The organism is Enterobacter sp. DTU_2021_1002640_1_SI_PRY_ASU_LCPMC_013 (genome assembly GCF_032389435.1).
GTDB classification, from domain to species: Bacteria; Pseudomonadota; Gammaproteobacteria; order Enterobacterales; family Enterobacteriaceae; genus Enterobacter; species Enterobacter hormaechei_C.
On record NZ_CP135594.1, the window covers coordinates 1,551,542 to 1,609,212 of the forward strand.

The window sequence follows — 57,671 nt, forward strand, 5'->3', positions numbered from 1 at the left end:
CGCGGCGCAAAGCTGTCGACATAGTGATCAACAATGCCATATTCACGGGCTTTGAAGGCCCAGGCGGACAAGCCTTGCAGCGCCGCAATCAGCAGATCCTGGAGATCGGACGTTTCTGCGGTTTTGCCGCACATACCCTGCGCGTAAGAGCAGCCGTTGCCTGCTGGGGTACGGATGGTTTGTTCACATTGCACACAAAACATAATCACACCTGTTAAAGTTATATTTGAGATACATGTTTAAGGTTATGCCTGTGCCACAGCAGAGAAAAGTGCTTTCTTATACTAAGTGGAGGGTTATTGATTTAGCGCAATTTTGGCGGCAGGTTCACTACCGCCAAAGCAGTATCAGGCTGAGAAGAACGCCATCAGAATGGGTACCAGCAGGCTCAGAATAAAGCCGTGTACGATGGCGGCAGGAACCATCTCCAGCCCTCCCGAGCGCTGTAACACCGGCAGGGTAAAGTCCATTGAGGTGGCCCCGCACAGGCCCAGCGCAGTAGAGCGGCTGCGGCGTACCAGGCCGGGGATCAGCATGATGGCTATCAGCTCGCGCGCCAGATCGTTAAAGAAGGCTGCGCTGCCGATTACCGGACCAAACGATTCGGTCAGCAGAATACCGGAGAGCGAATACCAGCCGAAACCGGACGCCATCGCCAGGCTGGTTTTCAGCGGCAGATCGAGAATAAAGGCGTTAATCACTCCCCCCGCCAGTGAGCTGGCCACAACGATAACGGCAACCATCATGCCCCGGCGGTTAAGGACAATCTGTTTCAGCGTCATGCCATTATTTCGCAGCTGAATACCAATCAGGAAGAGCAGGAAAATAAGCGTATATTCGCTGGCTTCCGTTGCGTGCTGTAAAAATGCCCAGCCGGTCAGACCCAGTAAAAAACCGAGTACCACCACGCCGCACAGTTTTAATGATTCCAGCGCCATCGCAATACGGGAGGGAAGCTTTTCCTGATGGTGGTGATTTTTCCAGGGAATAGTGCGTTCCAGCCAGAACAGCGCAGCAATATTGCACAGCAGAATAACCACTACCGTAACCGCAGAATAATGCAGGATGGAAAGCAAGTTCGTCGCCAGATTATCCAGGAAGGCCAGGCTGATCCCCATAAAGAACAGAATGACGTAAACAATCCAGCTGAGAAAACGATTAATAAGCTTTAAGGCCGATTCATGACGCAGCGGAATAAGGTAGCCCACAATCAGGGGCAGAAGAATGATGAGGAGTCCTGAGAACATGAACAGCCGGTCCTTTTGAGTTTTCGTTAAGCGCCAGAGACACTACCCAATAAAGGCTGTGAGGTAAAGCTACAAAAAAAGCCGGGTGGAGGCTATGCCTTACCCGGCTTGTCTATTTGGGGTGGTGCGGCCTGATGCCCTCACCCCGGCCCTCTCCCACAGGGAGAGGGGGGAAAACCATTAATCGCGTTTTTCCAGCAGGGTGCGATACAGCACGCCGCCCAGAATACCGCCGATAATAGGCATCACCCAGAACAGCCACAGCTGTTCAAGCGCCCAGCCGCCCTGGAAAATAGCCACCGCGGTGCTGCGCGCCGGGTTAACGGAGGTGTTGGTCACCGGGATGGAGATGAGGTGGATCAGCGTCAGCGCCAGACCAATAGCGATGGGGGCAAAGCCCGCAGGCGCGTATTTGTCCGTTGCGCCGTGGATCACCAACAGGAAGCCTGCGGTGAGCACAATTTCAATCACGATGGCAGACAGCATCGAGTAGCCGCCTGGAGAGTGTTCGCCGAAGCCGTTCGACGCAAAACCGCTGGCTGCGGCATCAAATCCGGCTTTACCGCTGGCAATTACGTACAGCACCGCCGCGGCAATAATACCGCCAATAACCTGGGCAATAATATAGCCAATAATATCTTTCGCCGGGAAACGTCCGCCCGCCCATAATCCTAATGTGACGGCCGGGTTGAAATGACCGCCGGAAATATGCCCCACGGCGAATGCCATGGTTAATACAGTTAAACCGAATGCCAGCGCGACGCCGACAAAGCCAATACCTAATTCCGGAAATGCGGCTGCCAGTACTGCGCTACCGCAGCCACCAAACACCAGCCAGAATGTACCAAAGCATTCTGCCGCTAATTTTCTGAACATAACCACCTCAATAATAAACGTCCGCGCCCATTCCTGCGCGCGGGTTATATCGCCATAAAGGGATGACGACTCAAAGAGCCAGTATTTTGAAACCATCAACATCCCTTCGCCACTCAAATAAATTCACTAAATTTGATTTAAGGCAATGTGATGTCAATCCTTGTTCAGATCGGATGTAATAAGAGCATAGCCCAATAATTAAGGGGGCGTATATTCTGCTGTCGTGACCCACAGCCTGCCGCTATACTGCTGATAACTTGAAGGAAAAAGTGGCCGAATTGCGGGGGATGTATGCTACTCGAACGTGTGGAGATTGTCGGGTTTCGCGGGATTAACCGCCTGTCGCTACAACTGAAACAGAACAACGTCCTGATAGGCGAAAACGCCTGGGGTAAATCCAGCCTGCTGGATGCCCTGACGCTGCTGCTTTCGCCCGAAGAGAACTTGTACCACTTCGTTCATGATGACTTCTGGTTTCCGCCGGGGGATGTCAACGGACGCGAGAAACACCTGCATATCATTCTGACCTTCCGCGAATCCGAGCCCGGTCGCCATCGCGTGCGTCGTTTTCGCCCTATGTCGCCCTGCTGGGTGCCCTGTGAAGATGGTTTCCAGCGTATTTTCTATCGCCTTGAGGGCGAAATGGCGCAAAACGACGGGGTGTTAACCCTGCGTGAATTTCTTGATGAGAAGGGAAATCCGATCCCGCTCGATAATATTGACGAGCTTGCCCGCCATCTTATCCGCCTCTCCCCCGTGCTGCGCTTACGAGACGCGCGCTTTATGCGGCGGATCCGTAACGGCACCGTGCCGAATATGCCCGAGGTGGAGGTGACCGCCCGCGAACTGGATTTCCTCGCCCGTGAACTGGTCTCACGGCCGCAGAACCTCACCGACGGCCAGATCCGTCAGGGACTGTCTGCCATGGTGCAACTGCTGGAGCACTATTTCTCCGAGCAGGGAACGGGGCAGGCGCGCCACCGTCTGATGCGTCGCCGCTCGCACGATGAACAACGAAGCTGGCGCTATCTCGATATTATCAACCGCATGATCGACCGCCCCGGCGGGCGCACGCATCGGGTGATCCTGCTGGGATTATTCTCCACGCTTTTACAGGCGAAAGGGACGGTGCGCCTGGATCGGGACGCGCGCCCGCTGCTGCTGGTGGAAGATCCGGAAACGCGGCTGCACCCGATTATGCTTTCCGTGGCGTGGCATCTTCTTAATTTGCTGCCGTTGCAGCGAGTCACCACCACGAATTCCGGAGAGCTGCTCTCTCTGACGCCGGTGGAGTATGTCTGCCGCCTGGTGCGTGAATCGTCGCGGGTCACCGCCTACCGGCTCGGGCCCGGCGGGTTAAATGCCGAAGATGGCCGACGAATTGCGTTTCATATCCGTTTTAACCGTGCCTCTTCCCTGTTTGCCCGCTGCTGGTTGCTGGTGGAAGGGGAAACGGAAACCTGGGTGATAAACGAGCTGGCTCGCCAGTGCGGACACCACTTTGACGCCGAAGGGATCAAAGTGATCGAATTTGCTCAGTCTGGCTTAAAACCGCTGATCAAATTTGCGCGCCGGATGGGGATAGAGTGGCACGTGCTGGTGGATGGCGATGAGGCGGGTAAAAAATATGCGGCGACCGTGCGCAGCCTGCTCAATAACGATCGTGAAGAGGAGCGGGAACATCTGACCGCGCTGCCTGCGATGGACATGGAGCACTTTATGTACCGCCAGGGATTTGACGACGTCTTTCACCGCGTGGCGATGATCCCGGTGGATGTGCCCATGAATATGCGTCGGGTGATTGCCAAAGCTATCCATCGGTCGTCAAAACCGGATTTGGCCATTGAAGTTGCGACGGAAGCGGGCAGGCGAGGCGTGGAGTCGGTGCCCACGCTGCTGCGTAAAATGTTCTCCCGCGTCCTCTGGCTGGCTCGCGGGAGGGCCGATTAACGGGCAGTCGCCTGCGAAACCTGTTGGATCAGGCTATCAAGCAGGGTATAGCGGCGGCGGTATTCGGACCGTTTTTTACTCGCAATCTCTTCCATCGGTTTGCGTGGCATGGTCAGCGGCAGGGCAAAGTTGCCGTTATCCTGCTGCTGCCCGCCAAGGGAGCGCCAGAAGCTGTCATAGTCAGCCAGCAATTTTCCCTCTTTTTTCTTGCGATAGCGCCAGCTGCGGTAGATGTGGGTGGCGTTACTCACCGCGAGGATCTGCTCGACCGGGAAGGCGCCTGCCAGCGTCATGACCGCTTCAACCAGCAGACGTTTTGGGAACAGTCCGTGACAGGCTTTGGTCGCCAGCTGAATATGCTCGTGCGGGACATGCGCTTTCGCCCCCTGCATTCCGCCGATGAAGAGCGTTGACTTGCCCTGGTATGTGCACAGCGTAAAGGTCAGCTCGGCCAGCACCGTGTTCTGGTGGTCGCAAAAAGTGAGGGTCGCTTCCCCTTCTTTGTCCAGAAACGCATCCGCGCTCAGGCGAACGCTAAACTGCTGCTCCTCTTTGCCCGTTAACGTCACCAGCGTGATGCCATGGCTGGAGAAGTAGCCGTTCAGCAGCGACGCCGGAAGATGGCGGCTCATCATCTCATAGTGATCGTTCAATGCGTCCAGCGTAGTCTGACGGCCCATATTGACGGTCAGCCACGGCCGGTGCAGGCGGCACGGCAGGCCGGGCTGCACGCGCAGGATCTGCATCAGACGGGGCTGTTTTGCAAGGTTTCCGAGCAGGCGCGCAGTGGTGAACGGCGTTGCCAGCGAGCGCAACATAAACTTACGTCGATAGGCCGGATTTTGCCACGCCAGCCCCGGCGTGAGGGAACCCGAGGCCAGGCTTTTAAACAGTTGCCAGCCCGATTTAGGCTGGGGCAGCGTTGAATAAGGTGTATCGACGATGGAAGACATGTTAGATCCTGCTTCTGGTGGAATATCGCTATTTCAGCAGGCGCTTTATCAACATCGGGTAAACAATTCCCGACGATTACGGGGATCGGGGGTTTCGTTGAGGAGTGGTTTAGATAAAATCAACGGTGATGATAGCCAGAACAATTATTTGGAATATTTATGAACCTGAAGGGAAAACGCAGAAAGCTGTTTCTGCTGCTGGCGGTAGTGGTGTTAGCGGGCGGATTCTGGTTATGGAAGGTCCTGAACGCGCCGGTACCACAGTATCAAACGCTGATTGTTCGTCCGGGTGAACTGCAACAAAACGTGCTGGCGACGGGGAAACTGGATGCCCTGCGTAAGGTTGACGTGGGCGCACAGGTCAGCGGTCAGCTTAAAACCCTGTCAGTTGAGATTGGCGATAAGGTTAAAAAAGGCCAACTGCTGGGCGTGATCGATCCTGAGCAGGCGCAAAACCAGATCCGCGAAGTGGAAGCGACGCTGATGGAGCTCCGCGCCCAGCGCGCGCAGGCTCAGGCGGAGCGTAATCTCGCTCAGGTCACCCTGACGCGCCAGCAGGCGCTGGCGAAAACGCAGGCTATCTCGAAACAGGATCTGGACACAGCCGCCACGGAGCTGGCGGTGAAGCAGGCGCAGATTGGCACCATCGATGCGCAAATCAAACGGAATCAGGCCTCGCTGGATACGGCAAAAACCAACCTCGATTACACGCAAATCGTTGCGCCAATGGCCGGGGAAGTGACGCAGATAACCACCCTGCAAGGCCAGACGGTCATCGCCGCGCAGCAGGCGCCGAACATTCTGACCCTGGCGGATATGAGCACCATGCTGGTTAAAGCCCAGGTATCCGAAGCGGACGTCATTCACCTTAAGCCGGGGCAGAAAGCCTGGTTTACGGTGCTGGGCGATCCGCAAACCCGCTATGAAGGGGTGCTGAAAGATATCCTGCCGACGCCGGAGAAGGTCAACGACGCCATCTTCTATTATGCGCGTTTTGAGGTGCCAAACCCGCAGGGCGTGCTGCGTCTGGACATGACCGCTCAGGTGCATATCCAGCTGACCGGCGTGAAAAACGTGCTGACGGTTCCGCTCTCCGCGCTGGGTGAATCCGCCGGGGACAATCGCTACAAGGTGAAAGTGCTGCGCAACGGCGAAACCCGCGAGCGGGAAGTGGTGATTGGCGCACGTAACGACACCGATGTGGTGGTGGTAAAAGGGCTGGAAGAGGGTGAGGAAGTGGTCACCAGCGAAACCCTGCCCGGAGCCGCGCAATGACGGCGCTGCTTGAGCTGAATGACATTCGTCGCAGCTATCCGTCCGGCGACGGGCCGGTGGAGGTGCTGAAGGGCATCTCCCTGCGCGTTGAAGCCGGTGAAATGGTGGCGATTGTCGGGGCGTCGGGCTCGGGTAAATCAACGCTGATGAACATCCTTGGCTGTCTGGATAAGCCCACCAGCGGCACCTATCGCGTGACCGGGACGGATGTTTCCACCCTGGACGGCGACGCGCTGGCGAAGCTGCGTCGCGAGCATTTTGGCTTTATCTTCCAGCGTTACCATCTGCTTTCACACCTGAGCGCGGCGCAGAATGTGGAAGTGCCAGCGGTGTATGCGGGCGTCGAGCGCAAAAAACGCCTTGAACGCGCGAAGGCGCTGTTAACGCGTCTTGGGCTGGCGGAGCGTGTTGATTATCAGCCTTCGCAGCTTTCCGGCGGTCAGCAGCAGCGCGTGAGTATTGCCCGTGCGCTGATGAACGGCGGACAGGTGATCCTCGCCGATGAGCCAACCGGTGCGCTCGACAGCCATTCCGGTGAAGAAGTGATGGCGATCCTGCATCAGCTTCGCGATCAGGGGCATACGGTGATTATTGTCACCCACGATCCGCAGGTGGCGGCGCAGGCGGAACGCATCATCGAGATCCACGACGGCGAGCTGGTCAGCAACCCGCCGTCGCGTCAGTCCAGAGCGGCGGCAGCGAAAGAAGCCTTGCCTGCGTCCACCGGCTGGGGACAGTTTTCCAGCGGCTTTCGTGAAGCGCTGACCATGGCCTGGCTGGCGATGGCGGCCAACAAAATGCGCACCCTGCTGACCATGCTCGGCATCATTATCGGTATTGCCTCGGTGGTGTCGATTGTGGTTGTGGGCGATGCGGCGAAACAGCTGGTGCTGGCGGATATTCGCGCCATCGGGACTAATACCATCGACGTTTACCCCGGCAAAGATTTTGGCGACGACGAGCCGCAGTATCAGCAGGCGCTGAAATACGACGATCTGGCGGCTATTCAGAAGCAGCCGTGGGTGAACTCCGCCACGCCTGCCGTGTCGCAAAACCTGCGTCTGCGCTACGGCAACATCGACGTGGCGGCCAGCGCTAACGGCGTCAGCGGAGATTACTTCAACGTCTACGGCATGACCTTCAGCGAAGGGGCGACCTTCAACGCGGAACAGCTGGCGGGCAGGGCGCAGGTGGTGGTGTTAGACGCTAACTCGCGCAGACAGCTTTTCCCCAATAAAACCCGTGTGGTGGGGGAAGTGATCCTGGTGGGTAACATGCCCGCCACGGTGATTGGTGTGGCGGAAGAGAAACAGTCCATGTTTGGCAGCAGCAAGATCCTGCGCGTCTGGCTGCCGTACAGCACCATTTCCGGGCGCATTATGGGACAGTCCTGGCTCAACTCCATTACCGTGCGAGTGAAAGAGGGCTACGACAGCGCGCTGGCGGAACAGCAGCTCGAGCGGCTGTTAACGTTGCGCCACGGGAAAAAGGATTTCTTCACCTGGAACATGGACGGCCTCTTGAAAACGGCCGAAAAGACCACACGTACTCTTCAGCTGTTCCTGACGCTGGTGGCGGTGATTTCGCTGGTCGTCGGCGGGATAGGGGTGATGAACATTATGCTGGTGTCGGTGACCGAACGCACGAGAGAGATCGGCATCCGCATGGCGGTCGGAGCCAGAGCCAGCGACGTGCTCCAGCAGTTTCTGATTGAAGCGGTGCTGGTGTGTCTGGTGGGAGGCGCAATGGGGATTGCGCTCTCGATGATGATCGCCTTCGCGCTCCAGCTCTTTTTACCGGGGTGGGAGATTGGCTTCTCACCGATGGCGATCCTCACCGCGTTTTTGTGCTCCACCTTTACCGGCATTTTGTTTGGCTGGCTGCCGGCACGAAACGCGGCGCGGCTGGATCCGGTGGATGCGCTGGCGCGGGAATAACCCGAAAATAAAAATGCCAGCCGATCGGGCTGGCATTTTGCCTGCGGGGTGTACACAATGAATCAGAGAGCTATGCAACCGTTTCTGCTTCAACGGGCACGATAAGACTGGCGTGATTGCCTTTTGGCCCCTGGTGTACATCGAACCGGACGGACTGCCCGGCTTTGAGCGTCCTGTAACCATCCATCTGAATGGTGGAATAGTGAGCGAAGATATCCTCGCCGCCGCCTTCGGGGCAAATGAAGCCAAACCCCTTGGCGTTGTTGAACCACTTAACAGTACCCATTTCCATGCTTCGACATCCTTCGTAAATCTTATAAATTAAGATGGAATGAACCGGTGGTGGAGTGGGGGCTGTTCAAAACCTCGCCAACTCACGCTTGTACAATTTAGAGAAACGGAAGAAGCCGTCAAGCGTTTGGCGCTGGAGTTGGGACAATAATCAACCAAAATTTGAGGCAGTTAACGCTATTGCAACAGTTTGTGACAGACATCGCGGATGACAGTAATAGATGATTGTTATCTAACATCTGAGGTAGATTCAAAGTGGTTATGCATAATGGGTAAGACCAACGATTGGCTGGATTTTGACCAGCTGGCGGAAGATAAAGTGCGCGACGCGCTAAAACCGCCATCTATGTATAAAGTTATGTTAATGAACGATGATTACACGCCGATGGAATTTGTTATTGACGTGCTACAAAAGTTCTTTTCTTATGATGTTGAACGTGCAACGCAACTGATGCTTACCGTTCATTATCGTGGCAAAGCGATCTGCGGCATCTTTACTGCCGAGGTTGCGGAAACCAAAGTAGCGATGGTGAACGACTATGCAAGGGAGAACGAGCATCCGTTGCTGTGTACGCTGGAAAAGGCCTGATAAGGCATAAAATTGGGGGAGGTGCCTATGCTCAATCAAGAACTGGAACTCAGTTTAAACATGGCTTTCGCCAGAGCGCGTGAGCACCGACATGAGTTTATGACCGTCGAGCACCTGCTGCTCGCACTGCTTAGCAACCCATCTGCCCGCGAAGCGCTGGAAGCCTGCTCCGTGGATCTGGTGGCGCTACGTCAGGAACTCGAAGCCTTCATCGAACAAACTACACCGGTGCTGCCAGCCAGTGAAGAAGAGCGCGATACGCAGCCGACGCTCAGCTTCCAGCGGGTGTTGCAGCGCGCGGTTTTCCACGTCCAGTCTTCCGGACGTAGCGAAGTGACTGGCGCCAATGTCCTGGTCGCCATCTTCAGCGAGCAGGAGTCCCAGGCGGCCTACCTGCTGCGTAAACACGAAGTCAGCCGGCTCGACGTGGTCAACTTCATCTCTCACGGAACGCGAAAAGACGAGCCTAACCAGGCATCGGATCCCAGCGGACAGATTAACAGCAATGAAGAGCAAGCAGGCGGGGAGGATCGTATGGAAAACTTCACCACCAACCTTAACCAGCTTGCTCGCGTTGGCGGTATCGACCCGCTGATTGGCCGCGATAAAGAGCTGGAGCGTGCCATCCAGGTGCTGTGCCGTCGCCGTAAGAACAACCCGCTGCTGGTGGGGGAATCTGGCGTGGGTAAAACCGCGATTGCCGAAGGGCTGGCCTGGCGCATTGTGCAGGGCGACGTGCCGGAAGTGATTGCCGACTGCACCATCTACTCGCTGGATATTGGCTCGCTGCTGGCGGGCACCAAATACCGCGGTGATTTCGAAAAACGTTTCAAAGCGCTGTTAAAACAGCTGGAGCAGGACACCAACAGCATCCTGTTTATCGATGAGATCCACACCATCATCGGCGCAGGTGCGGCCTCCGGTGGCCAGGTGGATGCCGCTAACCTGATCAAACCGTTGCTCTCCAGCGGCAAGATCCGCGTGATGGGCTCCACGACGTACCAGGAGTTCAGCAACATCTTTGAGAAGGATCGTGCGCTGGCGCGTCGTTTCCAGAAAATCGACGTTACCGAGCCGTCGGTTGACGAAACGGTGCAGATCATCAACGGCCTGAAAACCAAGTACGAAGCACACCACGACGTGCGTTACACCGCGAAAGCGGTCCGTGCGGCGGTGGAACTGGCGGTGAAATACATCAACGATCGTCATCTGCCGGATAAAGCGATCGACGTGATTGATGAGGCGGGTGCGCGTGCGCGCCTGATGCCAGCCAGCAAGCGTAAGAAAACCGTGAATGTGGCGGATATCGAGTCCGTGGTGGCCCGCATCGCGCGTATTCCTGAGAAGAGCGTTTCTCAGAGCGACCGTGATACGCTGCGGACCCTCGGCAATCGCCTGAAAATGCTGGTCTTTGGTCAGGATAAAGCCATTGAGGCTTTAACCGAAGCGATCAAGATGGCCCGTGCCGGACTGGGGCATGACCACAAGCCTGTCGGTTCCTTCCTTTTCGCTGGCCCGACCGGCGTGGGGAAAACCGAGGTGACGGTTCAGCTCTCGAAAGCGCTGGGCATTGAGCTGCTGCGCTTTGATATGTCCGAGTACATGGAGCGTCATACCGTCAGCCGTTTGATTGGTGCGCCTCCGGGATACGTGGGCTTTGACCAGGGCGGTCTGCTTACGGACGCGGTTATCAAGCATCCGCACGCGGTACTGTTGCTCGATGAAATCGAGAAAGCGCACCCGGACGTGTTCAACATCCTGTTGCAGGTGATGGACAACGGGACGCTGACCGATAACAACGGGCGCAAGGCCGATTTCCGCAACGTGGTGCTGGTGATGACCACCAACGCGGGCGTGCGGGAAACCGAGCGTAAATCCATCGGCCTTATCCACCAGGATAACAGCACCGATGCGATGGAAGAGATCAAGAAGATCTTCACGCCGGAGTTCCGTAACCGTCTGGACAACATTATCTGGTTCGATCATCTGTCTACCGAGGTGATTCATCAGGTGGTGGACAAGTTCATCGTCGAGTTGCAGGTTCAGCTGGATCAGAAAGGCGTGTCGCTGGAAGTGAGCCAGGAGGCCCGCAACTGGCTGGCTGAGAAAGGCTACGACCGTGCGATGGGCGCCCGTCCGATGGCGCGCGTGATTCAGGACAACCTGAAGAAACCGCTGGCAAACGAGCTGCTGTTTGGCTCGCTGGTGGACGGCGGCCAGGTAACGGTGGGGCTGGATCAGGCGAAGAACGAACTGACGTACGATTTCCAGAGTGCGGCGAAGCACAAGACGGAAGCGGCTCACTGATTTTCTTTAGTGTAAAAGCCGGGTTTTTAACCCGGCTTTTTTGTGTCCGCTTTTCTCCCTCTCCCTGTGGGAGAGGGTTAGGGGGAGGGCCTCAGGCCGCAACGAAATTTTGCGAGGCGCTTTCCAGTTTCTTTCGAGGTTTATTGCTGGATAAATTCACAGGAATAGAATGGCGGCGCACCTGCAAAATCAGGTGTCGGGATTGGCGTCCTGAAAGTGTGTGACCAGCAGTATTGCTGTAGGCTTCGTTCGCCCTAAGGAAAAGGGTATAATTCTGCATCTGGCGGGCGAATCGGAAGCTTCTTTTGAAGCGCCAGGTGCACACACTGGTACGCCAATTCCTTTTCGTCCGCCGCCAGCGAATCTGGCGTTTCCTGCGGTGGTAAATTCATGTGTGTGAAGGAATTACCCAATGAATACAGAAATCAATTTCTCCCAGTTCTATAGCGAACTTTCTCTCAATCCCGATCTCCCAACCCTCGTCGAGCGCTGTAATCTGCTCACGGAAATCCTGCTGGACTGCAATTCGCTCCCGCAAACGCAGCCCGTTTGCCGTTGTCTCGGTGCTTATCTGGACGTAGTCAAAACCGAACTCGCAGAATCAATGTGTGATTTCCGGGTGGTTGAATTTGACGACGAGGCGGAACGGCCGAAGGAAAAAGAGTGGCTTCTGGAAGATACTGAAACCAAGTGCGATTACTGCCGGGCATTAAACAACGTGCTGCTGGTGTCGCATTTTGACCGCGAGATGCTGCCCCATCTGACAGGATTGCTGCATAACATTACACATTCGATGGCGGCAGACGTGGCTGCACCTGAATGTGGTAAGCCTGTAATTCATATCATTAATTAAGTTTACTGTCGCGCGTCGGGGGAGGAGATCCGGCGCGGTATGGCGAAACCCTTTTTTAGAGTGGTTCTTTAAGTTATTGATTTTTATTGGGCGAATAAAGGCCGCAGAAAAAAGGGTTTGAAGTAGATATGTTGATTAATTTCTTTTCGAACAATAAGATGGCGAAGATTTCTTCCAGTTCACTGCCGTACAGGCAGCTTAGAAAAGTCCAGAATAGCCTGCCTGCGGTTAGCATGAGTGCACTGCCGTACAGGCAGCTTAGAAAAAGCCGCAGAATCTCGATTATACGCCGCCCTGGTGCACTGCCGTATAGGCAGCTTAGAAATGAGTCAGCAGGTTAGACTTTTTAGCTTCAGCGTGCACTGCCGTACAAGCAGCTTAGATATCATCGAGTGTAAGGCTGTGTGATTTTATTGTGTGCACCACCGCACAACCAACACAAAACCCGAAAACCGACCAATCGTTCAAATAATCGACTGTACTAACAAAAAAATAAGGCCGGGAATATCCCGGCCTTATTTAATATTCATCTGCCATTACAGGCGAAAACAATTAGCGACTACGGAAGACAATGCGGCCTTTGCTCAGGTCGTACGGGGTCAGTTCAACAGTCACTTTGTCGCCCGTCAAAATGCGGATATAGTTTTTGCGCATTTTACCGGAGATGTGCGCAGTTACCACGTGACCGTTTTCCAGTTCTACGCGAAACATGGTATTAGGCAACGTATCAAGTACGGTACCCTGCATTTCAATATTGTCTTCTTTGGCCATCTAATCCTCTGGGGTATCACTACCAAGTTTTGAACCGGCAAGATAATGCCGAAATTCCTCAATTAAGTAAAGAATTGCGCGTTTAAAACGCAGCAAAACAGTCTCAGCGTATTGCCCAAGCGTCACGGTACAACCGAACGGAAAGCGCATTCGTAAAGGGGAGACGACAGGATAAACGTAAGGACGTTATCTGAAGCGAGGGTCCCAAACGGCGGCGGGGCAACAGGCAGAAGCTACTCTGCGGCGTAATTATAACACCCTCATAAAAAATATGCGGAAAACATTTAGGCATTGGGTATAAAGAGCGTTCTGGGAACCCAAAAATCGCGTGGTAGGGTCTCCTTTCGGCACTGTTCCAGGTGTTCGATATAGTGTCGGCGGGAGATTTCAACGGCGCCGAGCGAGGCGGTATGCTCATTCAGCACCTGACAATCCATTAACTGTCCTCCACGTCGGGCAAATTCCTGGCTAAAAACCAGCAGCGCGGTTTTCGACGCATTCGTGGAGCGGGAGAACATCGACTCGCCGCAGAACAGCGTACCCTGCGCCACGCCGTACATGCCCCCGACGAGGTCGTCCCCGCTCCACACTTCGATCGAATGCGCGTACCCCAGCTCATGAAGCTGGTGATAGGCGATAATGATATCGCGGGTTATCCAGGTGCCTTCGTGACGATCTTCAGCGCAGCCTTCGATAACCTGGCCGAAGGCGTGATTAAGGGTGACGCGAAAGGGTGATTTTGCATGAAAACGCTTCATGCTGCGGCTCAGGTGAAACTGCCCAGGCCACAGCACGGCTCGCGGGTCGGGAGACCACCATAAGATCGGGTCGCCAGGAGAAAACCACGGAAAGATGCCGCGCTGGTAAGCCATTAAGAGCCGTGCCGGGCTGAGATCGCCGCCCAGAGCCAGCAAGCCGTTAGGTTCACGCAGCGCCCCCTCCGGAGAAGGGAACGCAATATTATGGCGAGAAAGCTGCACCAGGCGCATGACAACAGAACTCCAGTACGCGAGAGAGGACGCTACAAATATAGTCTACAGGCGCTGTTTAAACTGGTAGTAGCGACCTTGTTTTGCCAGCAGCTCTGCGTGACTACCTTGCTCAATTATGTGTCCGTTGTCCATCACAATTATCTGATCGAAATTCACCAGCCCGCGCAGACGGTGCGTGACCATCAGCACGGTTTTACCTTTCATCACATTCGCCAGTAAATCAATCATTTGGCTCTCTGTCGTGGCATCCAGTCCTTCTGTCGGCTCATCCAGCAGCATCAGCGGCGCATCGTGCAGCAGCGCACGCGCAATGGCCAGACGACGCAGTTCGCCGCCGGAAAGCTGTCGACCCCCTTCACCCAGCCAGCTGTTCAACCCGTCGTCTTCAAGCAGCTTGTGCAGCCCAACCTGCTCCAGCATTGCCCGCAGCGTATCGTCGGAGGCCTCTGGCGCCGCCAGAAGAAGATTATCGCGCAGCGTAGCGCTGAACAGATGCACCCGCTGGGGCACGACGCTGACCGTTTTACGCAAGGCCGCTTCGCTAAAACCAGACAGCGGAACGTCGTTAAACCGAATCTCGCCCTGCTGTGGGTCCCACGCGCGCGTGAGAAGTTGCAGAAGCGTCGATTTTCCACATCCCGTACGGCCAAGGATCGCAATGCGCTGCCCGGCATCAACAGAAAGGGTGATGTCTTCCAGCGCGTTTTGCGCCTGCTTGTCGTAGGCGAAAGTGACATTGCTGAGCGTCAGCGCGACCTGCTCCGGCACAGCGGTTTGAACCGCGCTGAACTTCACTTCCGGCTCCTGCTCGGCAATATCCGTAATGCGCAGCGCAGAGGCAATCACCTGGCCGAGATGCTGAAAGGCACCCGTGACCGGGGCTAAGGCTTCAAAGGCTGCCAGGGCACAGAAAACAAACAGCGCAATCAGCGGGCCAGGCTGCGCGTTACCGCCCACGCCACCGGAGGCCATCCAGAGCATGGCGATAACGGCAATCCCACCAATTAACATCATCAGCGCCTGGGAGAACGCGGTCAGTTCAGACTGGCGACGCTGGGCTTCATGCCAGTTCAGCTCCGTATTTTCCATGCGGGCGCGGTACCGTTTGCTGGCACCAAAAAGGGTGAGCTCGGCCTGTCCCTGCAACCAGGCGGTGAGCTGCTGGCGATATTCTCCACGCAGGCGCGTCAGGTTTTCCCCGGTGGTTTTACCTGCACGATAAAACAGGGGCGGCAGAATAATCAGCGTCATCAGCATGATGCCGCCGAGCGTCAGTGCGATGGGAACATCCAGGAAACTCAACCCCAGCGTGACCACGACAATCACTACAAACGCGCCGACCATAGGTGAAATGACGCGCAGATAGAGGTGATCCAGCGTATCCACATCTGCGACCACGCGGTTGAGTAATTCGCCCTGTCGAAAACGTGCCAGCCCGGCAGGGGAGAGGGGCAGCAGTTTGCTGAAGGTGTAAATACGCAGGTGTTGCAGCACGCGGAAGGTCGCGTCGTGGCTGACCAGACGTTCGAAGTAGCGTCCGGCAGTTCGCGTAATCGCCGTACCGCGCACCCCGGCGGCAGGCAGCATGTAGTTAAAGCTGTACAGCCCGGCAAAGCCTGCGGCCGCAGACGCGGAGAGGAACCAGCCGGAAAGCGTAAGCAGGCCGATGCTGGCCAGCAGAGTGACGATCGCCAGCACGATCCCGAGCGTCAGCATCCATTTGTGGCGTTTATACAGTGCAAGATACGGAAGCAGGGCGCGCATCAGATATCCTCCTGACGGTTCGCCAGCAGGGTCGCAAACGGCCCCTGCGCGGCAACAAGCGCGGCGTAATCGCCTTGTTCAACAATGTGTCCGTTTTCCATCACCCAGATCTGATCCCAGTCGGCAATACCTTCCAGCTGGTGGGTCACCATCAGTGTGGTTTGCTGGCGTGAGGCTGCGTTAAGCGCATCCATCACGCGCTGCTCGCTGTGAGCGTCCAGGCTGGCGGCGGGTTCGTCCAGCAGCATTAGCGAAGAGGGGTTCAGCAGCGCACGGGCGACCGCGACGCGCTGTGCCTGGCCTACTGACAGCCCGGCAGACTGATCGCCAATGACGGTATCGACACCCTGCGCAAGCAGCGGCAGAAACTCGCTGACCCAGGCGCGGTCGAGGACCGATTGCAGCTCATCTTCACGCGCATCCGGGCGTGCCAGCAGCACATTCTCGCGCAGCGTCGGGGCAGGCAGCTGCGGGTTTTGCCCCACCCAGCTTAGCTGTTTACGCCAGGCATCAGGATCGAGCTCGCGCAGCTCCGTTTTGTTGATACGCAGCGATCCGGTGTAGGCCATAAAGCCTGATAGCGCATTCAGCAATGAGCTTTTACCTGAGCCGCTGGTGCCCACCAGCACCACACGTTGCCCGGCAGGCAGGGTAAAGTTCAGCGGACCGGCCAGCACTTTGCCTTCAGGCGACAGAACAGAAAAATCCTGTGCTTCAATGGTCACCGGATCGTTCGTATTCAGCGTTGCCTCACCACGCTCCGGATTCGCCAGCGGCGTTTCCATGAAGGTTTTCAGGCTGTCGGCAGCACCCACCGCCTGCGCTTTGGCATGGTAAAAGGTGCCGAGATCGCGAAGCGGCTGGAAAAATTCCGGGGCCAGGATCAGCGCCAGGAACCCGGCGGAAAGCGTGACCGCCGTACCGTAGTGGCCAAAGTCCAGCGCGCCGAGGTAGGAGAAACCAAAGTAAACCGCCACCAGCGCAATCGACAGGGAGGTGAAAAATTCGAGTACGCCAGAAGAGAGAAAGGCCATGCGCAACACTTCCATGGTGCGCTGACGAAAATCCTGCGACGCCAGTCGAATGTTTTCGGTCTCCGCTTCACCGCGACCAAAGATACGCAGGGTTTCCATACCGCGCAGACGATCCAGGAAATGGCCGCTTAACCGACCCAGCGCCAGGAAGTTACGACGGTTAGCATCTGCCGCACCCATGCCGACCATCGCCATAAACAGCGGGATGAGCGGGGCGGTGCCCAGCAGGATCAACGCCGCCACCCAGTTAACAGGGAAGATGGCGATAACAATCATCAGGGGCACAAACACCGCCAGCGCCATCTGCGGAAGATAACGCGCGTAGTAATCGTGCATATCGTCGATTTGCTCAAGGATCAGCGTCGCCCAGCTACCGGCCGGCTTGCCCTGGATCCACGCAGGCCCGGCTTCCGAAAGCCGGTCGAGCACCTTGCGGCGGATCTCATAGCGGATGTGCTGCCCGGCATGGAATCCAACCCGCTCGCGCAGCCAGACCACCCACGCACGCAGAACGAAAACCAGCACCAGAACGATAAACGGCAACAGCAGCGCTTCGCGCGGGATGTTCTCCATGATCATATGGTTGAGAATGCGGGCCAGCAGCCATGCCTGGGCAACAATCAACAGACCGCTGATAAATCCCAGAACGCGGGAAATCATAAGCCAGCGGCGGGACAGAACGCTTTGCTGTTTCAGCCAGCGGGTTAACTCTTGTTGACGGGTTTTTTCCATTGCGTACTTTGCAGGTGACGTTATAAGAAATTAGACCTCTGCATGTTACACGTGAGCAAAAATAAAGGCGACCAATGGCCGCCTTTATTTACGTTTGTTACTGACTTGTAAAGATTATTTACCTTGTTCAGCCAGTCCGTCCAGATAGCGTTCTGCGTCCAGCGCGGCCATACAGCCGGTGCCCGCAGAGGTGATCGCCTGACGATAAATATGGTCCATCACGTCGCCTGCCGCGAAGACACCCGGAACGCTGGTCTGGGTGGCATTGCCGTGAATGCCGGACTGCACTTTAATGTAGCCGTTTTCCAGCTCCAGCTGACCTTCGAAGATAGCCGTGTTCGGGCTGTGGCCGATGGCCACGAACAGGCCCGCCACCTCCAGCGTTTCGACGGTGTCGGTGTTCTGCGTATCACGAATACGCAGACCCGCCACGCCCATCTGGTCGCCGGTCACTTCTTCCAGCGTACGGTTGGTGTGCAGCACGATGTTGCCGCTCGCCACTTTATCCATCAGGCGTTTGATCAGGATCTTCTCAGCGCGGAAGGTGTCGCGACGGTGGATCAGGTGTACTTCTGAGGCAATATTTGCCAGATACAGCGCTTCTTCCACAGCGGTATTACCGCCGCCGATCACCGCAACTTTCTGGTTGCGATAGAAGAAACCGTCGCAGGTTGCGCAGGCTGACACGCCGCGGCCTTTGAACGCTTCTTCAGACGGCAGGCCGAGATAGCGGGCAGAGGCGCCGGTGGCAATGATCAGCGCATCGCAGGTGTATTCACCGCTGTCACCCGTCAGGCGGAACGGACGGTTCTGCAAATCCACTTTATTGATGTGGTCGAACAGGATTTCGGTTTCGAATTTGGCGGCATGCTCGTGCATGCGCTCCATCAGCAGCGGCCCGGTCAGGTCGTTCGGGTCGCCAGGCCAGTTTTCCACTTCCGTGGTGGTGGTCAGCTGACCGCCTTTTTCCATCCCGGTGATCAGTACCGGTTGCAGGTTAGCGCGTGCAGCATAGACCGCTGCGGTATATCCCGCAGGTCCAGAACCAAGGATTAGCAGCTTACTGTGTTTGGTCGTGCCCATGAGATCCCCATTGTTGTTGGCAGGCAATGGGCTGGATTGTAGGGAATTTGTTGCCGTAAAAAAAGAGCAGGAGAGTTTTGCTTCCGATATATGCAATAGACGCGCCCTATGGGTCAGAGGCGGTCACATCACTTCTGCTACTGAAAACCGCGCGTTTATAAGGCAATAAAATGAGGATTAATACCCCTCCGTAATGAATATCCGGCATGTTGTACTAAAAATCGATGTTTTGCTTTGACAATCCCCTGCGCTTTTGCGAAAACATTCAAGGAAGAAAAAAAGACGCACGAACTGCATGCCGCATAGACATGCACGGAAATGCCATTTTTACCGGGTCAGTGAAATCTACGCATGGTGTGGACAGACGCCATACGTGATGTCTGTGACTGCTTTCGGGCAACGGTCTTCTTACCGCAGAACCCGAATCTACATCGCGTCTAATACATAACCAGGCGATGTGATGAATAACGGGTACAGGCTCTGAACAGTGATGTGCACAGGGTCCAGGCAGGAGTAGGGAAGGAATACAGAGAGACAATAATAATGGTAGATAGCAAGAAGCGCCCTGGCAAAGATCTCGACCGTATCGATCGTAACATTCTTAATGAATTGCAAAAGGATGGGCGTATTTCCAACGTCGAGCTTTCAAAACGTGTGGGACTTTCCCCGACGCCGTGCCTTGAGCGTGTGCGTCGACTGGAAAGACAGGGTTTTATTCAGGGCTATACGGCTCTGCTGAACCCGCATTATCTGGATGCCTCACTTCTGGTATTTGTTGAGATTACTCTGAATCGTGGTGCACCAGATGTGTTTGAGCAATTTAACGCCGCTGTACAAAAACTTGAAGAAATTCAAGAGTGTCATCTGGTTTCCGGTGATTTTGACTACCTGTTGAAAACCCGTGTGCCTGATATGTCCGCCTACCGTAAGCTTCTGGGTGAAACCCTGCTGCGTCTGCCAGGCGTGAACGACACCCGTACTTATGTGGTGATGGAAGAGGTCAAACAGAGCAATCGTCTGGTTATTAAGACACGCTAACACGGAACAGGTGCAAAATCAGTGTAGTTTGATTACACTCCTGTTAATCCATACAGCAACAGTGCCGGGGAGTCCCGGCGCTGTTGTCCGTTTTAGCACACAGGCAGGACATGCCTGATACCTGGAGAGCCTTTCTTGAGCCAGGAATACACTGAAGACAAAGAAGTCACATTATCTAAGCTAAGCAGCGGACGTCGTCTCCTTGAGGCGTTACTGATTGTTATTGCCCTTTTTGCCGTCTGGCTGATGGCTGCCTTACTCAGTTTCAACCCCTCAGACCCTAGCTGGTCGCAAACAGCATGGCATGAGCCTATCCATAATTTAGGTGGCGTTCCCGGCGCCTGGCTTGCGGACACGCTCTTCTTCATTTTCGGTGTGATGGCCTATACCCTTCCCGTCATCATTATTGGCGGATGCTGGTTTGCCTGGCGTCATCGACAGAACGACGACTACATCGATTATTTTGCCGTTTCGCTGCGCCTGATTGGTGCCCTGGCGCTGATCCTCACCTCCTGTGGACTGGCGGCGATCAACGCCGATGACATCTGGTACTTCGCCTCAGGCGGGGTGATTGGCAGCCTGTTGAGCTCCGCGCTGCAACCGATGCTTCACAGCAGCGGCGGCACGCTGGCGCTGCTTTGTATCTGGGCAGCGGGCTTGACGCTGTTTACCGGCTGGTCCTGGGTGAGCATTGCCGAAAAAATCGGCAGCTTTATTCTGACTCTGCTGACGTTTGCCAGCAATCGCACCCGTCGTGACGATACGTGGGTCGATGAAGACGAATATGAAGATGAGTACGAAGAGGAAGACGAGGCACCTGTGCAGCGTCGTGAATCCCGCCGTGCCCGTATTCTGCGCGGTGCTCTGGCACGCCGCCAGCGCGTTGCTGAAAAATTTGCTAACCCGTTAGGCCGTAAAACGGATGCCGCGCTTTTCTCCGGCAAACGTATGGATGAAGAGGAGCAGATTGAGTATCGCGGCGCGGCCGTCGATCCTGATGATGTGTTGTTCTCTGGTCATCGAGCTACGCCGGGTGAGTATGATGAATACGATCCGCTGTTGCATGGTCATTCCGTGACTGAACCGGTAGCCGCTGCTGCTGCCGCAACGACGGCTGCGCAGGCCCATGTTGCGCCTGTTGAAGCCGTGATGCCGTCCTCGCCTGTTCCGGCACCGGAGTCCGCGATCCAGCAACCGCAGGTGGACTGGCAGACTGCGCCAGGCGTCCATACGCCTGAACCGACCATTGCGCCGGAGCCTGAGAGCTATATTCCTGTGCAGCAGGAACAGTGGCAGCAACCGTATCAGCCGCCTGAGCCTGCCAGCGAGCCGCAACAGCCGTATCAGGCTTATACGCCCGAACCCGCTGTACCTGAACAGCCATACGTTGCGCCGGTGTCTGAACCCGAAATGGTGGAGGAAGCGAAGCCATCCCGTCCGCCATTGTACTATTTTGAAGAGGTGGAAGAGCGCCGTGCCCGAGAGCGCGAGCAGCTTGCCGCCTGGTATCAGCCCGTGCCTGAGCCGGTGCAGGAGCCTGTTGTAAAAGCGCCTTCTGCGAGCGTTGCACCTGTAGACCCAGCGCCAGCCGTTGCGTCGGGAGCGGAAACCGTGAAGCAGGCAGCCGCTGCCGCGTCCGCTCCGCTATTCAGCCCGGCAACCGATGGTGCGCCGCGTCCTCAGGTAAAAGAGGGCATTGGTCCACAATTGCCGCGCCCTAATCGCGTGCGCGTACCGACGCGCCGGGAGCTGGCCTCTTATGGCATTAAACTGCCTTCCCAGCGTATGGCGGAAGAAAAAGCCCGTGAGTCCGACTACGAAGATGATGCCGACGAACTGCATCAGGATGAGCTGGCGCGTCAGTTTGCCGCCCAGCAGACTCAACGCTACGGGAATGAGTACCAACACGATGTTCATTCTCAGCAGGATGAAGATGATGCTGCCGAAGCGGAATTAGCGCGTCAGTTTGCGGCCACGCAACAGCAACGTTATTCCGGTGAGCAGCCTTCGGGGGCAAACCCGTTCTCGCTCTCGGATTTTGAATTTTCACCGATGAAAGATCTGGTGGATGACGGTCCGAGCGAACCGCTGTTCACGCCGAGCGTGATGCCAGAAGCGGAACCGGTGCGTCAGGCGCCAGCGCCGCAGGTTAATGCGCAGCCACAACAGCCAGCGCCGCAGGCTTATGCGCAGCCGCATACACCGTCGGCCCAACCGCCGCAGCCGCAGTTCCAGCAGCCAGCACCACAGCCGCAGGAAAGCCTGATTCACCCGCTGCTGATGCGTAACGGAGACAGCCGTCCGCTGCAACGACCAAGTACGCCGTTGCCGTCGCTGGATCTGTTAACGCCGCCGCCAGCGGAAGTCGAACCGGTGGATACTTTTGCTCTTGAGCAGATGGCCCGTCTGGTGGAAGCGCGTCTGGCTGACTTCCGTATTAAAGCGGACGTGGTGAACTACTCCCCTGGCCCGGTGATCACCCGTTTCGAACTGAACCTGGCGCCAGGCGTAAAAGCGGCGCGTATTTCTAACCTGTCCCGTGACCTGGCGCGTTCTCTGTCGACCGTGGCGGTACGCGTGGTGGAAGTGATCCCAGGTAAGCCTTACGTTGGCCTTGAGCTGCCAAACAAGAAACGCCAGACCGTTTATCTGCGTGAAGTTCTGGATAACACCAAATTCCGCGACAACCCGTCCCCTCTGACCGTGGTGTTGGGTAAAGATATCGCTGGCGATCCGGTGGTTGCCGATCTCGCGAAGATGCCGCACCTGCTGGTTGCGGGTACCACCGGCTCCGGTAAATCGGTCGGGGTGAACGCCATGATCCTCAGTATGCTCTACAAAGCGCAGCCTGAAGATGTGCGTTTCATCATGATCGACCCGAAAATGCTTGAACTGTCCGTCTACGAAGGCATTCCGCACCTGTTAACGGAAGTGGTGACCGACATGAAGGACGCCGCCAACGCATTGCGCTGGAGCGTCAATGAAATGGAGCGTCGCTACAAGCTGATGTCGGCGCTGGGCGTTCGTAACCTGGCCGGTTATAACGAGAAAATCGCTGAGGCGGCACGTATGGGCCGTCCGATTCCGGACCCATACTGGAAGCCGGGTGACAGCATGGATGCCCAGCATCCGGTGCTGGAAAAACTGCCTTACATCGTGGTGCTGGTGGATGAGTTCGCCGACCTGATGATGACCGTTGGCAAGAAAGTGGAAGAGCTGATTGCGCGTCTGGCACAGAAAGCGCGTGCGGCGGGCATCCACCTGGTGCTGGCAACGCAGCGTCCGTCCGTAGACGTTATCACCGGTCTTATTAAGGCAAACATCCCGACCCGTATCGCGTTTACCGTGTCGAGTAAAATTGACTCGCGTACTATCCTTGACCAGGGCGGTGCAGAGTCGCTGCTGGGTATGGGTGATATGCTCTATTCCGGCCCGAACTCCACCTCGCCGGTGCGTGTCCACGGTGCATTTGTTCGCGACCAGGAAGTGCATGCGGTGGTGCAGGACTGGAAAGCGCGCGGTCGGCCGCAATACGTTGACGGCATCACCTCCGACAGTGAAAGCGAAGGTGGCGGCGGTGGTTTTGACGGCGGCGAAGAGCTGGATCCGTTATTTGACCAGGCGGTTAATTTCGTCACCGAAAAACGTAAGGCGTCCATCTCCGGCGTCCAGCGCCAGTTCCGTATTGGCTACAACCGCGCGGCACGTATCATCGAGCAGATGGAAGCCCAGGGCATCGTGAGCGAACAGGGGCATAACGGTAACCGTGAGGTGCTGGCGCCACCGCCGTTTGATTAACCTTCAGCGATTGCAAAGAAGGGTAAATCAGCAAAAATTAAGCATATTCTTCTGTCGCCTGCCTTCGGGCAGGTCCAGAATAGAAACGGAACCCCCATATCGGGAAGACGTATTTTAAGGAATAACAATGAAAAAAATCGCCATCGCCTGTGCATTACTTTCCAGTTTTGTTGCCAGCAGCGTCTGGGCTGATGCAGCCAGCGACCTTAAAAGCCGACTGGATAAAGTGAGCAGCTTCCACGCCAGCTTCACGCAAAAAGTGACTGACGGCAGTGGCAACGCGGTGCAGGAAGGTCAGGGGGATTTGTGGGTGAAACGCCCGAATCTCTTCAACTGGCACATGACCCAGCCGGATGAAAGCGTGCTGGTGTCCGACGGGAAAACCTTATGGTTCTACAACCCGTTTGTTGAGCAGGCGACCGCCACCTGGCTGAAAGACGCGACCAGCAATACGCCGTTTATGCTCATTGCCCGTAACCAGTCCAGCGACTGGCAGCAGTACAACATTAAACAAAACGGTGATGAGTTCGTCCTGACGCCAAAAGGCAGCAACGGTAACCTGAAGCAGTTCACCATTAACGTGAGCAGCAACGGTACCATCAATCAGTTCGGTGCGGTTGAACAGGACGATCAGCGCAGTAGCTATCAGCTTAAGTCTCAGCAAAACGGCGCTGTAGATGCTTCGAAATTCACCTTTACCCCGCCGCAGGGCGTAACGGTGGACGACCAACGTAATAAGTAAGAGGCATGAGTGAGCAACCTGTCGCTCGATTTTTCAGATAATGCGTTTCAACCTCTGGCCGCCCGTATGCGGCCAGAAAATTTAGCGCAGTACATCGGCCAGCAACACCTGCTGGCTGCGGGGAAACCCTTGCCGCGCGCTATTGAGGCGGGGCATCTGCACTCCATGATCCTCTGGGGGCCACCCGGCACCGGCAAAACAACCCTCGCTGAAGTGATCGCCCGCTATGCTAACGCGGACGTTGAGCGCATCTCGGCGGTTACCTCCGGCGTGAAGGAGATTCGTGAGGCGATCGAGCGCGCGCGGCAAAACCGTAATGCCGGGCGCCGCACCATTCTTTTTGTTGATGAAGTCCACCGCTTCAACAAGAGCCAACAGGATGCGTTTCTGCCGCACATTGAAGACGGCACGATTTTCTTCATCGGCGCAACCACGGAAAACCCGTCGTTTGAGCTGAACTCTGCGCTCCTTTCCCGCGCCCGCGTTTACCTGCTTAAATCCCTGACCACAGAGGATATCGAAAAGGTTCTGACCCAGGCGATGGAGGACAAAGCGCGGGGTTACGGCGGACAGGATATCGTTCTGCCGGACGACACGCGTCGTGCGATCGCTGAACTGGTCAACGGCGATGCGCGTCGGGCGCTGAATACGCTGGAAATGATGGCCGATATGGCCGAAGTGGATGATGCCGGAAAGCGGGTGCTAAAGCAGGAGCTGCTGACCGAAATAGCCGGTGAACGCAGCGCGCGCTTCGATAATAAAGGCGATCGTTTTTACGACCTGATCTCTGCATTACATAAGTCCGTGCGCGGCAGCGCCCCGGATGCGGCGCTCTACTGGTACGCGCGTATCATTACCGCCGGTGGCGATCCGTTATATGTCGCGCGTCGCTGCCTGGCCATCGCGTCAGAAGATGTCGGTAATGCCGATCCACGCGCCATGCAGGTCGCTATTTCCGCCTGGGACTGCTTTACCCGCGTCGGACCCGCGGAAGGTGAGCGTGCCATTGCGCAGGCAATTGTCTATCTGGCCTGCGCGCCGAAAAGTAACGCGGTGTATACCGCCTTCAAAGCGGCGATGTCAGATGCACGTGAACGTCCGGACTACGATGTGCCGGTTCATCTGCGCAATGCGCCAACCAAATTGATGAAAGAGATGGGTTACGGGCAGGAGTATCGCTACGCCCATGATGAACCCAATGCCTACGCCGCCGGGGAAGAGTATTTCCCGCAGGAGATGGCACAAACCCGCTATTATCATCCCACAAACAGAGGTCTTGAGGGTAAGATTGGCGAAAAGCTCGCCTGGCTTGCCGGACAGGATCAAAATAGCCCTATAAAACGCTACCGTTAGTTCAATCGTTGCGGTAATGTTGGCAATATATCTCTGTGGCCGCAGGCTGTGGTCACTTTTTCCTTTTTTAATTCGATAAGCACAGGATAAGCATGCTCGATCCCAATCTGCTGCGTAATGAGCCAGACGCAGTCGCTGAAAAACTGGCACGCCGGGGCTTTAAGCTGGATGTAGATAAGCTGCGCGCTCTTGAAGAGCGTCGTAAAGTTTTGCAGGTACAAACTGAAAATCTGCAAGCAGAGCGTAATTCTCGATCGAAATCCATTGGCCAGGCGAAAGCGCGCGGGGAAGATATTGAGCCATTACGCCTGGAAGTGAACAAACTGGGTGAAGAGCTGGATCAGGCGAAAGCTGAACTGGATGTTCTTCAGGCTGAAATTCGTGATATCGCTCTGGCGATCCCGAACATTCCTGACGACAGCGTGCCTGTCGGCAAAGACGAAAACGACAACGTTGAAGTGAAACGCTGGGGTACGCCTCGCGAGTTTGACTTCGAGGTGCGCGATCACGTCACGCTGGGCGAAATGCACGCGGGCCTGGACTTTGCGGCTGCGGTTAAGCTGACGGGTTCTCGCTTTGTGGTCATGAAAGGTCAAATTGCCCATCTGCATCGCGCTCTGGCGCAGTTCATGCTGGATCTGCACACCGAGCAGCACGGCTACAGCGAAACCTACGTTCCGTATCTGGTTAACCACGATACGCTGTACGGTACCGGCCAGTTGCCGAAATTTGCCGGCGATCTGTTCCACACCCGTCCGTTGGACGAGGAAGCAGACAGCAGCAACTACGCGCTGATCCCAACCGCGGAAGTGCCGCTGACCAACCTCGTGCGTGATGAGATCATCGACGAAGACGATCTGCCAATCAAACTGACCGCGCACTCTCCATGTTTCCGTTCTGAAGCCGGTTCTTACGGTCGCGATACGCGCGGTCTGATCCGTATGCACCAGTTCGATAAAGTTGAGATGGTGCAGATCGTTCGTCCGGAAGAGTCTATGGACGCGCTGGAAGAGATGACCGGTCATGCTGAGAAAGTGCTGGAGCTGCTGGGCCTGCCGTACCGCCGTATGGCGCTGTGCACCGGCGACATGGGCTTCGGTGCCTGCAAAACCTTCGACCTTGAAGTCTGGGTGCCTGCGCAGAACACCTACCGTGAAATCTCCTCCTGCTCCAACGTCTGGGATTTCCAGGCGCGTCGTATGCAGGCGCGTTGCCGCAGCAAATCTGACAAGAAAACCCGTCTGGTTCATACCCTGAACGGTTCTGGTCTTGCAGTAGGCCGTACGCTGGTTGCTGTGCTGGAAAACTACCAGCAGGCTGACGGACGCATTGAGATCCCTGAAGTGCTGCGCCCTTACATGAAAGGCCAGCAGTTCATCGGCTAATTATTTGCTCTAAGACAAAAAAGCGCCTCAGGGCGCTTTTTTTATGCCTCTGATTTGATACGAAGCAATAACCCCTCCCTCTAAAGTAGTAATACTCCTCCGAACGAAAGTCAGCATAAAACACTGATAACCAAAAATATCGTTATACATAAAACTATATAGCGGTATATGCCGCCCTTTATTTCTTTGTGAGCAACCAAAGTGAGTCTTTATGAAAATCAAAGCGCCTGAAGCGTTAATGGCTGCCGAGGTCACTCGCCGTGGGTTGATGAAAACCACGGCAATAGGCGGTCTGGCGGTTGCCAGCAGCGCCTTTACGCTCCCTTTTACCCGTCTGGCGTCGGCGGCGGAGGCTCTGTCTCCCGCTTCAGCCCCGGAAAAAGTGGTGTGGAGTGCCTGTACCGTTAACTGTGGTAGCCGTTGTCCTCTGCGTATGCATGTTGTGGACGGTGAAATCAAATATGTCGAAACAGACAATACCGGCGATGATAACTACGAAGGGTTACATCAGGTTCGTGCCTGTCTGCGTGGCCGTTCAATGCGCCGTCGCGTTTATAACCCGGATCGTCTGAAATACCCAATGAAGCGCGTCGGTAAGCGTGGGGAAGGGAAGTTCGAGCGTATTAGCTGGGACGAAGCCTACGATATTATCGCGACTAACATGCAGCGCCTGATCAAAGAGTATGGCAACGAATCCATCTACCTCAACTACGGCACCGGCACGCTGGGCGGTACCATGACCCGCTCCTGGCCGCCGGGTAAAACGTTGGTGGCGCGCCTGATGAACTGCTGCGGCGGCTATCTCAATCATTACGGCGACTACTCTTCCGCACAGATTGCTGCGGGGCTGAACTACACCTACGGCGGCTGGGCAGACGGTAACAGCCCGTCGGATATCGAAAACAGTAAACTGGTGGTGTTGTTCGGTAACAACCCAGGCGAAACCCGGATGAGCGGCGGTGGGGTAACCTATTATCTTGAGCAGGCGCGCGCCAAATCCAACGCACGTATGATCATCGTCGATCCGCGCTATACCGATACCGGCGCGGGACGTGAAGACGAGTGGATCCCTATTCGCCCTGGTACCGATGCGGCGCTGGTCAATGCGCTGGCGTATGTGATGATCACTGAAAACCTCGTCGATCAGCCGTTCCTTGATAAATACTGCGTGGGTTATGACGAGAAGACCCTGCCAGCCAGCGCACCGGCTAACGGGCATTACAAAGCGTACATTCTTGGTCAGGGCAGCGACGGGGTAGCGAAAACCCCTGAGTGGGCATCCACCATTACCGGCATTCCAGTCGAACGTATTGTTCAGCTGGCCCGTGAAATTGGTTCAGCCAAACCGGCTTATATCAGCCAGGGATGGGGACCACAGCGTCACGCGAACGGCGAAATTGCCACCCGCGCTATTTCTATGCTCTCGATTCTGACTGGCAACGTTGGTATTCACGGCGGTAATAGCGGGGCGCGTGAAGGCTCGTATGAAGTCCCGTTTGAACGTATGCCAACGCTGGATAATCCGGTTCAGACCAGCATCTCCATGTTTATGTGGACGGACGCGATCGAGCGCGGCCCGGAAATGACCGCGCTGCGTGACGGTGTTCGGGGCAAAGATAAGCTGGACGTGCCGATCAAAATGATCTGGAACTACGCCGGTAACTGCCTGATCAACCAGCACTCTGAAATCAACCGCACCCATGAAATTTTGCAGGACGACAAGAAGTGCGAAATGATTGTGGTGATCGACTGCCACATGACCTCATCGGCCAAGTATGCCGATATTCTGCTCCCAGACTGCACTGCGTCTGAGCAGATGGATTTCGCGCTGGACGCCTCCTGCGGCAACATGTCCTATGTGATCTTCACTGACCAGGCCATCAAACCGCGCTTCGAGTGCAAAACCATTTATGAGATGACTTCCGAGCTGGCGAAACGTCTTGGCGTTGAGCAGCAGTTCACTGAAGGACGTACTCAGGAAGGGTGGATGCGCCATCTGCACGAGCTCTCACGCAAAGCCATTCCTGACCTGCCGGACTTCGATACCTTCCGCAAGCAGGGCATGTACAAGCAGCGCGATCCCGAAGGGCATCACGTGGCGTATAAAGCCTTCCGCGACGATCCGCAGGCCAATCCGCTGACCACGCCGTCGGGCAAAATCGAGATCTACTCCGAAGAGCTGGCAAAAATTGCCGCAACGTGGGAATTGCCGGAAGGGGACGTAATCGATCCGCTGCCGATTTATACGCCAGGCTTCGAAAACTACAACGATCCGCTGACGGCGAAATTCCCGCTTCAGTTGACCGGTTTCCACTACAAAGCGCGTGTTCACTCCACCTACGGCAACGTTGACGTACTGAAAGCGGCCTGCCGACAGGAGATGTGGATCAACCCGATGGATGCGAAAGCGCGCGGCATCAGTAATGGCGATCGCGTACGTATCTTCAACGGACGTGGCGAAGTGCATATCGAAGCTAAAGTGACTCCGCGTATGATGCCTGGCGTTGTCGCGCTGGGGGAAGGGGCCTGGTATAACCCGGATGCGAACCGTATCGATCAGGCGGGCTGCATCAACGTTCTCACTACGCAGCGTCCGTCGCCGCTGGCGAAGGGCAACCCATCCCACACAAACCTCGTTCAGGTTGAAAAGGCGTAAGGAGTAACCGATGACAACCCAGTATGGATTTTTTATTGATTCCAGCCGCTGCACCGGGTGCAAAACCTGCGAGCTGGCCTGTAAGGATTACAAAGATCTGACCCCGGACGTCAGCTTCCGGCGTATCTATGAATACGCGGGCGGCGACTGGCAGGAGGACAACGGCGTCTGGCATCAGAATGTCTTCGCCTATTACCTGTCGATTGCCTGCAACCACTGCGAAGATCCGGCCTGCACCAAGGTCTGCCCGAGCGGGGCAATGCACAAGCGCGACGACGGTTTTGTGGTGGTGGACGAGGATGTCTGCATCGGCTGTCGCTACTGCCACATGGCCTGCCCGTACGGCGCGCCGCAGTACAATGCCGCCAAAGGCCACATGACCAAGTGCGACGGCTGCCACAGCCGCGTGGCGGACGGCAAAAAGCCCATCTGCGTCGAATCCTGCCCGCTGCGCGCGCTGGACTTTGGCCCGATTGAAGAGCTGCGCAAAAAACACGGTCAGCTTGCTGCCGTCGCGCCGCTGCCGTCTGCGCACTTCACGAAGCCGTGTATTGTGATTAAACCTAACGCCAACAGCCGTCCGACGGGTGACACCACCGGCTACCTGGCAAACCCGAAGGAGGTGTGAGATGGGAAGTGGATGGCATGAATGGCCGCTGATGATCTTCACGGTCTTTGGGCAGTGCGTGGCGGGCGGGTTTATCGTCCTTGCGCTGGCGCTGTTAAAAGGGAACCTCAATGCTGAACAGCAGCAGCGTTTGGTGTTGAGCATGTTTGGCCTGTGGGTGTTGATGGGCATTGGGTTTATCGCCTCTACGCTGCACCTGGGCTCACCGATGCGCGCGTTTAACTCCCTGAACCGCGTAGGCGCCTCTTCGCTGAGTAACGAGATTGCCAGCGGGGCAATCTTCTTTGCCGTTGGTGGGCTGGGGTGGTTACTGGCAGCGCTGAAAAAGCTGCCTTCAGGGTTACGCGCGTTGTGGCTCATCGTCACCATGGTACTGGGCGTTGTCTTCGTCTGGATGATGGTCCGGGTGTACAACACTATCGATACCGTTCCGACCTGGTACAGCGTCTGGACGCCGATGAGCTTCTTCCTGACCATGTTTATTGGCGGGCCGCTGCTGGGTTATCTGCTGCTGCGTGTGGCTGGTATTAATGGTTGGGCGATGCGCCTGCTGCCCGCGGTCTCGCTGCTGGCGCTGGTAATCAGTACCGTTGTCGCGCTCATGCAGGGAGCGGAGCTGGCGACCATTCACAGCTCTATCCAGCAGGCTTCGGCGTTGGTGCCGGATTACGGTTCGCTGATGGCCTGGCGTGTGGTGCTGCTGACGGCGGCGCTGGTGTGCTGGATTGCCCCTCAGCTTAAAGGTTACTCGCCTGCGCTGCCGTTACTGTCCCTGGCCTTTGTGCTGGTGCTGGCAGGAGAGTTAATTGGTCGCGGCGTATTTTACGGTCTGCATATGACGGTCGGTATGGCTATCGCCAGCTAATTTTAGATTTTGTTATAAAAAGCCGGGACATAGCGCCCGGCTTTTCTTTTTTCATTCATGAAATTTTTCGACTGATGTTTCGTTGTAAAAATTCCCGGAAATAAATAAAAACAAATAGATAATTAATATCAGTAACAGGCTTTGCATTAGCAGGATGAGTTTTTTAAATCGACAAGGCGCATAACGTGCGTGACGCCTGAACCGGTGGATTGACTTTGTTTTTGCCAGTGGCATGATGCCCACGAAATCTGAACTTCCTCACGGTTTTTAATCCATGACCACCTATACCCGCCCGGTGCTTTTGTTGCTCTGTGGCCTGCTTTTGCTGACCCTGGCGATCGCGGTGTTAAACACACTCGTCCCGCTATGGCTCGCCCATGAAAACTTACCGACCTGGCAGGTGGGTATGGTTAGCTCGTCCTTTTTTACGGGCAATCTGCTGGGCACCTTATTAACGGGCAGCCTTATTAAGCGCTTTGGTTTTAACCGCAGTTATTATCTGGCGTCGCTGATCTTTGCCGTCGGCTGCGCCGGTTTAGGCCTCATGGTCGGCTTCTGGAGTTGGATGGTCTGGCGCTTTATTGCGGGCGTCGGCTGCGCCATGATCTGGGTGGTGGTTGAAAGTGCGCTAATGTGCAGCGGAACGTCCCGTAATCGCGGGCGTCTGCTGGCGGCCTATATGATGGTTTACTACGTCGGTACCGTTCTGGGACAGCTGATGGTCAGCAAACTGCCAACCGACCTGATGAGCGTGCTGCCGTGGGTGACGGGCATGGTTCTGGCGGCGATCCTGCCGCTGCTCTTTACCCGCATTGTGAATCAAAACAGCGAGCATCAGGAAGCTACCCACGTCTGGCCGATGCTGAGACTGCGCCAGGCGCGTCTGGGGGTTAACGGCTGCATTATTTCCGGGATTGTGCTGGGCTCGCTCTATGGCCTGATGCCGCTCTATCTTAACCATCAGGGCGTCAGTGATTCCGGGATCGGTTTCTGGATGGCGGTGATGGTCAGCGCGGGGATTGTCGGGCAGTGGCCGATTGGCCGCCTGGCGGACCGCTTTGGTCGTCTGCTGGTGCTGCGCGTCCAGGTTTTCGTGGTCATCATGGGCTGTCTCGCCATGCTCAGCAACGCCGCAATGGCGCCTGCGCTGTTCATTCTGGGAGCTGCGGGCTTTACGCTCTATCCGGTCGCGATGGCCTGGGCCTGTGAGAAAGTTGAGCATCACCAGCTGGTTGCAATGAACCAGGCTTTGTTGCTGAGTTACACCATCGGCAGTTTACTGGGGCCGACTTTTACCGCTATGCTCATGCAAAATTATTCTGATAATCTGCTGTTTATCATGATCGCCAGCGTGTCGTTTATTTATCTGTTAATGCTGCTGCGCAAAGTGGGCGAACATCCAACGCCAGTGGCCCATGCCTGACTTATTAAAAGCCTGTCGATGACAGGCTTTTTTGTCCCTGTCACATATAAGACTTTTACTTATTGTGAGTTTTTACTGCCTGGCGATAATTCAAATGAGTTCTACCACTAAAAGGCAGCAATCATGTCTACTCGTCGTTTTTCCACTACCGCAGTTGCCGTTGTGTTGGCTTTAACGTTTGCAACGGCTCCGGCCATGGCTAATCCAGGAAACGGGAATGGCGGTGGTCACGGAAACGGTGGCGGACAAGGTAATAGCGGCAATCATGGTAACGGGAACGCTGGTAACCATGGTAATAAACACAATAACGGTCAGGATAACCCTGGGAAATCGGATAAGAGCTTTAAAAACAGCAAAGATGTCGGTAATGATGTGGATGCTCGCGTGAGCTTCGATCATGCCCGCCATCTGGCACTGAATTACGGCTTAACAGGCTACGACTCTCTGCCTCCGGGAATTGCGAAAAACCTGGCGCGCGGTAAGCCACTGCCTCCGGGCATTGCGAAGAAAACCGTGCCAGCCGATATGCTGGGTCAGCTTCCTTCCTATCCGGGCTATGAATGGCGCGTGGTAGGTGACGACCTGGTCTTAATTGCGCTGAGTACGGCGATTGTGACTTCCGTTATTAACGGCGTCTTTAAATAGAATATAAAAAGGCCCGGTTTTCACCGGGCCTTTTCGTTAATACATGACCTTGTGGCCATACTGCTCAAGAATACCTTTGACGCGCTCCATCGTCTCTTTTTTCGGCGGCTTCACGCCATCGAGTTTGTACTCTTCACCCATCGCCACCCATTTATGTTTACCCAGCTCGTGATAGGGCAGGAGTTCAATTTTCTCCACGTTACCCATATCCCGGGTAAATTCACCCAGACGATGTGCAGAGTCATCATCATCTGACCAGCCCGGCACCACCACGTAGCGGATCCAGGTCTTGACGCCTTTATTGGCAATGTATTTGGCAAATTCCAGCGTACGGTGGTTTGAAACGCCAACCAGATTCTGGTGGATCTCATCGTTCATCTGCTTGAGATCGAGCATCACCAGATCGGTCACTTCAAGCAGTTCATCAATAACCGGATCATAACGGCGCACAAAGCCGTTGGTGTCGAGGCAGGTATGAATGCCTTCTTTGTGGCAGGCGCGGAACCAGTCGCGCACAAACTCAGCCTGAAGAATGGCTTCACCGCCGGATGCCGTCACGCCACCGCCGGACGCGTTCATGAAGTGGCGATAGGTCACCACCTCTTTCATCAGATCTTCAACGGTGACTTCTTTACCGCCATGGGTGTCCCAGGTGTCACGGTTATGGCAGTACAGGCAGCGCATCAGGCAGCCCTGGAAGAAAGTGATAAAGCGGATCCCCGGGCCATCGACGGTGCCACAGGATTCAAAGGAGTGAATGCGACCAATAATTGACATTGCGGTGATATCTCCGAATTTGGCCCATCCGGGGGCCTATGTAGATGCACAGCTCAAAGGCTATGTCGAGTCTGTTTTGGCTGTTATCCATTAAGTATAGATAGCGGACAAAAGAGACTGATAAAGCGAGGGTGTTAAAAAGGCCCCACTTGCGTGGAGCCTTTATTGTACGCTTTTTAACGCGTGATTTCAGTCAATTCCACTTACATGGACTGAGTGAAAGTACGAGTAATAACGTCCTGCTGCTGTTCTTTCGTCAGGGAGTTAAAACGTACTGCGTAACCAGATACGCGGATGGTCAGCTGAGGATATTTCTCAGGGTGTTCCATCGCGTCGAGCAGCATTTCACGGTTCATCACGTTCACGTTCAGGTGCTGACCACCTTCGATGGACGCTTCGTGGTGGAAGTAACCATCCATCAGACCCGCGAGGTTAGTTTTACGCACTTCGTCGTCTTTACCCAGCGCGTTTGGCACGATAGAGAAGGTGTAAGAGATACCATCTTTCGCGTAAGCAAACGGCAGTTTAGCAACGGAGGTCAGAGAGGCAACCGCACCTTTCTGGTCACGACCGTGCATTGGGTTAGCACCTGGGCCGAATGGCGCGCCAGCACGACGACCGTCTGGGGTGTTACCGGTTTTCTTACCATACACAACGTTAGAGGTGATGGTCAGAACAGACTGAGTCGGGATAGCGTTACGATAGGTAGTGAGTTTCTGAATTTTCTTCATGAAACGTTCTACCAGGTCAACCGCCATGTCATCAACGCGAGCGTCGTTGTTACCAAACTGCGGATATTCGCCTTCGATTTCGAAGTCGATAGCCAGACCATCTTCGTCACGAATTGGTTTAACTTTCGCATATTTGATTGCAGACAGGGAGTCAGCAGCAACGGACAGACCTGCGATACCACACGCCATGGTGCGAACGACGTCACGGTCGTGCAGCGCCATCAGAGAGGCTTCGTAGCTGTACTTGTCGTGCATGTAGTGGATAACGTTCAGCGCGGTCACGTACTGTTTAGCCAGCCAGTCCATGAAGTGGTCCATGCGCTCCATGACTTCGTCATAGTTCAGCACGTCGCCTTTGATCGGTTCAGACTTAGGACCAACCTGCATTTTCAGTTTTTCATCAACGCCGCCGTTGATTGCGTACAGCATGGTTTTCGCCAGGTTTGCACGCGCACCGAAGAACTGCATTTGCTTACCAACAACCATTGGACTTACGCAGCAAGCGATAGCGTAGTCGTCGTTGTTGAAGTCAGGACGCATCAGGTCATCGTTCTCGTATTGCAGAGAAGAGGTGTCGATGGACACTTTAGCGGCGAATTTCTTGAAGTTCAGAGGCAGTTTTTCAGACCACAGAACGGTGATGTTCGGCTCCGGAGAAGGACCCATGGTGTACAGGGTGTTCAGGAAGCGGAAGCTGTTTTTGGTTACCAGAGTACGGCCATCTACGCCCATACCGCCGATAGATTCGGTTGCCCAGATTGGGTCACCAGAGAACAGCTCATCATATTCTGGGGTACGCAGGAAGCGAACCATACGCAGTTTCATGACCAGGTGGTCAATCATTTCCTGAGCGTCTTGTTCGGTGATTTTGCCTGCTTTCAGGTCACGTTCGATGTACGCATCCAGGAAGGTGGATACGCGGCCGAAGGACATTGCTGCACCGTTCTGAGACTTAACAGCGGCCAGGTAGCCGAAGTAGGTCCACTGGATAGCTTCCTGAGCGTTGGTTGCAGGACCAGAGATATCGCAGCCGTATTTAGCCGCCATCTCTTTGATCTGACCCAGCGCACGGTGCTGTTCAGCGATCTCTTCACGCAGACGGATAGTCGCTTCCAGGTTTACGCCGTTTTCCAGGTCAGACTGGAGAGAGACGAACTGTGCGTATTTGTCTTTCATCAGGAAGTCGATACCGTACAGCGCAACGCGACGGTAGTCACCGATGATACGGCCACGGCCATAGGCATCTGGCAGACCGGTCAGAACGCCAGATTTACGGCAGTTCAGAATGTCTTTGGTGTAAACATCGAATACGCCCTGGTTATGGGTTTTACGGTATTCGGTGAAGATTTTTTTCAGCATTGGGTCCAGCTCGCGGTTATACGCTTTGCAGGAACCTTCAACCATTTTGATACCACCGAACGGGATGATTGCGCGTTTCAGTGGTGCTTCAGTTTGCAGACCAACGATTTTCTCAAGGGCTTTGTTGATGTAGCCAGCATCGTGAGAAGTGATGGTAGAAGCAACGGAGGTGTCAAAATCAACTGGCGCGTGAGTGCGGTTTTCCAGTTTAACGCCTTCCATTACGCTGTCCCACAGCTTGGTGGTTGCGTCAGTCGCACCAGCCAGGAAGGATTCGTCACCTTCATACGGGGTATAGTTTTTCTGAATGAAGTCACGGACGTTGACTTCATTCTGCCAGTCACCTTTCGTAAAACCTTCCCAGGCTGTGGCTAACTTTTCATTAAGCTCGGACATGTAACACCTACCTTCTTAAGTGGATTTTTTATTTACTGCCTGAGACAACCATTAATGATGATCGCCGCCACGCAGGTAAATGACCCAGTATGTCAACCCAACTAACAGACCCCCACCGATAATGTTCCCGATAGTGACGGGGATCAGGTTATCAGTAATGAAGTTCATAATAGTCAGGTGTGAAAAACTTTCCGGGGTTGAACCTACAGCAGTCCAGAACTCCGGGCTTGCAAAGTTGCGGATAACAATCCCCATCGGGATCATGAACATATTCGCAATACTGTGCTCAAAGCCGCTGGCAACAAACATCGCAACCGGCAGAACCATAATCATGGCTTTATCCATCAGGCTACGACCAGAGTAGCTCATCCAGACCGCCAGGCAGACCATCAGGTTTGCGAGGATGCCGAGAGCAACAGCTTCGATAAATGTATGGTGCATTTTGTGGTCGGCGGTTTGCAGGACGTTAAGCCCCCAGCCGCCGTTGGCGGTCATATACTCGCCAGAGAGCCACATCAACAGAACAAAGAGCAGACAGCCAATCAGGTTGCCAACGTAAACGTTGAGCCAGTTGCGCCCCAGTTGACCCCAGGTAATTCTTCCGCTGGCTTTTGCCACCACAATCAGCACCGTTGAGGTGAAGAGGTCGGCGCCGCAGATGACGCAGAGAATCAGGCCCAGTGAGAAGCAGATACCACCAATCAGTTTCGCTATGCCGAAAGGCATCCCGGCAGTGCCGGTGGTGGCTGTGATATAGAAGACGAAAGCGATGGAGATGAACACCCCAGCCGTAATGGCCAGAAAGAACGTCGTCATCGGATGTTTCGTGGCTTTGTAGACACCCGCTTCTTCGGCAACTTTCGCCATCGCAGCGGGGAGTAATAGATCAAAAGGGTTGTCAGCTTTCACACTAACTCTCTCTTTATTAAGTCGGCGACGAGATACTAACAAAGCATTATAGAAGAGAAATTGATATAGATCATATCTCGCCTGGCTTATAGGCCCGCAGTGTGTATGGTTTTACAGCAAAAGCGGAGTAAGTATTTGATTATCCGTATAAAAATAAATTTTAAAAGTTATGAAAAGAGTTGAATTTTTTCCTTCAGCCTCCCGTGGAACAGTTAATTAAAATGGAGTATTTATTATAATTAGTAACAGTAAAGCTCAGGTAAGCGTTTTTATATTTACCCGTGGTTAACTTAATTATTACAATTAAACGTCATTGCGGAAAAATAAAAAAAAGGGGCAATGAAATTGCCCCGTAATATAGCTCAGGCGATTGAATACGCCTACAGCCATTAATGTTATATGCGCTTATTTTGACCAGTAAGCGGCTTTTGCCTTCTGCAATTTTTCATACGCATTCAGCAGTGACTGATGCGCCGGGAAGGCTTTCAGATCGCTGTCAACCGCTTGCAGGCCGTAGAATGGTTCTTCACCGCTCAGCGCCGCGCTGGCAGCTTCAACGGCATCCGCACCGTACATACGTACAAAGGCGTTCAGATACTGCAATGGCTCGCGGTCGTCTTCCTGAGAAAGCAGGAGCAGCGTTTGCAGGCAACGGTAATAGTTAGTGCGCTCGGCGGAGAAGACGGACTGGTTAAACTCCATCGTCCACTCGGTCCAGGCCAAAGCCTGATCCAGATCGCCGCCCGCCAGCGCCAGCATCGCTTTCAGCTCGCCGATGCGCAGGGTGTACCAGCCATTATCTTTTCCGGTCGCCAGACCCAGCAGTTCGCGCACGCGGGTGAAATCATCGTGTCCTTCTTCGTCCAGCTGGGCGATCAGGTTCAGATAATCTTCTTTATCCCACTCGCTGCCTGGCAGGGCCAGCAGGGTTTCACGCAGATGTGCGCCCATGCTGTTGTTCGCCAGCCATAAATCTTCTGCCGGATAAATGTCCGACATACCTGGCACAATAATACGGCACGCGTAAACACCGAGGTGTTCATAGTCGGCAATGTAGACTTCCTGATCTTCCGCGTTGAAGATCGCCATCAGGGTGGCGAATTCTTCTTCCGTCGTACCGGCAAAGCTCCAGTCCACGAACGGATAGTCCGCGTCCTGTTTGAACATATCCCAGGAGATCAAACCGCTGGAGTCGATGAAGTGCGTTTCGAGGTTGGTGTGCTCGGCGACTTCTTCGTCATCAAAGGTTGGCGGAGTAAAGACATCGAGATCTTTCAGGCTACGACCTTGCAGCAGTTCGGTTACGGTACGCTCCAACGCCACGCCGAAGTCCGGGTGCGCGCCGAAGGAGGCGAAACAGGTGCCATTTGCCGGGTTGAACAGTACCACGCAGATAACCGGATATTTGCCGCCCAGAGAGCCGTCATAAGCAAAGATTGGGAAACCTTCTGCTTCCAGTTTGGCGATGGATTCCACCACGCCCGGGTAGCGCGCCAGCACGTCAGCCGGGATCTCCGGCAGGCTGATGGTTTCAGCAATAATGCGGTTTTTGATATGACGTTCGAAAACTTCAGACAATCCCTGCACGCGCGCTTCGTTGCGGGTATTACCGGCAGACATGCCGTTAGACACATACAGGTTGCCGACGATGTTCATCGGGATATAAACGGTCTGCTCGTCAGACTGACGGGTGAACGGCAGGGCGCAGATCCCACGATCCTCATTGCCGGATTGCAGGTCGATCAACATGCTGCCGGTCAGTTCGTTTTCCGGATCGTAGAACGTGCGCAGGCGGGCATCGAGAATGCCTTCCGGCAGTTCATCGTTTTCGGTCAGCGGGAACCATTTTTCGTTCGGATAGTGAACGAACGGACCGTTGGCAATGGTTTCGCCCAGCCAGAAGTCGGCGAAGAAGTAGTTGGTGGACAGACGCTCAAAATACTCACCCAGCGCAGAGGCCAGCGCCGCTTTTTTGGTCGCGCCTTTACCGTTGGTAAAGCACAGCGCACAGTCTTTATCGCGAATATGCACGGACCAGACGTGAGGCACCGGATTCAGCCAGGAGGCTTCTTCGATATTAAAGCCCAGGTCGGTCAGTTTCTGCTGGAAGCGAGCGATGGAATCTTCCAGAGCGGCGTCTTTGCCGGGGATAAACGTTTGAGTCATGGCGTTCACTTTTATCGTACGTAAAGCGCGCAATGATACGGGTTTTGCGTGACGGGTGCTATCTCCGGCGAAAATAAATGGCTGGACTATGCTTATAAGCAGTAACCTACTGTTAAGGCATAGAAAAATGAAAGCTTTCGATCTCCAGCGGATGGCGTTTGATAAAGTCCCTCCTGAGTTTTTAGGCGAAGTAGCGCTGCGCAGCCTGTACACCTTTGTACTCGTTTTCCTGTTTCTGAAAATCACCGGACGTCGCGGCGTGCGGCAGATGTCGCTGTTTGAAGTGCTGATCATCCTGACGCTGGGGTCGGCGGCAGGGGACGTTGCCTTTTATGACGATGTGCCGATGGTGCCGGTCTTTATCGTCTTCGTGACGCTTGCACTGCTGTACCGGCTGGTCATGTGGCTGATGTCGAAAAGTGAGAAACTGGAAGATCTGCTCGAAGGGAAGCCGGTGGTGATTGTCGAAGATGGTCAACTGGCCTGGGAGAATGTGCAAAGCGCCAATATGACGGAGTTTGAGTTCTTTATGGAACTCCGTTTGAGCAGCGTTGAGCAACTGGGGCAGGTGCGTCTGGCGATTATGGAAACGAATGGTCAAATCAGCGTCTATTACTATTCCGACGATGAGGTGAAGCCCGGCCTGTGCATCCTGCCGGATATGCTCATCGAGCGATACAAAACTGTACCTGAAGCGGGCGAGTACGCCTGCATAAAATGTAGTCATGTCGTGGTTATGCAGGCGGGCGATCATCAATTATGCCCCCGCTGTACGAATCCAGAATGGACGAAGGTTAGCCGGGCTAAACGTAACACCTGACAGCGATTTTGTCGGTTTTGTGACAACGGTACGGCAGATTGTATTGTGTGACGAGGGGCACATTTCTTCGGCCATCAGTTTTAGACATTGCGGCGCGTGTCACTGAATGATAAAACCGATATCCACAGTTATAACTTATGGCTTTTAGCGTGGTGAGGGGAAATGGCTCAAGTCTTTAATTTCAGTTCAGGTCCGGCAATGTTACCGGCAGACGTGCTCAAACAGGCTCAACAGGAGCTGTGTGACTGGAACGGTCTGGGTACGTCGGTGATGGAAGTCAGCCACCGGGGTAAAGCGTTTATTCAGGTGGCGGAAGAAGCAGAAAAGGATTTTCGCGATCTGCTGAACATTCCCTCGAACTACAAAGTATTGTTCTGTCACGGCGGTGGACGCGGCCAGTTTGCGGGTATCCCGCTCAATCTACTGGGCGACAAAACCACCGCTGATTACGTTGATGCCGGCTACTGGGCGGCCAGTGCGGTAAAAGAAGCGCACAAATATTGCACGCCGAATGTCATCGATGCCAAAGTGACCGTTGACGGTCTGCGCGCCGTGAAGCCGATGAGTGAGTGGCAGCTTTCTGACAACGCCGCGTATCTTCACTACTGCCCGAACGAAACCATCGACGGTATTGCCATTCACGAAGAGCCAGACTTTGGCGAAAATGTCATTGTGACGGCGGATCTCTCTTCAACCATTCTGTCCACCCCGCTGGATGTCAGCCGCTACGGCGTCATCTACGCGGGTGCCCAGAAAAACATCGGTCCTGCGGGTCTGACTATCGTTATTGTGCGTGAAGACCTGCTGGGGAAAGCCCATAAGTCTTGCCCGTCAATTCTGGATTACACCGTCCTGAACGACAACGATTCCATGTTCAACACCCCACCAACGTTTGCCTGGTATCTCTCCGGCCTGGTCTTCAAATGGCTGAAGCAAAAAGGCGGTGTGGCGCAGATGGATAAGATCAATCAGCAAAAGGCTGAACTGCTGTACGGCGTGATCGACAAGAGCGATTTCTACCGTAACGATGTCGCCAAAACTAACCGTTCGCGCATGAACGTGCCGTTCCAGCTGGCGGACAGCAACCTGGATAACGTGTTCCTGGAAGAGTCCTTCGCGGCGGGTCTGCATGCGCTGAAAGGCCACCGTGTGGTAGGCGGAATGCGCGCCTCTATCTATAACGCCATGCCGCTGGAAGGCGTTAAAGCCCTGACTGATTTCATGATCGACTTCGAACGTCGTCACGGTTAATTGGCTGTTTTTCACCCCCGCAGCGTTCCTGCGGGGTTTTTATTATGTTGAGTTGAGAGTTAAGTTTCATGGAATCCCTGACGTTACAACCTATCGCGCGGGTAGATGGCACCATTAATCTGCCTGGTTCAAAAAGTGTCTCGAACCGCGCTCTGCTGCTGGCAGCTCTGGCAAACGGCACCACCGTCCTCACTAATCTGCTGGACAGCGATGACGTGCGCCATATGCTCAATGCACTGAAAGCGTTGGGCGTTCAGTACGCGCTGTCTGACGATCGTACCCGTTGTGAAGTCACCGGTAACGGCTGCGCGTTACATTCTGCTGAAGCGCTGGAGCTTTTCCTGGGTAACGCCGGTACCGCGATGCGTCCTCTGGCCGCAGCGCTGTGTCTGGGGAGTAACGATATTGTGCTGACCGGTGAGCCGCGAATGAAAGAGCGTCCGATCGGCCATCTGGTGGATGCCCTGCGTCAGGGCGGCGCGCAGATTGATTATCTTGAGCAGGAAAATTACCCGCCCCTGCGTCTGCGCGGGGGATTCACTGGCGGCAATGTTGAGGTTGACGGTAGCGTTTCCAGCCAGTTCCTGACCGCGCTACTGATGACCGCACCGCTGGCACCACAGGACACCGTCATCAGCATTAAAGGCGACCTGGTTTCTAAGCCGTACATTGATATCACCCTGCACCTGATGAACACCTTTGGTGTTGAGGTGGAAAACCAGTCTTATCAGCGTTTCGTGGTTCGCGGTGGGCAGCAGTACCAGTCGCCGGGCCACTACCTGGTTGAAGGCGATGCTTCATCCGCCTCCTATTTCCTTGCCGCAGGCGCGATTAAAGGCGGTACGGTTAAAGTGACGGGCATTGGCCGCAACAGCGTGCAGGGCGATATCCGTTTTGCTGACGTGCTGGAAAAAATGGGCGCGGTGGTGACCTGGGGCGATGACTTCATCTCCTGCACCCACGGTGAGCTGAACGCCATCGATATGGATATGAACCATATTCCGGATGCGGCGATGACCATTGCCACCGCTGCGCTGTTTGCGAAAGGCACCACCACGCTGCGAAACATTTACAACTGGCGTGTGAAAGAGACGGACCGCCTGTTCGCGATGGCAACCGAGCTGCGTAAAGTGGGGGCCGAGGTAGAAGAGGGCGAAGACTACATTCGCGTCACGCCGCCGGCAAAACTGCAATTTGCAGAAATTGGCACCTACAACGATCACCGCATGGCGATGTGTTTCTCGCTGGTGGCGTTGTCAGATACGCCAGTCACTATCCTTGATCCGAAGTGTACGGCAAAAACGTTCCCGGACTACTTCGAACAGCTGGCGCGCATTAGCACCCTGGCCTGATGATCGTATGCCGCATCACCTGATGCGGCATTTCCTTACGCTTTCTGACACTCATCCTCTTTCATTTCTTCTACACTCTGCTTCAATCATTCCGTAATTTGCACGCAAAGGTAACAGTTGCGCACGTTGGCGCGTATAATGCGCGGCGTTCATGTAAACGGTATGCCTTAATTAAGGAGAAAAAGATGACGGCAATTGCCCCGGTAATCACCATTGATGGGCCAAGTGGCGCAGGGAAAGGTACTCTGTGCAAAGCGATGGCGGAAGCATTGCAATGGCATCTTTTAGATTCGGGAGCAATCTATCGCGTGCTGGCGCTGGCTGCGCTGCATCATCATGTGGATGTTGCGTCTGAAGAAGCGCTGGTACCGTTGGCTGCGCATCTGGATGTGCGCTTTGTCTCGACCGATGGCAACCTTGAAGTGATCCTGGAAGGGGAAGATGTCAGCGGTGAAATCCGTACCCAGGAAGTGGCTAATGCGGCCTCTCAGGTGGCGGCTTTCCCACGCGTTCGTGAAGCGCTGTTACGTCGCCAGCGCGGTTTCCGTGAAGCGCCGGGGCTGATCGCCGACGGCCGCGACATGGGAACCGTGGTATTCCCCGATGCGCCAGTGAAAATTTTCCTTGACGCCTCTTCAGAAGAACGTGCTCAACGCCGCATGCTTCAGTTGCAGGAAAAGGGGTTTAGTGTTAACTTTGATCGCCTTTTATCCGAGATAAAAGAGCGCGATGACCGCGATCGTAACCGCGCCGTCGCACCACTTGTTCCCGCGCAAGACGCATTAGTGCTGGATTCAACCAGTTTAACTATTGAGCAAGTGATTGAAAAAGCGCTACAATATGCGCGCCAAAAACTGGCACTCGCGTAATCGCGACCGATTTAGCAGTACCCCCGCTGCAATGGATTGACGGCGGGTATGTGAAACAACCCCATCCGGCACGGAGCCAGGTGGACGTTAATATTAACCTGAAGATTAAACATGACTGAATCTTTTGCTCAACTGTTTGAAGAATCCTTAAAAGAAATCGAAACCCGTCCGGGTTCCATCGTTCGTGGCGTTGTTGTTGCTATCGACAAAGATGTTGTACTGGTTGACGCCGGTCTGAAATCTGAGTCTGCCATCCCGGCTGAGCAGTTCAAAAACGCCCAGGGCGAGCTGGAAATCCAGGTAGGTGACGAAGTTGACGTTGCTCTGGACGCAGTAGAAGACGGCTTCGGCGAAACCCTGCTGTCTCGTGAGAAAGCTAAACGTCACGAAGCATGGATCACGCTGGAAAAAGCTTACGAAGAAGCTGAAACTGTGGTCGGTGTTATCAACGGCAAAGTTAAAGGTGGCTTCACTGTTGAGCTGAATGGTATTCGTGCGTTCCTGCCAGGTTCTCTGGTAGACGTTCGTCCAGTCCGTGACACCCTGCACCTCGAAGGCAAAGAGCTTGAGTTCAAAGTAATCAAGCTGGACCAGAAGCGTAACAACGTTGTTGTTTCCCGTCGTGCCGTTATCGAATCCGAAAACAGCGCAGAACGCGATCAGCTGCTGGAAAACCTGCAGGAAGGCATGGAAGTCAAAGGTATCGTTAAGAACCTCACTGACTACGGCGCATTCGTTGACCTGGGCGGCGTTGATGGCCTGCTGCACATCACCGACATGGCGTGGAAACGCGTTAAGCACCCAAGCGAAATCGTGAACGTGGGCGACGAAATCACTGTTAAAGTGCTGAAGTTCGACCGCGAGCGTACTCGTGTATCCCTCGGCCTGAAACAGCTGGGCGAAGATCCATGGGTAGCTATCGCTAAGCGTTACCCAGAAGGTACTAAACTGACTGGTCGCGTTACCAACCTGACTGACTACGGCTGCTTCGTTGAAATCGAAGAAGGCGTTGAAGGTCTGGTGCACGTTTCCGAAATGGACTGGACCAACAAAAACATCCACCCATCCAAAGTTGTTAACGTTGGTGATGTAGTGGAAGTGATGGTTCTGGATATCGACGAAGAACGTCGTCGTATCTCCCTGGGCCTGAAGCAGTGCAAAAACAACCCATGGCAGCAGTTCGCGGAAACCCACAACAAGGGCGACCGTGTTGAAGGTAAAATCAAGTCTATCACTGACTTCGGTATCTTCATCGGCCTGGACGGCGGCATCGATGGCCTGGTTCACCTGTCTGACATCTCCTGGAACGTTGCAGGCGAAGAAGCAGTTCGTGAATACAAAAAAGGCGACGAAATCGCAGCAGTTGTTCTGCAAGTTGACGCAGAGCGTGAGCGTATCTCCCTGGGCGTTAAACAGCTCGCAGAAGATCCGTTCAACAACTGGGTTGCACTGAACAAGAAAGGCGCAATCGTAAACGGTAAAGTGACTGCTGTTGACGCTAAAGGCGCAACCGTAGAACTGGCTGACGGCGTTGAAGGTTACCTGCGCGCTTCCGAAGCTTCACGTGACCGCGTTGAAGATGCAACTCTGGTTCTGAGCGTTGGTGACGACGTTGAAGCTAAGTTCACCGGTGTTGACCGTAAGAACCGTGCAATCAGCCTGTCTGTTCGTGCTAAAGACGAAGCTGATGAGAAAGATGCAATCGCAACTGTGAACAAACAGGAAGATGCAAACTTTTCTAACAACGCAATGGCTGAAGCTTTCAAAGCAGCTAAAGGCGAGTAAGTTCAGGTTCGCACCATCATTTGAGCTGTAACGCATTTACAGCGCGAAGGATGGAGAGCAGACTTGACAGATTGCAGGATTCGTCCTGTAATCAATAACAAAGGGCGGCTACGGCCGCCCTTGTTTAATAAGCTGTTCAGCTAATGGGTTTGAAAGGAACCGGAGGAATCATGACCAAGTCAGAATTGATTGAAAGACTTGCCAGTCAGCAACCGCATATCCCTGCCAAGGCTGTGGAAGATGCCGTTAAAGAGATGCTGGAGCATATGGCTACCACTCTTGCCCAGGGCGAGCGCATTGAAATCCGCGGTTTCGGTAGTTTTTCTCTGCACTATCGTGCACCACGTACCGGGCGTAACCCGAAGACTGGCGATAAAGTGGAGCTGGAAGGAAAGTATGTTCCGCACTTTAAGCCGGGTAAAGAACTGCGCGATCGCGCCAATATTTACGGTAACTGAGTTTAATCATCAGGGTTAAACTGAGTTTAAAGAAAGCACCTTAGGGTGCTTTTTTTGTATCCCGCCCCTGCATTTCTGAATACGCGCCGCATTTTAATTTTCTCTTTGCTGTAAGCGCTTAAAAACGTTGCAGCGCCTGCTGTAAATCACGTCTTTCCTGTCTGACGACGCATCAGTCCCGCCGCATAATCGCCTGAAACATGGAGGTGAAGATGGGGATCCACGTTATCAGTATGTGCGCCATTCTGGCCATAATCCCGCTCTATTGGTTACCCGTTTTGCCAGATTTGCATCTTGTCTGGTTGCTGATTGCCGCAGGAATTGCGTTATCCGTACAGCAGAGAAAATGGCTCAGGTTTTCAGGACTCGCATTGCTTTTTATGTGCTGGGGGATCCTGGCCGCTCAGGAAAGCGTGTGGCCGATGAACTATTTAACGCAAGCACCGCAGCAGGCCGAGGTGGTCATTACCGCAACGGACGGCGCAACGATGCATCAGGGAAGAATTGTCAGCCTCAATGGAGAACGCGTGTGGGCTGCCATGGGCGTGGCGCTGTATGGCAACTATCTGCCGCAAAACGTCTGCGTGGGTCAACGCTGGGCAATGACCCTGCGGTTCAGGGCGGTACACGGAGAACTCAACGATGGCGGCTATGATTCACAGAAAAATGCCTTTGCCCGACACCAGACGCTGAGTGGACGGTTTACCCATGCGGCGCTCGTTGACGAAGGCTGTAGTCTGCGTGCGCAATACCTGACATCACTACAGAATACTCTTTCAGCATATCAGTGGGGACCCGTGATCCTGGGGCTGGGGATGGGGGAGCGGCTGTCGGTCTCGCGGGAGATAAAAAACCTGATGCGTGATACCGGAACGATGCATCTGATGGCAATCTCGGGATTACATATTGCGCTGGCCGCTTCTGTCATCTGGTTTCTGGCGCGGGGCATTCAGTTCTTCCTGCCGGGCCGCTGGATTATCTGGCAAATCCCCTTGCTGGCAGGGCTGATTTTTGCCGCGTTTTACGCATGGCTAACGGGCTTGCAGCCGCCCGCGCTGCGCACGGTTATCGCGCTTGTGGTACTGGCTGCATTAAAAATGAGTGGTCGCCAGTGGTCGCCCTGGCAGGTATGGCTTACCTGCGTGGCGGCGATCCTGATTTTCGACCCACTGGCGGTACTGTCACAAAGCCTGGCGTTGTCAGCGTTTGCGGTCGCCGCGCTTATTTTTTGGTATCAGTGGTTGCCTCTCCCGCACTGGCAACGTGGCCGGTGCCTGCGGCCGCTGGCGACGCTAGTGTATTTGCAGGTTGGAATGCTGCTGCTTCTGTTGCCGCTTCAGGTCCTGATTTTCCATGGTTTCAGCCTCTCCTCGCTGGTGGCGAACCTGTTTGCCGTTCCTCTGGTCACGTTTATCTCAGTTCCGCTGATCCTGCTCGGCATGTTTCTGCATCTGTTTCCGGTCGCTGCGCTGGAAAGTATTGTCTGGCTGGCTACTGATAAATCTCTGGCAGGGCTTTTCTGGTTATTGATGCGTTTACCGAATGGCTGGCAGGACGTTGATGAACGCTGGCAATACCTGACGTTACTGCCGTGGCTGCTGGTCATTGGCTGGCGATTCAGGGCCTTCAGCGCAGCACCCGCAGTCTGTCTGGCAGGCAGCGTGGTGCTGGCCTTTCCCCTCTGGCACAGGGTTAAAACAGACAGCTGGTCCCTGCATATGCTGGATGTAGGGCAGGGGCTGGCGATGGTCATTGAGCGTCACGGGAAGGCCATTCTGTATGACACCGGGCTGGCATGGCCCGGTGGGGACAGTGCGCAGCAGCTGATTATCCCCTGGCTACGCTGGCATCATCTGAAACCGGAAGGGGCGATCCTGAGCCATGAACATCTCGACCACGCGGGGGGACTGGCATCGCTAAAAGCTGCCTGGCCCGCAATGTGGATCAGGAGCCCCTTATCCTGGTCCGGACATCTTCCGTGCTTTCGAGGACAGCGATGGCAGTGGCAGGGTTTAACGTTCTCCGTGCACTGGCCACCCGAAAACACCTCGGCGAAAGGTAACAACCGCTCCTGCGTGGTAAAAATCGATGACGGCGAACAGAGCGTTTTACTGACCGGAGACATTGAAGCGCAGGCAGAACTGGCAATGCTGAGCCACCGCTGGCGTCAGCTTGCGTCTACACTGATTCAGGTGCCGCATCATGGAAGTAACACGTCATCTTCAACACCGTTGCTACAGCGCGTAGAGGGGCAGGTTTCGCTGGCCTCGATGGCTCGCTATAACGCGTGGCGTTTCCCTTCTATTAAAGTGGTCCGGCGCTATCGAACGGAGGGATATCTCTGGCTTGATACCCCGCATTCCGGGCAGATATCTGTGACCTTTTCGCACCATAGTCGGCAAATTCGTCGCTTACGCGAACACTATTTACCGCGTTGGTATCATCAGTGGTTTGGCGCGCCCGTAGATAACGGGTAGAATATGCGGCTATTTCAACAAATGCTGGTTTTTTGAATGCATAACGACAAAGATCTCTCCACGTGGCAAACGTTCCGCCGGCTCTGGCCGATGATTGCTCCTTTCAAAGCAGGCTTGATCGTGGCGGGCGTAGCGTTAATCCTCAACGCAGCCAGCGATACGTTTATGTTATCGCTTCTCAAACCGTTACTGGATGACGGTTTCGGTAAAACGGATCGTTCAGTGCTGCTATGGATGCCGCTGGTGGTTATTGGGCTGATGATCTTACGCGGAATCTCCAGCTATGTATCCAGCTACTGCATCTCCTGGGTATCCGGTAAAGTGGTGATGACCATGCGCCGCCGGCTGTTCAGCCATATGATGGGGATGCCGGTCTCATTCTTTGACAAACAGTCAACCGGCACCCTGCTGTCGCGTATTACCTACGATTCAGAGCAGGTGGCGTCGTCCTCTTCCAGCGCACTGATTACCGTTGTGCGTGAAGGCGCATCCATCATCGGCCTGTTCGCGATGATGTTCTATTACAGCTGGCAACTGTCGCTGATCCTTATTGTGCTGGCGCCGATTGTCTCCATCGCGATCCGCGTGGTATCAAAGCGTTTTCGCAACATCAGTAAAAATATGCAGAATACGATGGGGCAGGTGACGACCAGCGCCGAGCAGATGCTGAAAGGCCATAAGGAAGTGTTGATTTTCGGCGGTCAGGAAGTCGAAACCAAACGCTTTGACAAGGTCAGCAACAGAATGCGCCTGCAAGGAATGAAAATGGTATCGGCCTCGTCGATTTCCGATCCGATCATTCAGCTGATTGCCTCTCTGGCCCTGGCCTTCGTCCTGTATGCCGCCAGTTTCCCGAGCGTCATGGAAACCCTGACTGCGGGTACCATTACGGTGGTGTTCTCATCCATGATTGCGCTGATGCGTCCGCTGAAATCGCTGACTAACGTCAACGCCCAGTTCCAGCGCGGGATGGCAGCCTGTCAGACGCTGTTCAGCATCCTCGATTCCGAACAGGAAAAAGATGAAGGAACACGCGTGATCGAGCGCGCTAAAGGCGACCTGGAATTCCGTAACGTCACCTTTACCTATCCAGGCCGTGAAGTGCCGGCGCTGCGTGATATCAGCCTGTCCATCCCGGCGGGTAAAACCGTCGCGCTGGTCGGTCGTTCCGGTTCGGGCAAGTCGACCATTGCCAGCCTGATTACCCGTTTCTACGATATCGACCAGGGCGAGATCCTGCTTGATGGTCACGACCTGCGGGAATATACCCTCCAGTCGCTGCGTAACCAGGTCGCGCTGGTCTCGCAGAACGTGCATCTCTTCAACGATACGGTGGCGAACAACATTGCCTATGCCCGTACCGAAGAGTACAGCCGTGAAGAGATTGAGAATGCGGCGCGTATGGCCTATGCGATGGACTTCATTAACAAAATGGATAACGGTCTGGATACGATCATTGGCGAAAACGGGGTGCTGCTCTCCGGTGGTCAGCGTCAGCGTATCGCGATTGCCCGTGCGCTGCTGCGCAACAGCCCGATTCTGATCCTCGATGAAGCAACGTCCGCACTGGATACGGAATCTGAACGCGCTATCCAGTCTGCTCTGGATGAATTACAGAAAAACCGTACCTCGCTGGTTATCGCGCACCGTCTGTCGACCATCGAACAGGCTGACGAAATCGTGGTGGTGGAAGATGGCGTGATCGTTGAACGCGGCAGCCATGCGGACCTGCTGGAACAGCGTGGTGTTTACGCGCAGCTTCATAAAATGCAGTTCGGTCAATGATTGCACGCATCTGGTCGGGTGAATCCCCTCTGTGGGTGCTGCTTCTCCCGCTCTCCTGGCTGTATGGCCTGGTGAGCGGTGCTATTCGTCTGCTTTACCGCCTCGGGATCAAGCGCGCCTGGCGCGCACCGGTACCGGTGGTGGTGGTCGGCAACCTGACGGCGGGTGGAAACGGCAAAACCCCAGTGGTGATCTGGCTGGTAGAACAGCTCCAGAGGCGCGGTATCCGCCCGGGAGTTGTCTCACGCGGTTACGGTGGTAAAGCGGCGCAGTATCCACTGGTGCTGAGCCCAGCTACGACAACCGCTGAAGCCGGTGATGAGCCGGTACTGATTTACCAGCGTACCGGCGCGCCGGTTGCGGTATCGCCGGTGCGCAGTGATGCCGTGAAGGCACTGCTTGCGGAGCATGACGTACAAATCGTTATTACCGATGATGGTTTGCAGCATTACGCGCTGGCGCGTGACAAAGAGATCGTGGTCATTGACGGCGTGCGGCGTTTTGGCAACGGCTGGTGGCTGCCAGCCGGCCCTGTACGTGAGCGAGCGTCGCGCCTGAAGAGCGTCGATGCCGTGATTGTGAACGGTGGTGAAGCCAGAGCGGGCGAAATCCCGATGCATCTTCGTCCCGGACAGGCCGTGAATATGTTGACCGGCGAGCGCATAGACGTCGCGCAACTGGAACATCTGGTTGCGATGGCCGGTATAGGTCATCCGCCGCGTTTCTTCGCAACGCTGGAGCAGTGCGGCGCAAAGCTTGATAAACGGGTGCCGCTGGCCGATCACCAGGCGTTAGTTGCCGAAGAGGTTGAAAGGCTGGCAGCGCCGGGACAGACGCTGATCATGACGGAAAAAGACGCGGTAAAATGCCGGGCCTTTGCGAAAGAAAACTGGTGGTATCTGCCGGTTGACGCTGAACTCAGCGGCGAACAGCCGGAACATTTGCTCAAGGAACTGCTCGCGTTAGTGCAGTAACTTCTACGCGGTTCCGGTGGCGCTTTGACTGACAGGAAAACGCATGTCTCTACCGCAACTCTCACTTGCAGCCGCACGAAACTTGCATCTTGCCGCCCAGGGGCTTCTGAAAAAGCCCCGTCGCCGCGCGCAGCCAGCGGATATCCTCTCTACCGTGCAACGCATGTCGTTGTTGCAAATCGACACCATTAACATCGTGGCGCGTAGCCCGTATCTGGTCCTGTTTAGCCGCCTGGGAAACTATCCTCCGCAGTGGCTGGATAATGCGCTAAGTCAGGGCGAACTGATGGAATACTGGGCGCATGAAGCCTGTTTTCTCCCACGCAGCGATTTTGCACTGGTGCGTCACCGCATGCTCGCCCCGGACAAAATGGGCTGGAAATACCGTCAGGAGTGGATGGTGGAACACGCGGATGAAATAGAGCAACTGATTGCCCATATTCAGGAAAACGGGCCGGTACGCTCCGCGGATTTTGAACACCCGCGAAAAGGCGCAAGCGGATGGTGGGAGTGGAAACCGCACAAACGCCATCTTGAAGGGCTGTTTACGTCGGGCAAAGTGATGGTGGTCGAGCGTCGCAACTTTCAGCGCGTCTATGACCTCACACACCGCGTTATGCCTCACTGGGACGATACGCGTGACCTGCTGTCTCAGGACGCTGCCGAAGCCATCATGCTCGGGAATAGCGCCCGCAGCCTTGGCATCTTCCGTCCACAGTGGCTGGCGGATTATTATCGTCTGCGTCAGCCGCAGCTAAAACCACTGCTGGAATCGTGGCAGCGCGAACAGCGCGTCATGCCGGTCTCGGTAGAGTCGTTAGGTGAAATGTGGTTGCATGCGGATTTGTTCCCTCTGCTGGCGCAGGCGCAGGAGGGCAAACTCCAGGCGACCCACAGTGCCGTGCTCTCGCCGTTCGACCCCGTTGTCTGGGACAGAAAGCGGGCCGGGCAGTTGTTTAATTTCAGCTACCGTCTGGAATGCTACACTCCGGCGCCCAGGCGGCAGTATGGTTATTTTGTTTTGCCGCTGCTGCACAAAGGCCAGCTAGTCGGGCGCATGGACGCTAAAATGCACCGTAAAACCGGCATGCTTGAAATTATCGCGCTCTGGCTTGAAGAGGGCATAAAGGTGACGGCTGGCCTGGAAAAAGGGTTAACGACTGCGCTCAGTGAATTTGCCCGCTGGCAGGGGGCGCATGAAATTGTACTCGGTCGCGTGCCTGTGGGGCTGTTTACGACCCGTCGAGGTGGCTGGGAAACAGGCACTCCCTGAAAAGGGAATGTGATAAGCTTTAGCGATTACCCATACGGAGGAACTATGGATCACCGTTTACTTGAAATTATTGCCTGCCCGGTGTGCAACGGCAAACTGTATTACAGCCAGGATAAACAAGAGCTGATTTGCAAACTGGACAGCCTGGCGTTCCCGCTGCGTGACGGTATTCCGGTCCTGCTGGAAAATGAAGCCCGTTCCCTGGTGGCAGAAGAGATCAAACCATGAGTTTTGTTGTCATTATCCCTGCGCGTTATGCTTCAACGCGCCTGCCAGGTAAACCGCTGGTGGATATCAATGGCAAACCGATGATTGTGCATGTCCTTGAACGGGCACGCGAATCGGGCGCCGGACGCGTCATCGTCGCCACCGATCACCCGGATGTTGCGCGCGCGGTTGAGGCCGCGGGTGGGGAAGTGTGCATGACCCGTGCCGATCATCAGTCAGGCACCGAGCGCCTGGCGGAAGTCGTCGAAAAATGCGGTTTCAGCGACGAGACGGTGATTGTGAACGTGCAGGGCGATGAGCCGATGATCCCGGCGGCGATTATCCGTCAGGTGGCCGACAACCTGGCACAGCGTCAGGTCGGGATGGCGACCCTCGCGGTGCCGATTCACCACGCTGAAGAGGCGTTCAATCCGAATGCGGTGAAAGTGGTCATGGACGCAGAGGGCTACGCGCTCTATTTCTCCCGCGCCACCATTCCGTGGGATCGCGATCGTTTCGCGCAATCGAAAGAGACAATCGGCGAAACCTTCCTGCGCCACATCGGTATTTACGGCTACCGCGCCGGCTTTATTCGTCGCTACGTCGCCTGGGCACCAAGCCCGCTGGAGCATATTGAAATGCTCGAACAGCTTCGCGTGCTGTGGTACGGCGAGAAAATTCACGTTGCGGTTGCCCAGGAAATCCCAGGCACCGGCGTGGATACCCCTGAAGATCTCGAGCGCGTACGCGTCGAAATGCGTTAATTCGCTGGCATCCCCTCGTTCGGGGGGATGTTCTCCCGCCTGGCTATTTTCCTTTTCTTTTTCATTATTGATCTCTACCGGGTGACATCCGGGTTTCGCGCGCTCATTATAAAAGCAGTAGTCTTAATGGGGGTAATCTCATATGGAACAGCTGCGTGCTGAACTCAGCCATCTCCTTGGCGAAAAGCTAAGCCGGGTGGAATGCGTGAATGAAAAGGCCGATACCGCACTCTGGTCGTTGTACGACAGTCAGGGAAACCCCATGCCGCTGATGGCCAGAAGTTTTACCTCGCCGGGCGTCGCCAGACAGCTGGCCTGGAAAATGTCGATGCTGGCGCGGGAAGGGACTGTCCGCATGCCGACGGTCTACGGCGTGATGACCCATGAGGAGCATCCCGGCCCGGATGTTCTGCTTATCGAACGTTTACGCGGGGTTTCTGTTGAAGCCCCGACGCGTACACCGGAGCGCTGGGAACAGCTGAAAGATCAGATTGTCGAGGCTCTGCTTGCCTGGCATCGGCAGGACAGCCGGGGTCTTGTTGGCGCGGTGGACAGCACGCAGGAAAACCTGTGGCCGCTGTGGTATCGCCAGCGTGTTGAAGTGCTGTGGGGCACGCTGAACCAGTTCAACAACACCGGTTTAACGATGCAGGACAAACGTATTTTATTCCGCACCCGGGAGTGTCTGCCGACGCTGTTTGAGGGCTTTAACGACAACTGCGTGCTGGTTCACGGCAATTTCACGCTGCGCAGTATGCTTAAAGACTCGCGCAGCGACCAGTTGCTGGCGATGGTCGGGCCGGGGATCATGCTCTGGGCGCCGCGCGAGTACGAACTGTTCAGGCTGAGCGAGGGCGGGGCGGCGGAAGATTTGCTCTGGCACTATCTTCAGCGCGCCCCCGTTGCGGAGGCCTTTCTCTGGCGACGCTGGCTCTATCTTCTCTGGGATGAGGTGGCGCAGCTGGTCAACACCGGGCGCTTTAATCGCGCCAGTTTCGATCTGGCCGCAAAATCACTCCTGCCCTGGCTTGCCTGACGAACCTTTGAGCCACTGCCAGAGGCGGCCAAGCGTCTCGTAGCCGACGCGATCGCTGTGCATCAGCCATACCGGGGACGGGATTATCCGTTCCCACGGATTGAGCGGGGCGTCAATAGCCATCTGGTTTGCCGGAGCAGGAAGCGGATGCAGGCCCTGCTTCTTAAAGAAAATCATTGCGCGCGGCAGGTGTGAAGCAGAGGTCACCAGCAGGAACGGTACATCACCGATGGCCTGTTTCACCGCCGCCGCCTCTTCTTCGGTATCTTTTGGGCTATCCAGCGTGATGATGGCGGAACGTGGTACGCCAAGCGATTCAGCCACTCTTGCTCCTGCTTCAGCGGTACTGACCGGGTTGGTTTTTGCCGCAGCGCCCGTGAAGATCATCTTCGATCCCGGATTGGCCAGCCACAGGCGGATCCCCTCGTTCAGGCGCGGCAGGCTGTTGTTGATCAGGTTTGAGCTGGGCGCCCAGTTCGGATCCCAGGTATACCCGCCGCCCAGCACCACGATATAGCCCACCTTCTGATTTCCCTGCCATGTCGGGTAGGTGTTTTCAATCGGACGTAATAAACCGTCAGCGACCGGTTGCAGGCTGAGTAACAGCAGCGCCAGCCAGCCCATGGTAACGAGGGATTTACCGCTTTTCTGAAAGCGGCTAAACCATATCAATGCCAGCCCCAGCGCGATGAGAAGCAACAGCAGGGGAAGGGGAAGCATCATGCCTCCAATATATTTTTTTAGGGTAAAAAGCATCCTTTTTGGTTCCTTTTTTAACCATACAGCAGGCGATTGTCGGTGATATTACACCAGAGTGGTTCATTCTCCGCGCGGGTGTGACAAAATAGCGGTTTTGCAGTGAGTGGAACCCTCCCAATGCGGGATCGCAATTTTGATGACATCGCGGAAAAGTTTTCGCGCAACATTTATGGCACCACCAAAGGTCAGCTTCGTCAGACGATCCTCTGGCAGGATCTGGACAAGCTGCTGGCTGAATTCGGTGACCGACCGTTGCGCGTGCTGGATGCCGGCGGTGGGGAAGGTCAGACTGCAATTCTGATGGCGCAGCGGGGACATCACGTCACGCTTTGCGATCTTTCTGCCGAGATGGTTGCGCGCGCAGGGCGAGCGGCAGAAGAGAAAGGTGTGAGCGACAACATGCATTTTATACATTGCGCCGCTCAGGACATTCCGCAGCATTTGGAAACGCAGGTTGATCTGATATTGTTTCATGCTGTGCTCGAATGGGTAGCCGAACCACAAGCGATGTTAAAAACGCTGTGGTCGATGTTGCGCCCGGGCGGTGCGTTATCGCTGATGTTTTACAATGCCAACGGCCTGCTAATGCGAAACGTGCTGGTCGGCAATTTTGGCTATGTACAGCAGGGCATGTATAAAAAGAAACGACGCACGCTTTCACCGGATTTCCCCCGTGAACCGCAGCAGGTCTATGGCTGGCTGGAGGAGATCGGTTGGGAAATTACCGGCAAAACCGGCGTGAGGGTGTTTCATGATTATCTGCGTGATAAACAAAAACAGGATGACTGTTTAGACGCCTTAACAGAAATAGAGACGCGGTACTGCCGCCAGGAGCCTTATCTGAGCCTTGGCCGCTATATACACGTCACCGCGCGCAAGCCGCAGATGCAAGGATAATCTATGAGTGAATTTTCCCAGACAGTCCCCGAACTGGTTGCCTGGGCCAGGAAAAACGATTTCTCCATCTCGCTGCCGGTAGACAGACTCTCATTCCTGCTGGCGGTTGCGACGCTAAACGGCGAACGCCTGGATGGCGAAATGAGTGAAGGCGAACTGGTGGATGCGTTCCGCCACGTCAGTGATGCGTTTGAGCAAACCAGCGAAACCATTAGCGTGCGTGCCAACAACGCAATCAATGATATGGTGCGTCAACGTCTGCTGAACCGCTTTACCAGCGAGCAGGCGGAAGGAAACGCCATCTATCGTCTTACGCCACTGGGCATTGGCATTACCGACTATTACATCCGCCAGCGCGAATTTTCCACGCTGCGTCTCTCCATGCAGCTCTCTATTGTTGCAGGTGAGCTGAAGCGTGCCGCCGACGCGGCTGATGAAAACGGTGACGAATTCCACTGGCATCGCAACGTTTACGCGCCGCTGAAATACTCGGTCGCCGAGATTTTCGACAGTATCGATCTGACTCAACGTCTGATGGACGAACAGCAGCAGCAGGTGAAAGACGATATCGCTCAACTGCTTAATAAAGACTGGCGTGCGGCCATCTCCAGCTGTGAACTCTTGCTGTCAGAAACGTCGGGTACGCTGCGTGAGTTGCAGGATACGCTGGAGGCGGCGGGAGATAAGCTACAGGCCAATCTGCTACGCATTCAGGACGCGACGATGGCGCACGACGATCTGCATTTTATCGACCGTCTGGTGTTTGATTTGCAGAGCAAGCTTGACCGCATTATCAGCTGGGGCCAGCAGTCGATCGACCTGTGGATCGGTTACGACCGCCACGTGCATAAATTTATCCGTACCGCCATCGATATGGATAAGAATCGCGTCTTTGCTCAACGTCTGCGCCAGTCGGTACAGACCTACTTCGATGCGCCGTGGGCGCTGACCTACGCCAACGCCGATCGTCTGCTGGATATGCGCGACGAAGAGATGGCGCTGCGTGATGAAGAGGTCACCGGTGAACTGCCACCGGATCTGGAATACGAAGAATTTAACGAAATTCGCGAGCAGCTTGCGGCGATGATCGAAGAACAGCTTGCTGTCTACAAAACCAGACAAGCACCGCTGGATCTTGGCCTCGTGGTACGCGACTATCTGGCGCAGTATCCGCGCGCGCGCCACTTCGATGTTGCCCGCATTGTTGTAGACCAGGCGGTGCGCCTGGGCATCGCACAAGCCGATTTCACCGGACTGCCGCCGAAGTGGCAGCCGATTAACGATTACGGAGCCAAGGTACAGGCGCATGTCATTGACAAATATTGAACACGTGATGCCAGTTAAGCTGGCACAGGCGCTGGCGAATCCGTTGTTTCCGGCGCTGGACAGCCAACTGCGTGCCGGTCGTCACATTGGCCTTGACGAGCTGGATAATCACG

General features: G+C 55.0%; 47 protein-coding genes (2 of these 47 running past the window's edge). 32 read left to right on the forward strand and 15 right to left on the reverse strand.

The window, feature by feature from the left end; translation table 11 throughout:
* The 3 genes from hcp to aqpZ form a co-directional block, all read right to left on the reverse strand.
* A protein-coding gene (gene hcp / locus RS584_RS07350) for a hydroxylamine reductase (protein WP_193041637.1) crosses the window boundary here: on the reverse strand, positions 1-203 show its beginning. Its footprint begins 1,450 nt before the window's first position; 203 of the gene's 1,653 nt are visible here — the first part of the coding sequence; its start codon is at positions 201-203; its stop codon lies beyond the left edge, outside the window.
* A 144-nt stretch (positions 204-347) separates the two neighbouring features.
* On the reverse strand, positions 348-1,247 hold the full coding sequence (locus RS584_RS07355) for a lysine exporter LysO family protein (RefSeq protein ID WP_015570988.1): 900 nt from the start codon (positions 1,245-1,247) through the stop codon (positions 348-350).
* Between the two features lie 180 nt (positions 1,248-1,427).
* Entirely contained in the window at positions 1,428-2,123 is a 696-nt protein-coding gene (aqpZ, locus tag RS584_RS07360; RefSeq protein ID WP_026080729.1) for an aquaporin Z, read from the reverse strand.
* Between the two features lie 291 nt (positions 2,124-2,414).
* On the opposite strand from aqpZ, the gene RS584_RS07365 reads away from it, so the two are divergent.
* Entirely contained in the window at positions 2,415-4,073 is a 1,659-nt protein-coding gene (locus RS584_RS07365; RefSeq protein WP_193041636.1) for an ATP-dependent endonuclease, read from the forward strand.
* Here the strand turns inward: RS584_RS07365 and RS584_RS07370 are convergent.
* Positions 4,070-5,026 carry a VirK/YbjX family protein gene (locus RS584_RS07370; RefSeq protein ID WP_193041635.1) on the reverse strand — a complete coding sequence of 319 codons (957 nt, stop codon included), beginning with the start codon at positions 5,024-5,026 and terminating at the stop codon, positions 4,070-4,072. The genes RS584_RS07365 and RS584_RS07370 overlap by 4 nt on opposite strands.
* A gap of 159 nt (positions 5,027-5,185) precedes the next feature.
* Between RS584_RS07370 and macA the strand changes: the two genes are divergently transcribed.
* Both macA and macB read left to right on the forward strand, forming a co-directional pair.
* Positions 5,186-6,301 (forward strand): macrolide transporter subunit MacA, encoded by a 1,116-nt coding sequence (gene macA, locus RS584_RS07375; RefSeq protein WP_017384842.1) that lies wholly within the window; start codon positions 5,186-5,188, stop codon positions 6,299-6,301.
* Positions 6,298-8,238: a macrolide ABC transporter ATP-binding protein/permease MacB gene (gene macB, locus RS584_RS07380; protein ID WP_193041634.1), complete on the forward strand. Its 1,941-nt coding sequence runs from the start codon at positions 6,298-6,300 to the stop codon at positions 8,236-8,238. Before macA ends, macB begins: the two co-directional genes overlap by 4 nt.
* Before the next feature lie 70 nt (positions 8,239-8,308).
* Here the strand turns inward: macB and cspD are convergent, their stop codons facing one another.
* Positions 8,309-8,530 (reverse strand): cold shock-like protein CspD, encoded by a 222-nt coding sequence (gene cspD, locus RS584_RS07385; RefSeq protein ID WP_006809408.1) that lies wholly within the window; start codon positions 8,528-8,530, stop codon positions 8,309-8,311.
* A gap of 267 nt (positions 8,531-8,797) precedes the next feature.
* Here cspD and clpS point away from each other — a divergent pair, with 267 nt between their 5' ends.
* From clpS to RS584_RS07400, 3 genes are all read left to right on the forward strand, one after another.
* Positions 8,798-9,118, forward strand: a complete 321-nt coding sequence (gene clpS, locus RS584_RS07390; protein ID WP_006174393.1) for an ATP-dependent Clp protease adapter ClpS — start codon at positions 8,798-8,800, stop codon at positions 9,116-9,118.
* A gap of 27 nt (positions 9,119-9,145) precedes the next feature.
* Complete coding sequence (gene clpA, locus RS584_RS07395) at positions 9,146-11,425, forward strand: ATP-dependent Clp protease ATP-binding subunit ClpA (RefSeq protein WP_040117447.1); 2,280 nt, start codon at positions 9,146-9,148, stop codon at positions 11,423-11,425.
* Between the two features lie 412 nt (positions 11,426-11,837).
* Positions 11,838-12,278: a hypothetical protein gene (locus RS584_RS07400; RefSeq protein WP_315749185.1), complete on the forward strand. Its 441-nt coding sequence runs from the start codon at positions 11,838-11,840 to the stop codon at positions 12,276-12,278.
* A 552-nt stretch (positions 12,279-12,830) separates the two neighbouring features.
* Here RS584_RS07400 and infA read toward each other — a convergent pair.
* The 5 genes from infA to trxB form a co-directional block, all read right to left on the reverse strand.
* The gene (gene infA, locus RS584_RS07405; RefSeq protein ID WP_002211347.1) at positions 12,831-13,049 is read right to left on the reverse strand and encodes a translation initiation factor IF-1; all 219 of its coding nucleotides are present in this window, start codon (positions 13,047-13,049) and stop codon (positions 12,831-12,833) included.
* A 284-nt stretch (positions 13,050-13,333) separates the two neighbouring features.
* Positions 13,334-14,038 carry a leucyl/phenylalanyl-tRNA--protein transferase gene (aat, locus tag RS584_RS07410; RefSeq protein WP_023296218.1) on the reverse strand — a complete coding sequence of 235 codons (705 nt, stop codon included), beginning with the start codon at positions 14,036-14,038 and terminating at the stop codon, positions 13,334-13,336.
* A 45-nt stretch (positions 14,039-14,083) separates the two neighbouring features.
* Entirely contained in the window at positions 14,084-15,805 is a 1,722-nt protein-coding gene (gene cydC / locus RS584_RS07415; protein WP_315749187.1) for a heme ABC transporter ATP-binding protein/permease CydC, read from the reverse strand.
* Entirely contained in the window at positions 15,805-17,571 is a 1,767-nt protein-coding gene (gene cydD, locus RS584_RS07420; RefSeq protein ID WP_193041630.1) for a heme ABC transporter permease/ATP-binding protein CydD, read from the reverse strand. Before cydD ends, cydC begins: the two co-directional genes overlap by 1 nt.
* 114 nt (positions 17,572-17,685) lie before the next feature.
* On the reverse strand, positions 17,686-18,654 hold the full coding sequence (gene trxB / locus RS584_RS07425; RefSeq protein WP_063449177.1) for a thioredoxin-disulfide reductase: 969 nt from the start codon (positions 18,652-18,654) through the stop codon (positions 17,686-17,688).
* 543 nt (positions 18,655-19,197) lie between these two features.
* Between trxB and lrp the strand changes: the two genes are divergently transcribed.
* From lrp to RS584_RS07475, 10 genes are all read left to right on the forward strand, one after another.
* The gene (gene lrp / locus RS584_RS07430; RefSeq protein WP_000228469.1) at positions 19,198-19,692 is read left to right on the forward strand and encodes a leucine-responsive transcriptional regulator Lrp; all 495 of its coding nucleotides are present in this window, start codon (positions 19,198-19,200) and stop codon (positions 19,690-19,692) included.
* A 135-nt stretch (positions 19,693-19,827) separates the two neighbouring features.
* The gene (locus tag RS584_RS07435; RefSeq protein WP_315749196.1) at positions 19,828-23,490 is read left to right on the forward strand and encodes a DNA translocase FtsK 4TM domain-containing protein; all 3,663 of its coding nucleotides are present in this window, start codon (positions 19,828-19,830) and stop codon (positions 23,488-23,490) included.
* Between the two features lie 127 nt (positions 23,491-23,617).
* Positions 23,618-24,232, forward strand: a complete 615-nt coding sequence (lolA, locus tag RS584_RS07440) for an outer membrane lipoprotein chaperone LolA (RefSeq protein ID WP_003858270.1) — start codon at positions 23,618-23,620, stop codon at positions 24,230-24,232.
* A gap of 9 nt (positions 24,233-24,241) precedes the next feature.
* Positions 24,242-25,585 (forward strand): replication-associated recombination protein RarA, encoded by a 1,344-nt coding sequence (gene rarA, locus RS584_RS07445; RefSeq protein ID WP_006809396.1) that lies wholly within the window; start codon positions 24,242-24,244, stop codon positions 25,583-25,585.
* A gap of 92 nt (positions 25,586-25,677) precedes the next feature.
* Positions 25,678-26,970 (forward strand): serine--tRNA ligase, encoded by a 1,293-nt coding sequence (gene serS, locus RS584_RS07450; RefSeq protein WP_003858266.1) that lies wholly within the window; start codon positions 25,678-25,680, stop codon positions 26,968-26,970.
* Positions 26,971-27,181: 211 nt separating this feature from the next.
* Positions 27,182-29,626, forward strand: a complete 2,445-nt coding sequence (gene dmsA / locus RS584_RS07455; RefSeq protein ID WP_015570977.1) for a dimethylsulfoxide reductase subunit A — start codon at positions 27,182-27,184, stop codon at positions 29,624-29,626.
* Positions 29,627-29,636: 10 nt separating this feature from the next.
* Positions 29,637-30,254 (forward strand): DMSO/selenate family reductase complex B subunit, encoded by a 618-nt coding sequence (locus tag RS584_RS07460; protein ID WP_315749199.1) that lies wholly within the window; start codon positions 29,637-29,639, stop codon positions 30,252-30,254.
* 1 nt (position 30,255) lies between these two features.
* A complete protein-coding gene (locus RS584_RS07465) occupies positions 30,256-31,119 on the forward strand; it encodes a dimethyl sulfoxide reductase anchor subunit family protein (protein WP_017384834.1) in 864 nt (287 codons plus the stop codon).
* 274 nt (positions 31,120-31,393) lie between these two features.
* Entirely contained in the window at positions 31,394-32,542 is a 1,149-nt protein-coding gene (locus RS584_RS07470; RefSeq protein ID WP_003858254.1) for an MFS transporter, read from the forward strand.
* A gap of 123 nt (positions 32,543-32,665) precedes the next feature.
* Positions 32,666-33,187, forward strand: a complete 522-nt coding sequence (locus RS584_RS07475) for an anti-virulence regulator CigR family protein (RefSeq protein WP_045341496.1) — start codon at positions 32,666-32,668, stop codon at positions 33,185-33,187.
* A gap of 36 nt (positions 33,188-33,223) precedes the next feature.
* On the opposite strand, the gene pflA is transcribed toward RS584_RS07475, so the two are convergent.
* The 4 genes from pflA to ycaO all read right to left on the reverse strand — a co-directional run bounded on the left by pflA (position 33,224) and on the right by ycaO (position 39,525).
* Positions 33,224-33,964 (reverse strand): pyruvate formate lyase 1-activating protein, encoded by a 741-nt coding sequence (gene pflA / locus RS584_RS07480; protein ID WP_003858250.1) that lies wholly within the window; start codon positions 33,962-33,964, stop codon positions 33,224-33,226.
* 203 nt (positions 33,965-34,167) lie between these two features.
* Positions 34,168-36,450, reverse strand: a complete 2,283-nt coding sequence (gene pflB / locus RS584_RS07485; RefSeq protein ID WP_015570975.1) for a formate C-acetyltransferase — start codon at positions 36,448-36,450, stop codon at positions 34,168-34,170.
* Positions 36,451-36,501: 51 nt separating this feature from the next.
* Complete coding sequence (focA, locus tag RS584_RS07490; protein ID WP_017384832.1) at positions 36,502-37,359, reverse strand: formate transporter FocA; 858 nt, start codon at positions 37,357-37,359, stop codon at positions 36,502-36,504.
* Between the two features lie 405 nt (positions 37,360-37,764).
* Positions 37,765-39,525, reverse strand: a complete 1,761-nt coding sequence (gene ycaO, locus RS584_RS07495) for a 30S ribosomal protein S12 methylthiotransferase accessory factor YcaO (RefSeq protein ID WP_315749202.1) — start codon at positions 39,523-39,525, stop codon at positions 37,765-37,767.
* Between the two features lie 127 nt (positions 39,526-39,652).
* Here ycaO and RS584_RS07500 point away from each other — a divergent pair, with 127 nt between their 5' ends.
* The 13 genes from RS584_RS07500 to RS584_RS07560 all read left to right on the forward strand — a co-directional run bounded on the left by RS584_RS07500 (position 39,653) and on the right by RS584_RS07560 (position 54,576).
* Positions 39,653-40,345 carry a DUF421 domain-containing protein gene (locus RS584_RS07500; protein ID WP_017693700.1) on the forward strand — a complete coding sequence of 231 codons (693 nt, stop codon included), beginning with the start codon at positions 39,653-39,655 and terminating at the stop codon, positions 40,343-40,345.
* Between the two features lie 162 nt (positions 40,346-40,507).
* Positions 40,508-41,596, forward strand: coding sequence for a 3-phosphoserine/phosphohydroxythreonine transaminase (gene serC, locus RS584_RS07505; protein ID WP_017384829.1), 1,089 nt, complete (start codon positions 40,508-40,510; stop codon positions 41,594-41,596).
* A gap of 68 nt (positions 41,597-41,664) precedes the next feature.
* Positions 41,665-42,948, forward strand: a complete 1,284-nt coding sequence (gene aroA / locus RS584_RS07510; protein ID WP_032670211.1) for a 3-phosphoshikimate 1-carboxyvinyltransferase — start codon at positions 41,665-41,667, stop codon at positions 42,946-42,948.
* Positions 42,949-43,133: 185 nt separating this feature from the next.
* Positions 43,134-43,817: a (d)CMP kinase gene (gene cmk / locus RS584_RS07515; RefSeq protein ID WP_015570968.1), complete on the forward strand. Its 684-nt coding sequence runs from the start codon at positions 43,134-43,136 to the stop codon at positions 43,815-43,817.
* Positions 43,818-43,928: 111 nt separating this feature from the next.
* Complete coding sequence (rpsA, locus tag RS584_RS07520; RefSeq protein WP_003858235.1) at positions 43,929-45,602, forward strand: 30S ribosomal protein S1; 1,674 nt, start codon at positions 43,929-43,931, stop codon at positions 45,600-45,602.
* Positions 45,603-45,772: 170 nt separating this feature from the next.
* The gene (gene ihfB, locus RS584_RS07525) at positions 45,773-46,060 is read left to right on the forward strand and encodes an integration host factor subunit beta (protein WP_003858233.1); all 288 of its coding nucleotides are present in this window, start codon (positions 45,773-45,775) and stop codon (positions 46,058-46,060) included.
* Between the two features lie 212 nt (positions 46,061-46,272).
* Complete coding sequence (locus RS584_RS07530) at positions 46,273-48,537, forward strand: ComEC family protein (RefSeq protein WP_045329580.1); 2,265 nt, start codon at positions 46,273-46,275, stop codon at positions 48,535-48,537.
* A 36-nt stretch (positions 48,538-48,573) separates the two neighbouring features.
* Positions 48,574-50,322 (forward strand): lipid A ABC transporter ATP-binding protein/permease MsbA, encoded by a 1,749-nt coding sequence (gene msbA, locus RS584_RS07535; RefSeq protein ID WP_003858227.1) that lies wholly within the window; start codon positions 48,574-48,576, stop codon positions 50,320-50,322.
* Entirely contained in the window at positions 50,319-51,296 is a 978-nt protein-coding gene (gene lpxK / locus RS584_RS07540) for a tetraacyldisaccharide 4'-kinase (RefSeq protein WP_315749206.1), read from the forward strand. The genes msbA and lpxK overlap by 4 nt, the downstream gene beginning before the upstream one ends.
* 43 nt (positions 51,297-51,339) lie before the next feature.
* Positions 51,340-52,569 carry a winged helix-turn-helix domain-containing protein gene (locus RS584_RS07545; protein ID WP_315749208.1) on the forward strand — a complete coding sequence of 410 codons (1,230 nt, stop codon included), beginning with the start codon at positions 51,340-51,342 and terminating at the stop codon, positions 52,567-52,569.
* Positions 52,570-52,614: 45 nt separating this feature from the next.
* Complete coding sequence (gene ycaR, locus RS584_RS07550) at positions 52,615-52,797, forward strand: protein YcaR (RefSeq protein ID WP_003858220.1); 183 nt, start codon at positions 52,615-52,617, stop codon at positions 52,795-52,797.
* A complete protein-coding gene (gene kdsB, locus RS584_RS07555; protein WP_015570964.1) occupies positions 52,794-53,540 on the forward strand; it encodes a 3-deoxy-manno-octulosonate cytidylyltransferase in 747 nt (248 codons plus the stop codon). The genes ycaR and kdsB overlap by 4 nt, the downstream gene beginning before the upstream one ends.
* Before the next feature lie 142 nt (positions 53,541-53,682).
* Positions 53,683-54,576: a YcbJ family phosphotransferase gene (locus RS584_RS07560; protein ID WP_003858216.1), complete on the forward strand. Its 894-nt coding sequence runs from the start codon at positions 53,683-53,685 to the stop codon at positions 54,574-54,576.
* Here RS584_RS07560 and elyC read toward each other — a convergent pair.
* Positions 54,553-55,332 carry an envelope biogenesis factor ElyC gene (elyC, locus tag RS584_RS07565; RefSeq protein ID WP_315749211.1) on the reverse strand — a complete coding sequence of 260 codons (780 nt, stop codon included), beginning with the start codon at positions 55,330-55,332 and terminating at the stop codon, positions 54,553-54,555. The two genes, RS584_RS07560 and elyC, sit on opposite strands and share 24 nt — an antisense overlap.
* Positions 55,333-55,452: 120 nt before the next feature.
* Here elyC and cmoM point away from each other — a divergent pair, with 120 nt between their 5' ends.
* The 3 genes in view from cmoM to mukE are tightly spaced (at most 3 nt apart) and all read left to right on the forward strand, a layout consistent with a single transcriptional unit that may run on beyond the window.
* Positions 55,453-56,232: a tRNA uridine 5-oxyacetic acid(34) methyltransferase CmoM gene (gene cmoM / locus RS584_RS07570; protein WP_006809373.1), complete on the forward strand. Its 780-nt coding sequence runs from the start codon at positions 55,453-55,455 to the stop codon at positions 56,230-56,232.
* 3 nt (positions 56,233-56,235) lie between these two features.
* On the forward strand, positions 56,236-57,558 hold the full coding sequence (gene mukF / locus RS584_RS07575; protein ID WP_015570962.1) for a chromosome partition protein MukF: 1,323 nt from the start codon (positions 56,236-56,238) through the stop codon (positions 57,556-57,558).
* Positions 57,539-57,671, forward strand: the 5' portion of a protein-coding gene (gene mukE, locus RS584_RS07580; RefSeq protein ID WP_017384823.1) for a chromosome partition protein MukE. Its footprint extends 572 nt past the window's final position; the window shows 133 of its 705 coding nt (coding positions 1-133); the start codon lies at positions 57,539-57,541; its stop codon lies beyond the right edge, outside the window. Before mukF ends, mukE begins: the two co-directional genes overlap by 20 nt.

Coding starts and splice junctions, on each gene's coding strand:
- RS584_RS07545 (WP_315749208.1), top strand. CDS start 51,340: ATGTCTCTACCGCAACTCTCACTTGCAGCCGCACGAAACTTGCATCTT.
- clpS (WP_006174393.1), top strand. CDS start 8,798: ATGGGTAAGACCAACGATTGGCTGGATTTTGACCAGCTGGCGGAAGAT.
- aroA (WP_032670211.1), top strand. CDS start 41,665: ATGGAATCCCTGACGTTACAACCTATCGCGCGGGTAGATGGCACCATT.
- pflB (WP_015570975.1), bottom strand. CDS start 36,450: ATGTCCGAGCTTAATGAAAAGTTAGCCACAGCCTGGGAAGGTTTTACG.
- RS584_RS07460 (WP_315749199.1), top strand. CDS start 29,637: ATGACAACCCAGTATGGATTTTTTATTGATTCCAGCCGCTGCACCGGG.
- ycaO (WP_315749202.1), bottom strand. CDS start 39,525: ATGACTCAAACGTTTATCCCCGGCAAAGACGCCGCTCTGGAAGATTCC.
- RS584_RS07530 (WP_045329580.1), top strand. CDS start 46,273: ATGGGGATCCACGTTATCAGTATGTGCGCCATTCTGGCCATAATCCCG.
- infA (WP_002211347.1), bottom strand. CDS start 13,049: ATGGCCAAAGAAGACAATATTGAAATGCAGGGTACCGTACTTGATACG.
- lrp (WP_000228469.1), top strand. CDS start 19,198: ATGGTAGATAGCAAGAAGCGCCCTGGCAAAGATCTCGACCGTATCGAT.
- ycaR (WP_003858220.1), top strand. CDS start 52,615: ATGGATCACCGTTTACTTGAAATTATTGCCTGCCCGGTGTGCAACGGC.
- aat (WP_023296218.1), bottom strand. CDS start 14,038: ATGCGCCTGGTGCAGCTTTCTCGCCATAATATTGCGTTCCCTTCTCCG.
- kdsB (WP_015570964.1), top strand. CDS start 52,794: ATGAGTTTTGTTGTCATTATCCCTGCGCGTTATGCTTCAACGCGCCTG.
- RS584_RS07370 (WP_193041635.1), bottom strand. CDS start 5,026: ATGTCTTCCATCGTCGATACACCTTATTCAACGCTGCCCCAGCCTAAA.
- rpsA (WP_003858235.1), top strand. CDS start 43,929: ATGACTGAATCTTTTGCTCAACTGTTTGAAGAATCCTTAAAAGAAATC.
- aqpZ (WP_026080729.1), bottom strand. CDS start 2,123: ATGTTCAGAAAATTAGCGGCAGAATGCTTTGGTACATTCTGGCTGGTG.
- cmoM (WP_006809373.1), top strand. CDS start 55,453: ATGCGGGATCGCAATTTTGATGACATCGCGGAAAAGTTTTCGCGCAAC.
- cydC (WP_315749187.1), bottom strand. CDS start 15,805: ATGCGCGCCCTGCTTCCGTATCTTGCACTGTATAAACGCCACAAATGG.
- serC (WP_017384829.1), top strand. CDS start 40,508: ATGGCTCAAGTCTTTAATTTCAGTTCAGGTCCGGCAATGTTACCGGCA.
- serS (WP_003858266.1), top strand. CDS start 25,678: ATGCTCGATCCCAATCTGCTGCGTAATGAGCCAGACGCAGTCGCTGAA.
- macA (WP_017384842.1), top strand. CDS start 5,186: ATGAACCTGAAGGGAAAACGCAGAAAGCTGTTTCTGCTGCTGGCGGTA.
- clpA (WP_040117447.1), top strand. CDS start 9,146: ATGCTCAATCAAGAACTGGAACTCAGTTTAAACATGGCTTTCGCCAGA.
- RS584_RS07470 (WP_003858254.1), top strand. CDS start 31,394: ATGACCACCTATACCCGCCCGGTGCTTTTGTTGCTCTGTGGCCTGCTT.
- cydD (WP_193041630.1), bottom strand. CDS start 17,571: ATGGAAAAAACCCGTCAACAAGAGTTAACCCGCTGGCTGAAACAGCAA.
- RS584_RS07500 (WP_017693700.1), top strand. CDS start 39,653: ATGAAAGCTTTCGATCTCCAGCGGATGGCGTTTGATAAAGTCCCTCCT.
- RS584_RS07400 (WP_315749185.1), top strand. CDS start 11,838: ATGAATACAGAAATCAATTTCTCCCAGTTCTATAGCGAACTTTCTCTC.
- RS584_RS07560 (WP_003858216.1), top strand. CDS start 53,683: ATGGAACAGCTGCGTGCTGAACTCAGCCATCTCCTTGGCGAAAAGCTA.
- elyC (WP_315749211.1), bottom strand. CDS start 55,332: ATGCTTTTTACCCTAAAAAAATATATTGGAGGCATGATGCTTCCCCTT.
- cspD (WP_006809408.1), bottom strand. CDS start 8,530: ATGGAAATGGGTACTGTTAAGTGGTTCAACAACGCCAAGGGGTTTGGC.
- RS584_RS07355 (WP_015570988.1), bottom strand. CDS start 1,247: ATGTTCTCAGGACTCCTCATCATTCTTCTGCCCCTGATTGTGGGCTAC.
- trxB (WP_063449177.1), bottom strand. CDS start 18,654: ATGGGCACGACCAAACACAGTAAGCTGCTAATCCTTGGTTCTGGACCT.
- mukF (WP_015570962.1), top strand. CDS start 56,236: ATGAGTGAATTTTCCCAGACAGTCCCCGAACTGGTTGCCTGGGCCAGG.
- RS584_RS07465 (WP_017384834.1), top strand. CDS start 30,256: ATGGGAAGTGGATGGCATGAATGGCCGCTGATGATCTTCACGGTCTTT.
- RS584_RS07475 (WP_045341496.1), top strand. CDS start 32,666: ATGTCTACTCGTCGTTTTTCCACTACCGCAGTTGCCGTTGTGTTGGCT.
- dmsA (WP_015570977.1), top strand. CDS start 27,182: ATGAAAATCAAAGCGCCTGAAGCGTTAATGGCTGCCGAGGTCACTCGC.
- ihfB (WP_003858233.1), top strand. CDS start 45,773: ATGACCAAGTCAGAATTGATTGAAAGACTTGCCAGTCAGCAACCGCAT.
- lpxK (WP_315749206.1), top strand. CDS start 50,319: ATGATTGCACGCATCTGGTCGGGTGAATCCCCTCTGTGGGTGCTGCTT.
- lolA (WP_003858270.1), top strand. CDS start 23,618: ATGAAAAAAATCGCCATCGCCTGTGCATTACTTTCCAGTTTTGTTGCC.
- RS584_RS07365 (WP_193041636.1), top strand. CDS start 2,415: ATGCTACTCGAACGTGTGGAGATTGTCGGGTTTCGCGGGATTAACCGC.
- msbA (WP_003858227.1), top strand. CDS start 48,574: ATGCATAACGACAAAGATCTCTCCACGTGGCAAACGTTCCGCCGGCTC.
- pflA (WP_003858250.1), bottom strand. CDS start 33,964: ATGTCAATTATTGGTCGCATTCACTCCTTTGAATCCTGTGGCACCGTC.
- cmk (WP_015570968.1), top strand. CDS start 43,134: ATGACGGCAATTGCCCCGGTAATCACCATTGATGGGCCAAGTGGCGCA.
- macB (WP_193041634.1), top strand. CDS start 6,298: ATGACGGCGCTGCTTGAGCTGAATGACATTCGTCGCAGCTATCCGTCC.